Origin of the sequence: Glutamicibacter sp. JC586, from assembly GCF_009805585.1 — a bacterium.
GTDB lineage: Bacteria > Actinomycetota > Actinomycetes > Actinomycetales > Micrococcaceae > Glutamicibacter.
Window position 1 is genome coordinate 461,373 of record NZ_VHIN01000002.1, and the last position, 56,981, is coordinate 518,353.

At 55.1% G+C, this 56,981-nt stretch carries 57 protein-coding genes and 1 riboswitch (1 of these 58 only partly in view); of the genes, 23 read left to right on the forward strand and 34 right to left on the reverse strand.

Annotation, left to right across the window (positions count from 1 at the left end):
- The 3 genes in view from FJV47_RS02290 to FJV47_RS02300 are tightly spaced (at most 2 nt apart) and all read right to left on the reverse strand, a layout consistent with a single transcriptional unit that may run on beyond the window.
- Positions 1–2,438, reverse strand: the 5' portion of a protein-coding gene (locus FJV47_RS02290; protein WP_159609628.1) for an ATP-dependent DNA helicase. The gene continues 880 nt to the left of window position 1, outside the view; the window shows 2,438 of its 3,318 coding nt (coding positions 1–2,438); its start codon is at positions 2,436–2,438; its stop codon lies beyond the left edge, outside the window.
- Entirely contained in the window at positions 2,435–5,641 is a 3,207-nt protein-coding gene (locus FJV47_RS02295) for an ATP-dependent DNA helicase (protein ID WP_235026305.1), read from the reverse strand. The genes FJV47_RS02290 and FJV47_RS02295 overlap by 4 nt, the downstream gene beginning before the upstream one ends.
- 2 nt (positions 5,642–5,643) lie before the next feature.
- Positions 5,644–6,033, reverse strand: a complete 390-nt coding sequence (locus tag FJV47_RS02300) for an MGMT family protein (protein ID WP_159609630.1) — start codon at positions 6,031–6,033, stop codon at positions 5,644–5,646.
- An 88-nt stretch (positions 6,034–6,121) separates the two neighbouring features.
- On the opposite strand from FJV47_RS02300, the gene FJV47_RS02305 reads away from it, so the two are divergent.
- From FJV47_RS02305 to FJV47_RS02320, 4 genes are all read left to right on the forward strand, one after another.
- On the forward strand, positions 6,122–6,805 hold the full coding sequence (locus FJV47_RS02305; RefSeq protein WP_159609632.1) for a 3'-5' exonuclease: 684 nt from the start codon (positions 6,122–6,124) through the stop codon (positions 6,803–6,805).
- Between the two features lie 246 nt (positions 6,806–7,051).
- Complete coding sequence (locus FJV47_RS02310) at positions 7,052–8,044, forward strand: methionine ABC transporter ATP-binding protein (protein ID WP_159609634.1); 993 nt, start codon at positions 7,052–7,054, stop codon at positions 8,042–8,044.
- A gap of 3 nt (positions 8,045–8,047) precedes the next feature.
- Positions 8,048–8,713, forward strand: a complete 666-nt coding sequence (locus FJV47_RS02315; protein ID WP_159609636.1) for a methionine ABC transporter permease — start codon at positions 8,048–8,050, stop codon at positions 8,711–8,713.
- A gap of 112 nt (positions 8,714–8,825) precedes the next feature.
- Complete coding sequence (locus tag FJV47_RS02320; RefSeq protein ID WP_159609638.1) at positions 8,826–9,674, forward strand: MetQ/NlpA family ABC transporter substrate-binding protein; 849 nt, start codon at positions 8,826–8,828, stop codon at positions 9,672–9,674.
- A gap of 127 nt (positions 9,675–9,801) precedes the next feature.
- On the opposite strand, the gene hemL is transcribed toward FJV47_RS02320, so the two are convergent.
- From hemL to hemE, 8 genes are all read right to left on the reverse strand, one after another.
- Complete coding sequence (gene hemL / locus FJV47_RS02325) at positions 9,802–11,109, reverse strand: glutamate-1-semialdehyde 2,1-aminomutase (RefSeq protein WP_159609640.1); 1,308 nt, start codon at positions 11,107–11,109, stop codon at positions 9,802–9,804.
- 5 nt (positions 11,110–11,114) lie between these two features.
- Positions 11,115–12,098, reverse strand: a complete 984-nt coding sequence (gene hemB, locus FJV47_RS02330; protein ID WP_159609642.1) for a porphobilinogen synthase — start codon at positions 12,096–12,098, stop codon at positions 11,115–11,117.
- Positions 12,099–12,118: 20 nt separating this feature from the next.
- The gene (locus FJV47_RS02335) at positions 12,119–12,937 is read right to left on the reverse strand and encodes a uroporphyrinogen-III synthase (RefSeq protein ID WP_159609644.1); all 819 of its coding nucleotides are present in this window, start codon (positions 12,935–12,937) and stop codon (positions 12,119–12,121) included.
- A 10-nt stretch (positions 12,938–12,947) separates the two neighbouring features.
- Entirely contained in the window at positions 12,948–13,922 is a 975-nt protein-coding gene (gene hemC / locus FJV47_RS02340; RefSeq protein ID WP_159609646.1) for a hydroxymethylbilane synthase, read from the reverse strand.
- Complete coding sequence (locus FJV47_RS02345) at positions 13,919–15,124, reverse strand: ferrochelatase (RefSeq protein WP_159609648.1); 1,206 nt, start codon at positions 15,122–15,124, stop codon at positions 13,919–13,921. The genes hemC and FJV47_RS02345 overlap by 4 nt, the downstream gene beginning before the upstream one ends.
- On the reverse strand, positions 15,121–15,807 hold the full coding sequence (hemQ, locus tag FJV47_RS02350) for a hydrogen peroxide-dependent heme synthase (protein ID WP_159610069.1): 687 nt from the start codon (positions 15,805–15,807) through the stop codon (positions 15,121–15,123). Before hemQ ends, FJV47_RS02345 begins: the two co-directional genes overlap by 4 nt.
- 97 nt (positions 15,808–15,904) lie before the next feature.
- Positions 15,905–17,461, reverse strand: coding sequence for a protoporphyrinogen oxidase (gene hemG / locus FJV47_RS02355; protein ID WP_159609650.1), 1,557 nt, complete (start codon positions 17,459–17,461; stop codon positions 15,905–15,907).
- A gap of 99 nt (positions 17,462–17,560) precedes the next feature.
- Positions 17,561–18,616: a uroporphyrinogen decarboxylase gene (hemE, locus tag FJV47_RS02360; RefSeq protein WP_159609652.1), complete on the reverse strand. Its 1,056-nt coding sequence runs from the start codon at positions 18,614–18,616 to the stop codon at positions 17,561–17,563.
- A 147-nt stretch (positions 18,617–18,763) separates the two neighbouring features.
- On the opposite strand from hemE, the gene FJV47_RS02365 reads away from it, so the two are divergent.
- The 6 genes from FJV47_RS02365 to FJV47_RS02390 all read left to right on the forward strand — a co-directional run bounded on the left by FJV47_RS02365 (position 18,764) and on the right by FJV47_RS02390 (position 25,568).
- Positions 18,764–20,104, forward strand: coding sequence for a glutamyl-tRNA reductase (locus FJV47_RS02365; protein WP_159609654.1), 1,341 nt, complete (start codon positions 18,764–18,766; stop codon positions 20,102–20,104).
- 137 nt (positions 20,105–20,241) lie between these two features.
- The gene (locus tag FJV47_RS02370; protein WP_159609656.1) at positions 20,242–20,865 is read left to right on the forward strand and encodes a TetR/AcrR family transcriptional regulator; all 624 of its coding nucleotides are present in this window, start codon (positions 20,242–20,244) and stop codon (positions 20,863–20,865) included.
- Between the two features lie 64 nt (positions 20,866–20,929).
- On the forward strand, positions 20,930–21,151 hold the full coding sequence (locus FJV47_RS02375; RefSeq protein WP_159609658.1) for a DUF3107 domain-containing protein: 222 nt from the start codon (positions 20,930–20,932) through the stop codon (positions 21,149–21,151).
- 124 nt (positions 21,152–21,275) lie between these two features.
- Entirely contained in the window at positions 21,276–22,730 is a 1,455-nt protein-coding gene (locus tag FJV47_RS02380) for an RNB domain-containing ribonuclease (RefSeq protein ID WP_159609660.1), read from the forward strand.
- Between the two features lie 252 nt (positions 22,731–22,982).
- Positions 22,983–24,608, forward strand: a complete 1,626-nt coding sequence (locus FJV47_RS02385) for a DEAD/DEAH box helicase (RefSeq protein WP_159609662.1) — start codon at positions 22,983–22,985, stop codon at positions 24,606–24,608.
- 51 nt (positions 24,609–24,659) lie between these two features.
- Positions 24,660–25,568 (forward strand): site-specific DNA-methyltransferase, encoded by a 909-nt coding sequence (locus FJV47_RS02390; protein ID WP_159609664.1) that lies wholly within the window; start codon positions 24,660–24,662, stop codon positions 25,566–25,568.
- Here FJV47_RS02390 and FJV47_RS02395 read toward each other — a convergent pair.
- Positions 25,553–26,398 carry a PHP domain-containing protein gene (locus FJV47_RS02395; protein ID WP_159609666.1) on the reverse strand — a complete coding sequence of 282 codons (846 nt, stop codon included), beginning with the start codon at positions 26,396–26,398 and terminating at the stop codon, positions 25,553–25,555. The genes FJV47_RS02390 and FJV47_RS02395 overlap by 16 nt on opposite strands.
- Positions 26,399–26,463: 65 nt before the next feature.
- Between FJV47_RS02395 and FJV47_RS02400 the strand changes: the two genes are divergently transcribed.
- Positions 26,464–28,011 (forward strand): aminopeptidase P family protein, encoded by a 1,548-nt coding sequence (locus FJV47_RS02400; RefSeq protein WP_159609668.1) that lies wholly within the window; start codon positions 26,464–26,466, stop codon positions 28,009–28,011.
- Between the two features lie 88 nt (positions 28,012–28,099).
- Here the strand turns inward: FJV47_RS02400 and FJV47_RS02405 are convergent, their stop codons facing one another.
- On the reverse strand, positions 28,100–28,984 hold the full coding sequence (locus FJV47_RS02405; RefSeq protein WP_159609670.1) for a general stress protein: 885 nt from the start codon (positions 28,982–28,984) through the stop codon (positions 28,100–28,102).
- Positions 28,985–29,116: 132 nt separating this feature from the next.
- Here FJV47_RS02405 and FJV47_RS02410 point away from each other — a divergent pair, with 132 nt between their 5' ends.
- The 3 genes from FJV47_RS02410 to FJV47_RS02420 are packed head-to-tail and all read left to right on the forward strand — an operon-like array spanning position 29,117 to position 32,124.
- Positions 29,117–30,367 carry a magnesium transporter MgtE N-terminal domain-containing protein gene (locus FJV47_RS02410; protein WP_159609672.1) on the forward strand — a complete coding sequence of 417 codons (1,251 nt, stop codon included), beginning with the start codon at positions 29,117–29,119 and terminating at the stop codon, positions 30,365–30,367.
- A 42-nt stretch (positions 30,368–30,409) separates the two neighbouring features.
- Complete coding sequence (locus tag FJV47_RS02415; RefSeq protein ID WP_159609674.1) at positions 30,410–31,024, forward strand: DUF1003 domain-containing protein; 615 nt, start codon at positions 30,410–30,412, stop codon at positions 31,022–31,024.
- The gene (locus FJV47_RS02420) at positions 31,021–32,124 is read left to right on the forward strand and encodes an Mrp/NBP35 family ATP-binding protein (RefSeq protein ID WP_159609676.1); all 1,104 of its coding nucleotides are present in this window, start codon (positions 31,021–31,023) and stop codon (positions 32,122–32,124) included. Before FJV47_RS02415 ends, FJV47_RS02420 begins: the two co-directional genes overlap by 4 nt.
- A 9-nt stretch (positions 32,125–32,133) precedes the next feature.
- Here FJV47_RS02420 and FJV47_RS02425 read toward each other — a convergent pair whose 3' ends face one another.
- Positions 32,134–32,538 (reverse strand): sec-independent translocase, encoded by a 405-nt coding sequence (locus FJV47_RS02425; RefSeq protein WP_159609678.1) that lies wholly within the window; start codon positions 32,536–32,538, stop codon positions 32,134–32,136.
- An 80-nt stretch (positions 32,539–32,618) separates the two neighbouring features.
- Positions 32,619–33,236 (reverse strand): RNA polymerase sigma factor SigE, encoded by a 618-nt coding sequence (sigE, locus tag FJV47_RS02430; RefSeq protein WP_159609680.1) that lies wholly within the window; start codon positions 33,234–33,236, stop codon positions 32,619–32,621.
- A 140-nt stretch (positions 33,237–33,376) separates the two neighbouring features.
- Here sigE and FJV47_RS02435 point away from each other — a divergent pair, with 140 nt between their 5' ends.
- Positions 33,377–34,042, forward strand: a complete 666-nt coding sequence (locus tag FJV47_RS02435; protein ID WP_159609682.1) for an O-methyltransferase — start codon at positions 33,377–33,379, stop codon at positions 34,040–34,042.
- 66 nt (positions 34,043–34,108) lie between these two features.
- On the opposite strand, the gene FJV47_RS02440 is transcribed toward FJV47_RS02435, so the two are convergent.
- From FJV47_RS02440 to FJV47_RS02450, 3 genes are all read right to left on the reverse strand, one after another.
- Positions 34,109–34,276, reverse strand: a complete 168-nt coding sequence (locus tag FJV47_RS02440) for a DUF3117 domain-containing protein (RefSeq protein ID WP_159609683.1) — start codon at positions 34,274–34,276, stop codon at positions 34,109–34,111.
- Between the two features lie 123 nt (positions 34,277–34,399).
- Positions 34,400–34,744 (reverse strand): DivIVA domain-containing protein, encoded by a 345-nt coding sequence (locus tag FJV47_RS02445; protein WP_159609685.1) that lies wholly within the window; start codon positions 34,742–34,744, stop codon positions 34,400–34,402.
- Positions 34,745–34,752: 8 nt separating this feature from the next.
- Entirely contained in the window at positions 34,753–35,529 is a 777-nt protein-coding gene (locus FJV47_RS02450) for a TIGR00730 family Rossman fold protein (protein WP_159609687.1), read from the reverse strand.
- A 177-nt stretch (positions 35,530–35,706) separates the two neighbouring features.
- Between FJV47_RS02450 and FJV47_RS02455 the strand changes: the two genes are divergently transcribed.
- The 4 genes from FJV47_RS02455 (at position 35,707) to FJV47_RS02470 (ending at position 39,021) form a co-directional block, all read left to right on the forward strand.
- Positions 35,707–36,438 (forward strand): amino acid ABC transporter ATP-binding protein, encoded by a 732-nt coding sequence (locus FJV47_RS02455; RefSeq protein ID WP_200831935.1) that lies wholly within the window; start codon positions 35,707–35,709, stop codon positions 36,436–36,438.
- 30 nt (positions 36,439–36,468) lie between these two features.
- Positions 36,469–37,296: a glutamate ABC transporter substrate-binding protein gene (locus FJV47_RS02460; RefSeq protein WP_159609691.1), complete on the forward strand. Its 828-nt coding sequence runs from the start codon at positions 36,469–36,471 to the stop codon at positions 37,294–37,296.
- A 136-nt stretch (positions 37,297–37,432) separates the two neighbouring features.
- Positions 37,433–38,110: an amino acid ABC transporter permease gene (locus FJV47_RS02465; RefSeq protein ID WP_159609693.1), complete on the forward strand. Its 678-nt coding sequence runs from the start codon at positions 37,433–37,435 to the stop codon at positions 38,108–38,110.
- Complete coding sequence (locus FJV47_RS02470) at positions 38,107–39,021, forward strand: amino acid ABC transporter permease (protein ID WP_159609696.1); 915 nt, start codon at positions 38,107–38,109, stop codon at positions 39,019–39,021. The genes FJV47_RS02465 and FJV47_RS02470 overlap by 4 nt, the downstream gene beginning before the upstream one ends.
- A gap of 78 nt (positions 39,022–39,099) precedes the next feature.
- On the opposite strand, the gene dapE is transcribed toward FJV47_RS02470, so the two are convergent.
- Positions 39,100–40,176: a succinyl-diaminopimelate desuccinylase gene (gene dapE / locus FJV47_RS02475; RefSeq protein ID WP_159610071.1), complete on the reverse strand. Its 1,077-nt coding sequence runs from the start codon at positions 40,174–40,176 to the stop codon at positions 39,100–39,102.
- 82 nt (positions 40,177–40,258) lie between these two features.
- Between dapE and dapD the strand changes: the two genes are divergently transcribed.
- The gene (gene dapD, locus FJV47_RS02480) at positions 40,259–41,215 is read left to right on the forward strand and encodes a 2,3,4,5-tetrahydropyridine-2,6-dicarboxylate N-succinyltransferase (protein WP_159609698.1); all 957 of its coding nucleotides are present in this window, start codon (positions 40,259–40,261) and stop codon (positions 41,213–41,215) included.
- A gap of 84 nt (positions 41,216–41,299) precedes the next feature.
- Here the strand turns inward: dapD and FJV47_RS02485 are convergent, their stop codons facing one another.
- The 4 genes from FJV47_RS02485 to fdxA form a co-directional block, all read right to left on the reverse strand.
- Complete coding sequence (locus FJV47_RS02485) at positions 41,300–41,908, reverse strand: hypothetical protein (protein ID WP_159609700.1); 609 nt, start codon at positions 41,906–41,908, stop codon at positions 41,300–41,302.
- A gap of 151 nt (positions 41,909–42,059) precedes the next feature.
- Positions 42,060–43,349 carry a citrate synthase gene (locus tag FJV47_RS02490; RefSeq protein WP_159609702.1) on the reverse strand — a complete coding sequence of 430 codons (1,290 nt, stop codon included), beginning with the start codon at positions 43,347–43,349 and terminating at the stop codon, positions 42,060–42,062.
- 98 nt (positions 43,350–43,447) lie between these two features.
- Complete coding sequence (dapC, locus tag FJV47_RS02495; protein WP_159609704.1) at positions 43,448–44,563, reverse strand: succinyldiaminopimelate transaminase; 1,116 nt, start codon at positions 44,561–44,563, stop codon at positions 43,448–43,450.
- Positions 44,564–44,574: 11 nt separating this feature from the next.
- Positions 44,575–44,898, reverse strand: a complete 324-nt coding sequence (fdxA, locus tag FJV47_RS02500; RefSeq protein WP_131088652.1) for a ferredoxin — start codon at positions 44,896–44,898, stop codon at positions 44,575–44,577.
- Between the two features lie 214 nt (positions 44,899–45,112).
- On the opposite strand from fdxA, the gene FJV47_RS02505 reads away from it, so the two are divergent.
- Positions 45,113–45,343: a hypothetical protein gene (locus tag FJV47_RS02505; RefSeq protein WP_159609706.1), complete on the forward strand. Its 231-nt coding sequence runs from the start codon at positions 45,113–45,115 to the stop codon at positions 45,341–45,343.
- Between the two features lie 104 nt (positions 45,344–45,447).
- Entirely contained in the window at positions 45,448–45,957 is a 510-nt protein-coding gene (locus FJV47_RS02510; protein WP_159609708.1) for a helix-turn-helix domain-containing protein, read from the forward strand.
- A 79-nt stretch (positions 45,958–46,036) separates the two neighbouring features.
- Here the strand turns inward: FJV47_RS02510 and FJV47_RS02515 are convergent, their stop codons facing one another.
- The 7 genes from FJV47_RS02515 to thiO form a co-directional block, all read right to left on the reverse strand.
- A complete protein-coding gene (locus FJV47_RS02515; RefSeq protein ID WP_159609710.1) occupies positions 46,037–46,474 on the reverse strand; it encodes a hypothetical protein in 438 nt (145 codons plus the stop codon).
- The gene (gene typA / locus FJV47_RS02520) at positions 46,455–48,362 is read right to left on the reverse strand and encodes a translational GTPase TypA (protein WP_159609712.1); all 1,908 of its coding nucleotides are present in this window, start codon (positions 48,360–48,362) and stop codon (positions 46,455–46,457) included. The genes FJV47_RS02515 and typA overlap by 20 nt, the downstream gene beginning before the upstream one ends.
- A 147-nt stretch (positions 48,363–48,509) precedes the next feature.
- Positions 48,510–49,055 carry a GNAT family N-acetyltransferase gene (locus tag FJV47_RS02525; protein ID WP_159609714.1) on the reverse strand — a complete coding sequence of 182 codons (546 nt, stop codon included), beginning with the start codon at positions 49,053–49,055 and terminating at the stop codon, positions 48,510–48,512.
- A 44-nt stretch (positions 49,056–49,099) separates the two neighbouring features.
- Positions 49,100–50,242, reverse strand: coding sequence for a ThiF family adenylyltransferase (locus FJV47_RS02530; protein WP_159609716.1), 1,143 nt, complete (start codon positions 50,240–50,242; stop codon positions 49,100–49,102).
- Positions 50,242–51,060 (reverse strand): thiazole synthase, encoded by an 819-nt coding sequence (locus FJV47_RS02535; RefSeq protein ID WP_159609718.1) that lies wholly within the window; start codon positions 51,058–51,060, stop codon positions 50,242–50,244. The genes FJV47_RS02530 and FJV47_RS02535 overlap by 1 nt, the downstream gene beginning before the upstream one ends.
- A 2-nt stretch (positions 51,061–51,062) precedes the next feature.
- Positions 51,063–51,308 carry a sulfur carrier protein ThiS gene (gene thiS, locus FJV47_RS02540; RefSeq protein WP_159609720.1) on the reverse strand — a complete coding sequence of 82 codons (246 nt, stop codon included), beginning with the start codon at positions 51,306–51,308 and terminating at the stop codon, positions 51,063–51,065.
- The gene (gene thiO / locus FJV47_RS02545; protein WP_159609722.1) at positions 51,305–52,429 is read right to left on the reverse strand and encodes a glycine oxidase ThiO; all 1,125 of its coding nucleotides are present in this window, start codon (positions 52,427–52,429) and stop codon (positions 51,305–51,307) included. The genes thiS and thiO overlap by 4 nt, the downstream gene beginning before the upstream one ends.
- Positions 52,427–52,531, reverse strand: a riboswitch (TPP riboswitch). Its footprint overlaps the gene before it by 3 nt.
- Positions 52,532–52,611: 80 nt before the next feature.
- On the opposite strand from thiO, the gene FJV47_RS02550 reads away from it, so the two are divergent.
- Complete coding sequence (locus FJV47_RS02550) at positions 52,612–53,550, forward strand: GNAT family N-acetyltransferase (protein ID WP_159609724.1); 939 nt, start codon at positions 52,612–52,614, stop codon at positions 53,548–53,550.
- A gap of 75 nt (positions 53,551–53,625) precedes the next feature.
- Here FJV47_RS02550 and FJV47_RS02555 read toward each other — a convergent pair whose 3' ends face one another.
- The 4 genes from FJV47_RS02555 to FJV47_RS02570 form a co-directional block, all read right to left on the reverse strand.
- Entirely contained in the window at positions 53,626–54,888 is a 1,263-nt protein-coding gene (locus tag FJV47_RS02555) for a mechanosensitive ion channel (RefSeq protein WP_159609726.1), read from the reverse strand.
- Positions 54,889–55,172: 284 nt separating this feature from the next.
- The gene (locus FJV47_RS02560) at positions 55,173–55,604 is read right to left on the reverse strand and encodes an OsmC family protein (RefSeq protein ID WP_159609728.1); all 432 of its coding nucleotides are present in this window, start codon (positions 55,602–55,604) and stop codon (positions 55,173–55,175) included.
- 4 nt (positions 55,605–55,608) lie between these two features.
- The gene (locus FJV47_RS02565; protein WP_159609730.1) at positions 55,609–56,070 is read right to left on the reverse strand and encodes a GNAT family N-acetyltransferase; all 462 of its coding nucleotides are present in this window, start codon (positions 56,068–56,070) and stop codon (positions 55,609–55,611) included.
- Positions 56,071–56,195: 125 nt separating this feature from the next.
- Positions 56,196–56,954 carry an alpha/beta fold hydrolase gene (locus FJV47_RS02570; protein WP_159609732.1) on the reverse strand — a complete coding sequence of 253 codons (759 nt, stop codon included), beginning with the start codon at positions 56,952–56,954 and terminating at the stop codon, positions 56,196–56,198.
- Positions 56,955–56,981 lie beyond the last annotated feature (27 nt).

Here is a 56,981-nt window from a genome sequence, read left to right on the forward strand (position 1 = left end):
TCCTTAACCCACACACCAATTTCTGCCTTCGGATCGTTGCCTTCAGCCAACGGTACCAATGCCGTGAAGAACTCTGATGCGTCGGTTGGCTTGGTTCTTGTAGCAGTCCAGATGCTGCTACTGCAGATCAGCAGCGACTTGGCGCGCGTCACGGCAACATAGGCCAAGCGTCGTTCCTCAGCCACATGGTGGTCTTCAACGTGGTCTTTGAAAACTGATTCGGCTTCCAGTAACTCTTTCAAGGCTGGCTGGTCCGTATCCCATTGAGGCAAGTCCCGCGCATCCCCGCGCAGCTCCCAAGGAAGAGCCTTGTCACCGCTGGTCCATCGATCTGACTTGGATCCAGGGAATACCCCATCGTTCAAAGACATGACCGCAACGATGTCCCATTCCAAGCCTTTGGACGCATGCACGGTGAGCAGCTGTACAGCTCTCGGATCCGCATCTTCGCTCGGAAGCGGCAGTCCACTTTCCTTCTCGGCGGCTTGTTCCAGCCACATAAGGAATCCGGCAAGCTCCACACGTGGGGCGTTGCGCGAATAATCGCGCACAACATCGGCAAAGGCGTCGAGATTTGCCCGCGACGCACTCGGCTCGACCCATGGCCGGACGGCTACCTCGATATCCAGATTCATGGCCCGTTCCACCTCGCGGATGAGGGTATCTAGGTCATCGTTGGCCATCAGTCTCAGGCCAGCCAGTTCTTCCTTGAGCGCGCAGAGCCGTGCACGTCCTTCTTCGCTCAAGCAACGCCCGTCAGCGCTGTGCCACCCTTCTGGTGGAAGGTAGTCCAGTGCCTCAATCAGGCTGGCTGCATCATTGAGTTCTGCCCTTGCAGATTCAGCAACACCCGCCTGCGAATCAGATCTTCCCTCCGCAGATTCTGCTGGATTCAGCCCCTTAGCCCGGCGTCGCTCTAGTTGTCGTGACCAGTCGGCGAAGGCCGCTAGATCTGCTGTGCCAATGCGCCATCGTGCGCCCGAGAGCATTCGCATGAGCTTGTCAGAACGCAGCGGGTCTACAAGCACATGCAGGCACGCCACCAAGTCCGTCACCTCAGGTGTGCTCAATAGGCCAGATAATCCCACCAGCTGATACGGAATTCCCCGTTCGGAGAGGACCTCGCCCATAATGCTCAACTGGCTGCGATTACGCGAAAGTACAGCACTAGTTTTGGGTTCGTCGAAGGCCAGAGCGGATTCAGCAATGATCTGATCAGCGATGACCTCAGCTTCTTCACGAACGGTAGCGCAACGGTTGAGGATGACTCGTCCCGCGTGGGCAAAAGCCGAAGGTTCCAATGGCTTCACGGTGACCGGTCCGGTGTGCTTTGTGCCTCCGGCGGTAATTTCGTTAGCTACCGAGAGCACGTTGACGGTATTACGCCAGGCTATCGTCAGGTGCTTCACGTGAGCGTTGCGATGATCCTCGCCACGAATGATGGGGAACGTCTCGGGGAACCTAAAGAGCTGTCCGGCGCTGGCCCCGCGGAAGCCATAAATTGATTGATTCGGGTCACCCACTGCAGTGACCGGATGCCCCTGTCCGTAGAGTTGTGAGAACAGCACCATTTGCGCATGCGAGGTGTCTTGGAATTCGTCCAGGAGTACGACCTTATGACTGGCTCTTTCGGCGAGCGCAGCGGCAGGAACTTCTTGGGCAATCTTCGCGGCGTGAGCAACCAAATCACCATAGTCCATGACCCCTAGCTTCTTCTTTTCACGCGTGTATTCCTGAGCAAGTTCAGCAATCGTGGCGCGGGAGGCTAACTTGTCGATGAGCTTCACGGCGATTTGCGTTGGCGCCTTATCTTTTTCCGCATCCATGGGCAGGGCGCGTAGTTTGAGCACCAGATTATCAATCCATGCATGAGCTTCGGGGGCCGTGACCAAGTGTTCGGAAGCTTCGGAACTGAACGAGACGATGGCATCAACGAGAGTGCTGGTGGCGCTATTAAGGTGGTGGTAGTCGCCCGTGTACTTTTCAAGAACGCTGTGTCCTAACTGCCACGACTGGGCTGCGCCGAGCAGTGCGCTGTCCTCTTCGAGCCCCAAGCGCAATCCGTGGTCTTGAACCAGAGTGTTGGCGTAAGAGTGATAGGTGGACACTGCTGGATCAAGGAAATCGCGAGTTTCTTCTTCACTGAGTAATCCGGTGGCCACCAGCTGTGCAATCTTGGCGCGAATTCGAATAGACAGTTCCCCAGCAGCCTTGCGCGTAAAAGTCACGCCAAGGATTTCCTCGGGACGTACCAGTTGGTTGGCCACCAACCATACGACTTTGTCTGCCATAGTTTTTGTTTTCCCAGAGCCGGCGCCGGCGATGACCAGCATCGGTTCCAGTGGAGCTGCAATAATTTCTGATTGTTGCTCAGTCGGTGGGAATTTTTCACCCAAAGCCTCTGAGAGTTCTTCAGGAGTGTATTTTATATTGCTCATGGTTCGGTGACCTGTCGTCCTTCGGCGCACAGTGGGCAGATTTCTGGCAGGGTGCAATTTCCAAGAATTCCTGCGGCACCCGCGGTGTGACGAGTAATGAATTCGCTGTGGCCCATCAGTTCGGCTGCTTCCAAAATTAGTGTTTTTGCCCAGTCTTCTCCGGCCAGCGAAGGTTGCTCTCGGATGGTGGGACTTTTAGTCTTGGTGCCCACGTAGACCAATGAAGCACCCGCTGGTTCATTAGAGAGTTCTTTGGTTGCTTCGTTATCTTGCAGTGCTCCAAGCTGAATGGCGGTTTGGTAGACACCCAACTGTGGATGCTCCACAGTGTCATTCTTGCTGGGCGCCGTTGAGCCGGTTTTCAAGTCTACGACAGTGACTTTGCCAGCAGAATCAGCCTCGACGCGGTCGATGATGCCCCGCAATTGAACTTCGCTTCCGTTGCTTGTTGGGACTTCGATCAGGAAAGGCATCTCTCTAGCCACCAGCTCTCGACCTTCCTGACGCATCGAAATGCAGTATTGGGCAAACTTCTTGAGCATCTCGCTCGCGCGGTCGAAGTCGCGTTGACCTTCCCAGTTGTCGAGTTTTTCGAGTTCTGGCCAGCGCTGTTCGAGAACCTGTTGATACTCGTACCCGCTGGCGTCTGGGTATTCCTCTGCGATGGAGTGGATCAGGGTACCTAGTGATGCGGCGAAGTCGTGTGCTGCGGTTCCACCGGCGCTTTGGACAAACCAGTTCAGAGGTGACTTCACCAGTGTTTCTACCTTGGACGGTGAGACACGGCGCGGTTGGTCCTCGGGTACTACCGGTGTATCGGAGGATAGTGGGCGCAGTCCCCACCACTGCTCTGGGTGCGCACCACGAATTGGCTGTTGCGCTTGGGCCAGCTGGGCGAGTACACGAACCGCATCTTGATAGTGGGCTTGCGCATCTTGATCATCTGGGGAGCTTACTGCCCCGAGCATCGCGGCCTTGCGTTGCTCGGCGGTCCTTCGAAGTTCGGCAACTAGGGTGGGCAATGAACGGATCCGAGGCGCCGTGGTAGTCTCGCGCCCATCTTGGCCTGGCGGTTCGACAAGGTCTAAGAACGAAGATGGCTGGCTATCTTCGTTTTCGACAGCCGTGCAAATTAATTGCTCTGAGGCTCTGGACACCGCGTTACTGAAACTGCGCAACTCGTCATTGCGGATCTGGCGAACCAAATGTGTTGGGGTTCGTGTTTTCAGGAAGCCGACACCGTGCTCTGCCACATCGGCCAAGGCATTGGAGCCGAGCAATTCACCGCGTAACCGCAAGTTGGGCCAAGACCCCTCTTGCAGACCGGGAATGAAGACTATGGGCCACTCTTTGCCAGCAGCTGCGGCAGTGGTGAGTACTGTGACCGTGTTACCTCCGGCAGCGCGTGTTGCCAAGGAGTCCATGGGCAAGTCTTGGTTCAGGATGTGTTCGATAAACTGCGGCACACTGGCGCCCGGCAACTGATCAACAAATCGTTCGGCGGCCTGGAAGAGCGAGAGCACTGCGTCGAGGTCGTGGTCGGCTCGACGGGACGACAGCCCTGCCCCCAGCGCCTCTTCACGCCACGCTTGCGCACGACCTGAGGCTTCCCACATCGACCATAGTGCCGTTTCAGGGGTCGCTGTACCCGAGCCCAATTCGCTTTTGAGAGCGCCGTACATCTTGAGCAGACGTTCTAGTCCAAAAGCGGGTTTACCCAGTTGAGCTGCAAGCTCAGGTTCACGCAGGCACGCCTCCAGCAATTCTTGACTTGACCGCCGCCCGCCCGCCGCAGCTTCGCGCTGACGAAGTAGTTGACGCAGACGCCTAATCTCCAATGCTGTACTCATCCCATAGCGAGAGAGCAGAAGGTTTTGCATCAGCAATGGATCATCAGCTGTTGAGTCGTTATGGGCCAATTCCATGAGATCCAGCAATGGGCGGACTGCTCCCTCGTCCTTGAGCGGAATCTCTGCCGGTGGAACTTGGACAGCGATTCCTTGACCTTCAAGGAACCTACTATAGGAACGTACCTGCGACCCATTGCGAACAATGATGGCTATCTCAGAAAGACTGCGCTTTTCAAAGAGGTTCAGCGCAACGATGCGCTGGGCAATGAAGCGTTCTTCTAAGGTGGAATTTTCAAAGGTCAAAGCAACACAAACTTCGTCTGAAGGTATCGATGTTGCTTCGACATTTCGTCCTCGTGTGCCAGCGGCCACAGGAACACGGCTAACAATTCTGTGCCATGCCTGAGTGATCTTCGGTGACATGCGGTGACCTTGAGTGAGGTCTAGTTGCGTCACGATTCCGGTGCTGCTGTAATTCTGTTCAAAACGATGCAACTCGTCGGTGCGTGCACCACGGAATCCCTGCACGACGTTGTCAGGCGCAGCGAACGCGACCAGGGATCGGTCCTTGCCTAATAGTGCTAGCAACCGATGCTGGGACAGCGTTGCTTCCTGCAAGTCATCCACAAAGATCAGCTGTAGTCGGTCTTGTTCAGCGTGCAGGAAGGACTCATTGTCTTCAAGAATTTCTGCGGCGCGAGTGATCAAGCCTGCCGGATCAAAAGCTTCGGCATTTCCCAAGTCAAGCAGATCTCGGTATTCCTGGTAGAAGCTTGCTGCCGCTAGCCACTCTGGTCGTTGGGCCAGTTCGCCATAGTGTTCAATGTCTGCCGGTTCCAACCCGAGTTCTGAAACTCTGTCAAAGAATTCACGTACTTCTTTGCGGAACCCTCGCGTCGCAACCGCCAGCTCCAGTTCTTCAGGCCAGTCTGGTCCCGTGGTCAGGCCTTGTGCATGCCCCTCAAGCAGGTTACCGATCAGGGTGTCTTGCTCAGGGCCAGAGAGTAAACGTGGGGCACGCTCCAAAAAGGGCAAGAGCCCTTCAACTCGTGCTCTCCTGATCAGGTCAAAAGCATAGGATGACCAGGAGCGAACTACTGGTTCGGTGAAGGTCTGTTCGGCACGGCGACTGAGCTCATCTCGAATGGATGCCGCCGTCATACGCGTGGGCGCTATGATCAGCAAGGACTGCGGGTCTAGTCCAGCATTCAAGTGGGCAACTGCAGCGTTGACGAGGGTGCGGGTCTTACCGGTGCCCGGCGCGCCGGTAACCAACACCGGGGTGCTCACTGTTTGAAGCTGATCCATGATCTTTTCTGGATCTACGTTTAGTTCGCTTCGAGTTTCGTCCATGACTATAGTTCATCATCCAATTCAGACATTTTAGGATTCCCCAACAACGATCTGAGGATATCTATTTGGGCCCACGCTTTAGGCGTAGGATTCCACCGGAACTGGTTCATCTTCACTTTTTTCTCTGGCAGCGCCAAGCCTTCTACGATCCAGTGCTCACGGGCCCTTGCCATCAACGGATCGGCGATCCCTCCATCTGCTTTCAGCACGCGCCACCATGGAGTACCAGCTGGTGCCATTGCCATCGCTTTGCCTACCTGACGTGCTCCACCGCTACCGAGCAATTCTGCAACGTCGCCATAGCTCAGCACTTCCCCTTGGGGAATCAGAAGTGCCAACTGATGAACCGCCTCGGCGTAGGTCAGCGGTCCTCGATCTCCTGCTTCGTTCATGACTCCATTCTGCCAACTGGCTAGCGTTGATCCACAACCTGCGCGTTGGGCCACCATTGTGTCTTGATCTACCTGTAGCGTTGAGCCTATGAATGAATGGCACAAAGGCCTTGCAGTTGGCTTTGACTTGGAAACTACTGGCGTCGATACAACCACAGCGCGAATCGTAACGGCCTCAGTGGTTCTACTGGATGCACAGGGTGCTGTAGTGAACCGTCGCGAGTGGCTGGTCAATCCCGGAATTGAGATTCCAGAAGCGGCAACGGCTGTCCACGGTGTTTCCACTCAGAAGGCACGTGCTGAGGGCGCTGAGCCAAAACAGTCCGTCCAGGAGATCATGCAGCTGTTGGCTTTCGCTTCTGAGCAGTCCCCCATTGTTGCGTTTAATGCCTCCTATGATTTTTCCGTTCTCTACAATGAAGCCCTTCGCTACGACTTGCCGGCGTTCTTCCCAGGAAACGTCATCGATCCGTTCATCATCGACAAGCAAGTCGACAAGTTTCGCAAGGGCAAGCGCACTCTGAGTGCGGCGTGTGAGTTTTACGGTGTCGTCTTAGAAAACGCGCATACCTCGTTGGCTGACGCCATTGCCTGCGTTGAGGTAGCCCGGCAGATTGGTGAACGCTACCCGCAGCTTCAGGTCGATCCACAGGTACTGCACGGTTGGCAAATTGGCTGGGCGCGCGAGCAGGCCGAAAGCTTCCAAACTTACCTGCGTAAGACCAAACCCGAAGCCGTAGTTGACGGCGCTTGGCCCATAATGGAGGGCTAGCTCACAGAGAAAACAAGCTTCTGTGCCCGATGTCACAGGTGCCTCAGTAATCAATGCGCCAATTCGCGGAAGTCGATAGTTCATCTTCTGTCACAATTGGGAGAATAATCTTCGAACTGTCAAGCTATATGACTCTCGACTAAGAATCTTAAAGCGATTTTTGACCCTATTCGGGCGATTTAGTTCGATAATGGTTGAATGGAGGGTACTCTCTCTACCCATTTGAGAACTGAAGGAACCCGCCTAGTGATCACAGTTAGTGACCTTCGTAAGGTCTACCAGCAGGGAAGCAAGGATGTTGTTGCCCTCGATGGTGTCAGCCTAGAAGTCCCCACCGGGAAGATTCACGGCATCGTCGGACACTCCGGGGCTGGCAAGTCCACCCTTGTTCGTTGCTTGACCCTGCTCGACCAGCCGACGTCCGGCACTGTAGCCGTTAACGGTAAGGAGCTGACCAACGTCAGTACCTCCGAGCTACGCAACGCTCGTCGCCGCATCGGCATGGTCTTCCAGCACGCCAATCTCTTTGACTCACGCACTACAGAGCAAAACGTTGCTTACCCGTTGGAATTGGTTGGTACTCCTAAGGAGCAGATAGCAACCAAGGTCGCTGAGCTGTTGGAACTTGTTGGGCTCTCGACATTCGCAAAGGCTTACCCATCCCAGCTTTCCGGCGGTCAGCGACAGCGTGTAGGTATAGCCCGCGCTTTGACCACTGATCCTGACGTGCTGCTATGCGATGAGCCAACCAGCGCGCTAGATCCAAAGACCACCGACGAGATCCTTGAACTGGTCAAAGAGTTGCGCGATCGATTGAACATCACCGTCCTGATCATTACGCACGAGATGCACGTGGTGAAGCAGGCTTGCGACTCGGTTTCACTGCTTGAAGGCGGAAAGATTGTTGAGTCCGGTTCCATTGAACAGGTCATCACCAACGCATCCGGCAACCTTGCTTCAACGTTGCTACCACTTCCTGGAGACGCACCGCGCGCCGAGGGATCTGGTCCAGTCCTCGACCTGCTTTACACCGGGCAGCAGGCCACCGAGCCAGTTATTTCCTCCGTTGCCCGCCAGTTCAATACCGACGTCAATGTTTTGGCCGGCTCGGTGGAGCAACTTGGTGATCAGCAGTATGCCCATCTGCGTTTGCAGTTAAATGCGGATGCAGATTTGGATGCCATCGTGAATCATTTGACCTCGAACGGCATCGCCGTGACCGTGAAGGGAGCCAAGTAGATTATGGATTTCTTTACTCCAACCGTTCTCAAGGCTATGGGAACTGCCACCGTTGAGACACTTCAGATGGTTGTCATCTCGGGGATACTCACCGTTATTATCGGCTTGATTCTGGGCATTCTGTTGCACGTGACGGGGAAGGGCGGACTACACCCAATTCGCTGGTTGAACGTGCTGCTCTCGGGCATCATCATCAACATCACCAGATCAATTCCATTCGCTATTCTGATGGTCGCGCTGATTCCATTCTCGGCGCTGATTGTAGGTGCCTCTTTGGGCCCGATCGCCGCATCAGTATCCCTGACCATCGGTACCATTCCATTCTTCGCTCGACTGGTCGAGACCGCGTTGCGCGACATCAACCACGGCAAGGTAGACGCGGCTTTGGTCATGGGCTCAACCAAGATGCAGACCATTCGAAAAGTCCTGATTCCAGAAGCCATGCCTGGCATCGTTGCGGCAACCACCACCACCATTGTCACCTTGATCGGCTATTCGGCCATGGCTGGGCTTGTCGGCGGTGGCGGTTTGGGTCGTATGGCCTACACCTATGGCTACACCCGTTACAACATGCCAATCATGCTCGCCACGATCGTCATCATCGTGATACTCGTGCAGCTGGTTCAGATTATTGGCGACGCCATCGCTCGCAAGATCGATCACCGCTAAAAACACACAAAGACTTCCATTGGTAGATCCAGTGGAGCCGTGGACTACGTCAAGACACGGCAAATCTCACTCGCAATTGAGCCCCACGGCTCCAAGAAAAGGAAGACAAGTTATGCGTAAAAAGCTCACACTTGCAGTCGCCGGCATCGCCGCGGCCCTGACCCTGTCCGCATGCGGTAGCAGCTCGCCATCAGCAGACGCCAATGCAACCTTGGACCCAGCAAACCCGGTCACCATCAAGGTTGGCGCCAGCCCCGTTCCACAGGCTGATATCTTGAACTACATCGACGAGAACTTGGCCAAGGATGCTGGCATCGACCTCGACGTAGTTGAAATCGACGACTACGTCACCCCAAACACCTCGCTCAATGAGGGAACCCTGGATGCTAACTACTTCCAGACCGAGGCTTACCTTAAGACCGAAACCGAAGAAAAGGGCTACAAGTTCGCTCACGGTGCTGGAATCCACGTAGAGCCAATGACCGTCTTCTCGAAGACTTTCAAGGATCCTAAGGAAGTTACCGAGGGAACCACTGTTCTGCTAAACAACGATCCAGTGAACCAGATCCGTGGCATGCGCGTTCTTGAACAGGCTGGCTTGCTGAAGAACATTGCTGACGATGACTCCATCCTCAGCGTTCAGGATGACAAGGAAAAGAATCCACTGGGCCTAGAACTCAAGGACGCCAACGCTGAGCAGGTAGTTCAGTACTACAAGAGCGATAAGTCGATCGGTGTTGCTGTGATCAACGGTAACTTCATCGTTCAGGCAAAACTGAACAAGGACGAGATCCTGGCTCAGGAATCAGGCGAAAACAACCCTAACGCTAACTTCTTGACCTGGCGTGAAGGTGAAGAGACCCCAGCGATCAAGAAGCTTGAAGAGCTGCTGCACTCCGATGAGGTTCGCGCCTACATCAAGAAGACCTGGACCGACGGAAGCGTCATCCCAGCGTTCTAATCTGAAGCACTTCACTGCCCGAGTTCTACGGAACTCGGGCAGTTTTGTTTTCCAACGCAAAAAAGCCCGGCACAGGGTCAAACCAACCTGATTGGTTCGGCCCCGTCCCGGGCTTGCTTAGTCGTGTTTAGGCTTTGGCAGCTGCCGCAGCCTTAGCCGCTGCAGGAAGAGCCGCGAAGATCTTCTCCATCGCCGCATCATCATGTGCTGCCGAGACGAACCATGCTTCGAAGACACTCGGTGGCAGGTACACGCCGGACTCAAGCATGGAGTGGAAGAACGGCGCGTAGCGGAAGACTTCCTGTGCTTGTGCATCCGCGTAGTTGTGAACGCCCTTTTCAGCGGTGCCAAAAGCGACTGAGAATAAGGTTCCTGCGCGCTGAATCGAGTGGTTCAAACCCGCGGCGTTGAATGCCTCGGTAATGGCGCCCTGCAATGCTTCAGACTGCTTGGTCAAGTGTGCGTAGACCTCATCGGTAGCATTGCTCAGCTGTGCAATACCGGCAGCCATGGCTACCGGGTTACCGGAGAGGGTACCCGCCTGGTAGACCGGCCCTAACGGAGCCAGGTAGTCCATAACCTCTGCACGTCCACCGAGAGCAGCGGTAGGCAGTCCGCCACCGATCACCTTACCGAAGGTGTACAAGTCAGCGGTCCAGTCCTCGACCTTGCCGGTCAAACCCCAGTAACCCGAGGAGGACGCACGGAAGCCGGTCAATACTTCATCAACGATCAGCAAGGCGCCGTGCTTGCTGGTGGTTTCCTTCAGGAACTTGTTGAAGCCTTCTTCAGGTGTAACCACACCCATATTGCATGGAGCTGATTCGGTGATGATCGCAGCAATGTTGGCTCCATGCTCGGCGAAGGCAGCCTCAATAGCAGCACGATCGTTGTAAGGCAGAACCAAAGTCTCGGCAGCGGTTGCAGCAGTCACACCGGCGGAACCTGGCAATGCCAAGGTAGCCAAACCAGAGCCAGCATCGGTAAGCAGCCCGTCGAGGTGACCATGGTAGCAACCGGAGAACTTGATGACCAGTTCGCGGCCGGTAAAGCCACGAGCCAAACGTACCGCGGTCATGGTTGCCTCGGTTCCGGTGGAAACCATGCGCACACGCTCCACACCGCCAACGCGTGACTTGATCAACTGGCCGAGCTTCGCCTCATCCGGGGTGGAAGCGCCGAAGGACAGACCACGGTCAACCGCTGCGTGTACTGCCGCTTGGATCTCTGGGTGTGCGTGCCCCAGCAATGCTGGACCCCACGAGCAGACCAGATCAACATATTCTTTGCCGTCGGCATCGGTCAGGTAGGCGCCCTTGGCGCCCACCATAAATGGCGGAATACCGCCAACGGATCCAAAAGCGCGGACCGGTGAATTCACGCCACCTGGCATAACTTCGCGGGCCTCGGCAAAGAGCTGTTCTGAGTTAGACATCAGTCTTATTTACCTTCCTTGAGCCAGCCGGCAACTTCGGCTGCATAGTATGTGAGAATCTGTTGGGCACCGGCGCGCTTGATGGAGAGCAAGGATTCAAGCACTGCACCCTTGCGGTCGATCCAACCGTTGGCCGCGGCGGCCTCGATCATCGCGTACTCGCCCGAAATTTGGTATGCAGAAACCGGTACCGGGGAGAAATCGGCAATATCGCGCACGATATCTAAGTAGCTCATCGCCGGCTTGACCATGATCATGTCGGCGCCCTCGGCGATATCCAGCTCGGCTTCGATCACCGCTTCGCTACGATTGGCAGCGTCCATCTGATAGGTGCGACGGTCACCCACTAGCTGGGAATCTACTGCTTCACGGAATGGACCGTAAAAAGCGCTGGCATACTTGGCGCTGTAGGCCAGTAGCGAGACATCCTGACGTCCAGCCTGGTCCAAGGCCTGACGAATCACGGCAATCTGGCCGTCCATCATGCCCGATGGGCCAAGCACGTGGGCACCGGCCTCGGCCTGTGCCACCGCCATCTGCGCGTAAATTTCCAAGGTGGCGTCGTTATCAACTTGACCGGAGGCATCCAACACACCGCAGTGGCCATGTGAGGTGAACTCGTCAAGGCAGACATCGGACATGACCACCAGTTCATCGCCCACTTCAGCGCGAACTGCGGCAATGCCCTGATTCAAGATGCCTTGAGGGTCGAGTCCTGCGGATCCTGTTTCATCACGTTCTTCAGGGATGCCGAAGAGCATGATGCCGCCCAAACCACGTTCTGCAGCGTCGTTGGCAGCAGCCTTGAGCGAATCCATCGAGTGCTGCACCACGCCCGGCATGGAGGTGATTTCATTTGCCTGGCCCAATCCTTCGCGGACAAAAGCTGGCAGGATCAGCTGCCTGGTCGATAGCTCATTTTCGGCTACCAAACGACGGATAGCTGGATTCTGCCGCAATCGGCGAGGACGATGCTCAGGGAAACCCATAACACTACTTTCTGTCTTGACTACTGTTCTTCTTCAGCCCCGGGTCTACCGGGCAGCTGAAGTAAATCTTTGGCCGCTTGGGCTAGGCCCTGCGGGGTTGGTGCGCCAGCCACTGCGTTGACCGGGATCAGTGCCCGTTCCAGGGCCGACGCGGTGGGTTGGCCAATGGCAATGGTGCGCAAAGTCGGCGGAATTGATCCACTCACCAGTTCTGCAAAGCGCCGTACCACCGATGGCGCCGAAAAGATCACCAGATCAATTGAATCCAGTTTCTCACTGATTTCGTGAACCTGCAGAACGTTGATCTCTTGTGTGGGCAGGCGCGCATCAAGGGCAACTCCCCCACTATCAGCGTTAACTGTTTGGTAGGCAATAAACTCGTCAACATTCAGCCGAAGATTAGTTAGCCAATCGCCCAACGTAGAACTGGATAAATCACCATGTGGGTAACAGATTCGCGCGTCGCGCTCTGGTCGCCAGCTCTCTACCATGCCAGCGGCTGATTGTAGCTCTGGCTGAAAATCGGCCGTTCGACCCAGGTACCTACTAATCGCTTCGCTGCTCTTGTGACCGACCGAGGCGATGCGCAAATCCTGTGGCAGTTCCTTGCCCTGAAGCAATTGTTCAATCACCCGCACGGTATTGACACTGGTGATCACCAGCCACTGATACGCTCCATCCACCAACTGGTGCGTCATCACTTCAATCTCGCGACGATCCGCAGGCCAGATGGTCTCGATCAGCTGAGCACACCACGAGGTGATACCCAGCTGATCAAATTCCTGCACTGTCGCCTCGGCTCGCGCCGGGTTGCGTAAGATCAGAGCGTGATAGGTCATGTGCAGTTGTTTAGGCTAGACCGGCCACGACAGCTGCACCGTCAGCGATCATCGACTGAGCCAAGTCTCGGCCCAGCTGCTCGGCTGCCTGAATCGAATCAGCAGAAGTGCGGGCACTGCGACGCATCACTTCGGAGCCATCAGGATTGCATGCCACCGCCTCGAGTACCAGTTCATTGCCCTCTACATGAGCCAGTGCACCGATAGGAGCAGCACATCCGGCTTCCAAGGTGGAAAGCAAGGATCGTTCGGCGACAACCTGCCTGCGGGTAGGTAGATCATCAAAGGAAGCCAGCGCCCGATCCAAGTCCTCGTGGCCACTGCCAGCACTGCGAACTTCCAGCGCCAATGCCCCTTGACCCGGGGCAGGCAGCATGATGGATGGATCAAGATACTCGGTAATGTAATTCTCCAGGCCCAGTCGGCGCATTCCCGCCGCGGCCAGGATCACTGCGTCTAGATCGCCCTGGGTGGCGCGACCAACGCTGCCATCGTCCAAGGTTTCGCCGATACCCTTAACTCTGCCCAAACGGGTGGGCACGTTGCCACGGATATCAACGATCTCAAGGTCACCACGGTGAGCCAAAAGTTGCGCTGCACGGCGAGGTGATCCGGTGCCAACCTTTGCGCCCTGAGGCAGGTCGTCTAAGCCCAGGCCATCGTGAGAGCACAACGCGTCACGAACGTCTTCGCGCTCTGGGATGCAGGCAAGAACCAGTCCCTCGGGCTGTGCGGTGGGCAGGTCCTTAAGTGAATGAACGGCAAGATCACACCCAGCATCCAAAAGTCGTTGACGCAGGGCGGCAGCAAACACCCCGGTTCCGCCCAAAGTGGCCAGTGACCCGGTGACTACGTCACCTTCGGTTTTCACCAGTACAGTTTCAACCTCTAGGCCAGAGATCTCAGCCAACTTCTGCGCCGCCCACCCGGTTTGCGTGGTGGCCAGCGCACTGCCTCGGGTTCCTACCCGGAAGGATTCACTCATGCCGAAGGCACCCCCACTTCCGAATCTACGGCGGCAATGGTTGGACGTAGCTTGCCATCAAGTGCACGCTTTTCGCAGCAGCCAGGTCGACAGACATCAAACCAAGGACCACCTTGTACCACCGAGGCGCGACCTTCACGAAGGGCTTTGCCATCGGGGCCGAGCAGTCGCTCTTCAATCAGATCAACCAGACCAGAGACGAAGGCCTGCTCAGTTCCTGGGGTCGCTACACGGTCAAAGGCTAAACCAAGTTCTGCGCAGGTATCCTTCGCTTCGGTATCCAGGTCCCAGAGAACTTCCATATGATCCGAGATAAATCCGATAGGAACAACTACAACGCCGGCGACACCGGCAGCAGCGTCCGCTTCCAAAGCATCGTTGATATCTGGTTCCAACCACGGCATGTGCGGTGCACCAGAGCGCGACTGGTACACCAGTGAATACTCCAGACCCTGCGCTTCTTCAACCTGAGACAGAATGTATTCAGCTACCGCGCGGTGCTGAGCGGTGTAAAGATTCTCGCTGTTGGCCTCGCGGATTTCCTTGGGACCAGCAGCCTGAGCGTCCCCCATCGGAATGGAGTGGGTAACGAACACGATTTTCAGTGGCTGATCCGATTTCCCTGCTTCTTCCAGCTGGACTCGGACCTTTCCCAGAGACACCCGAAGACTCTGTACAAAAGGCTGGACAAAGGCCGGGGTATCAAAGAACTGTCGAATCTTGTCTACTTCCAGAACACCATCAAGTCCGGTGGCCAACAGACCCATCCCCAGATCTTCACGGTACTGGCGACAAGCGGAATAGCCTGAGTACGCACCGGTGCCTAGCATCAGCACCTTGCGGTGACCATCGTCGGCCAACTGTGACAGGGTGTCGTTGATAAACGGGTGCCAGTTTCGGTTGCCCCAGTAAATCGGCAGGTTGATGCCACGGGTGGCCAACTCCGCTTCCAACGCCGCCTTCAGCGCCCTGTTCTGTTCGTTGATCGGTGAAATGCCACCGTTCTTGCGATAATGTACGGCTACCTCTTCAAGGCGCTCATCGGGGATCCCGCGGCCACCGGTGACATTGCGCAGAAATGGCAAGACATCGTCTTGGCCTTCTGGACCACCAAAGGAGGCAAGCAAGAGTGCGTCATACGCCTTGGGAATCATTTGACCGTTCTGGTCATATCCTTGGCGTGGGTCAAAGCTCTGGCTCACTTGAGTACCTCAAGCACCTCAGCGGCAGAGATTTTCCGACCGGTGTAGAACGGTGTCTCTTCGCGCACGTGGTGGCGCGCCTCGGTGTAACGCAAGTGACGCATCATATCGACTAGATCGATCATGTCATCTGCTTCGAGGCAGATCTGCCATTCGTAGTCACCAAAGGAGAAGGCCGCGACGGTGTTGGCAAGAACGTTAGGGAATTCGCGGCCTAGGATGCCGTGGTCACGCAGCATCTTGCCACGCTCGGCTGGATCCATGGTGTACCAGTCAGTGGAGCGCACGAACGGGTAAACAGTCATCCATTCCTTAGCGCGGATGCCACGGGCGAAGGCTGGTGAGTGGTTCTTAGCGAACTCCGCTTCACGGTGCACGGCCATGGTCGAATACACAATTTCAGTGCCTTCGAGCAATGCAGAGCGGCGAATCTTGCGCAATGAAGCCTGCAACAGCTGAGCCGATGGTCCGTGGACCCACACCATGATGTCAGCGTCTTCGCGCATGGCCGATACGTCGTAGATGCCACGTACTGTGGCGCCCTCGGTGCCCAGCTCAGCGATCAGTGCATCAAATTCGCTGGCAGCTGCTTCGCTACGTTCCACAATTTGTGAACGCTTAAAGATGGTCCAGAGCGTGTAGAAGAAAGTTGGATTCTCTCCCGCATTCGCGCGTTCGTTCATAACGGGCGAATTGTGCTCGGGTGCGTTGCTCACGTGATGTTCTCCTTGTTCTGCGGATCTTTTCATGGACTGTGAGTCCAAAATTGTTGCTGAAGTCTTAGCGGGCGCTGATTGCTACGGCTCGACGTGCCTGAGCGATAACTCGGGCCAAGCCGGTACCTGAAACCCAGGCTCCAACCACGTCGAGCCCGTCCATTGTGTCCAGCGCCCGTTCAAGTTCTTTGCGACGTTGCATTGCGGCTTCACCTTGTAGCGGCACCATGTCGCTAAAGCGCGAAACGGCACTTCCCAAAACATCATCCCGGTGCAATTGAACACCTAGAATCTTTGAAGCGTCTTTGATGGCCAACTCGATCAGGGCCTGGTCGTCTCCAGATTCCACGACTGGTTCCGACTCTCCAATACGGCCAACGGACAGACGCACCACGTGGGTACCTGGCCCGGCCTCGTTGGCGAGCCAAGGCCACTTCGCGGTGGAGTGTGTTAATGCTTTGGCGGTCAGCGGTGCATTCTTATTGACCAGTACGCCCGAACCGCGCGGTGCGTCATCAAGCTCGGGTTTATCGACGACCAAAATTGCCAGCGCAATGGAATTGGAGGTGTCTTCGGCGCTGATTTGCGCTTCGGGGTCAAAGAGTGGGTTCAGCAGCTTCAACGCAGCAGCCGCCTCAGTGGCCACAACAACTCGGTCTGCGTGAAGTTCTTGGCCAAGGCTGCACACGGTGTATGGCCGGTCGGCCTGTGGGAGATGCTTGATGGCTTCCACCGGAGAATTTCGAACCAGCGCAACGCCGTCTTGGGTCAACTGATCCACGAGCGTGTCAACCAGCGTGTACATGCCGCCTTCTAGTCCACCGACGCGTGAACCTGCTGGGGCCGAAGCTTGGAGTTTAGCCACAGCACGAGCCAGCGAACCAGTTTCTTGCATTGCCTGGCGTAGTCCCGGTACGGCAGCATCAATAGAAATCTTGGCCGGATCGGTGGAGTACACCCCATTGATAACCGGCGACACCAGCAGGTCAAGCACTGCTTGCCCCATCCGGGTACGAACCACCTCGGCGATAGTCAGCTTTTCGGTGGCCCATTTCTTGCTCATGGGCGTAATCAGATCAGCAGCGGCACGCACGGTAGCTGCCCGGCCAATGACGTTTCGTACCTCATCGGTACGCACATCACTCGGGATTCCAAGTAATGCGGTGGTAGGCATCGGATGTGCCACAATGTCTTGGTTCTCACCTTGAATCATCCAGGCTGACTGTCCCGAAGTCTTTGCGATCTTCTGACCCAACTCCAGTTCGTCGAGGTAAGCGGCAACGCTTCCACCACGCTGGGCGAAGGATTCAGCGCCGGCATCAATCTGTAGTCCGGCGACGTGCGCGGTTCGAACGCTACCACCGAAACTGTCATTGGCCTCCAAGACAGTAACTTCGTGCCCGGTCTGGCGTAGTTCACGGGCAGCCACTAGTCCGGCGATACCACCGCCAATGATCACGGCGTGGGGCACTACCGGCTGAGGTTCATCGGCAGGTGTCCTCTTGTTGTGTCGGGATTCGTTGGCCTTGCGTACCTTTTCAAGTAAGCGCACAGCGTGGGCGGCAGGCTGCGTAGCATTCTCAGAACGCCCTACAGAAGTTGGCGATGATTCCTTACTCACGTACTTAGCACCTTCTACCTTCACACATTGCAGCGATTACCTTGGGTTGGGGCCTGATCCCTTAACCCAAGGCATTACTCCCAGCTTAGACCCGTTGAATTACAGTGAGTGAATGAGCTCTACCACTTTGCTCAACACCGTCGGGTCCGTAGTTGGTGGGACGCCGTGACCCAGATTTAGCACATGGCCACGAGCCTGCTTACCCGCTTCAACTACTTCGCGCACGTGTGCCTCTAATACTTCCCACGGGGCAGTCAGTAGCGCCGGGTCAATATTGCCCTGAACCGAAACATCCTGACCCAAGCGGCCGATGGCGGTTTCTAGTGGAATTCGGTAATCCACGCCAACGGTGTCCACGCCAATATCGCGCATAGCGGTCAGCAGTTCCCCGGTGCCGGTACCGAAGTGGATCAGTGGAACGCCTAGGTCCCGCACGAAGTCCAAAGCCTGCGAAGAGTAAGGGGCAACAAACTTTTCGTAGTCTGGCAGTGACAGGGATCCTGCCCACGAGTCAAAGAGCTGCGCGGCCGACGCGCCTGCTTCAACCTGTGCCCGCAAGAACTTACCCGAGGCATCCGCTGCCCAGCGCATCAGCCCGTCCCACACCTCTGGGTCTGAATGCATCATGGTGCGTGGGCCAAGGTGATCGCGGCTTGGCTTACCCTCGACCATGTAGGCAGCGACGGTAAATGGGGCGCCGGCAAAACCGATCAGTGGGGTGGAGCCAAGTTCCGCAACAGTCAGACGCACCGCTTCACGAATTGGTTCTAAGGACTCATCGGTGAGTTCTGGAAGTGCAGCAACCTGCTGGGCGGTGCGGATGGGGGTGTCAAGTACTGGGCCAACGCCCGGGACGATGTCCACACCAATTCCTGCCAGACGCAGCGGGATGACAATGTCTGAGAAGAAGATGCCTGCATCCACCTTGTGACGGCGTACCGGCTGCAAGGTGATCTCGCTGGCCATCGCTGGATCCAGGCATGAATCAAGCATGCTGACGCCTTCGCGCAGCTTAAGATACTCCGGCAGCGAGCGGCCAGCTTGGCGCATGAACCATACTGGGTGATGCGAGGGCGTTTTGCCCGTCAAAGCTTGGATCAAAGCGGAATCTTGGGTACGTCCATCAAGCATCGGATGGTTCTGCGACAGGGTCATACTCTAATTCTGCCAAGTCTTGAGATTAAAGCCCATTCAGAACGTTCGCCCGCAGGTGAAGGTGAGCAACCTAACCCCCTAAAACGGCCCCGATTTAGGCTCACCTGCATTGTTTGCCTGAGCGTTCCGTCTTATTCTGGGGACACTGTGGTTTTCTTATCTCTTGTCGCTTCGCATTCGCAGCTCGATCTTGAGACCGTCGCGCAAATTAGCGCTTCGGCCGACGGGCTGGCAGCTGCCTCCGTTAACGGTTCGGCAGCCATCAATGGTGCCGTCGTTCTAGCAACCTGCAACCGTTTCGAGGTGTATGCGGATGTTGAACAAGTTGATGATGCTACCGATCACCTAGTCAATAAGCTTGCCGAGACCACCGATCTCTCCCCCGATTTTTTGGCTCGCCATTTGACCAGTCTTGAAGGCGAACCAGTTATTGAGCATCTCTTCTCGGTGGGTGCTGGTCTGGATTCAGCTGTTGTTGGTGAACGCGAAATCGCCGGACAGGTCCGACGCGCACTGACTCAGGCACAGACCGAAAAAACCACCACAAGCAACCTCACCCGTTTGTTCCAAAACGCCACCCGGGCTGCCAAAGATGTCGGCTCACACACGGATCTAGGAACGCAAGGCAAGTCGGTCGTATCCGTAGCCTTGGACCTCGCCGAAGAGCTCATGTCTGGCGATCGTGATTGGTCGGAGCAAGACGTGGTCCTGTTCGGCACCGGTTCCTATGCCGGAGCCACCATGGCACTGTTGAAGGAGCGGGGCGTCAAACGCGTTTCCGTGTACTCCCATTCGGGCCGCGCCGCTGATTTCACCACGAAGCGTTCGGGTTTCCCCCTAACGGACGAACTTTTGCCTCAGGCATTACGTGAGGCTGACATCATTGTTGGCTGTTCCGGTGGTGGACACCAAATCTCGCGCGCCGAGCTTGAAACCCCACGAGTCAAGAATCACCCGTTGATCGCCATCGACATGGCCCTAACTCACGACTTTGATCCAACCTTGGTTGAACTGCCAGATACCGAGTTGATCACTCTTGAATCTGTGCGAATGGCAGCTCCTACCGAACAAGCCATGGCCGTGCATGCAGCCAGCCGCATCGTGAAGAAAGCGACGGCCGAATTTGCGGCGGCTCAACGTGAGCGTGAAGCAGACTTCGCGATTGTTGCCTTGCGCCAACACACCAAAGCGGTCCTCGATCAGGAAATCGCCAAGGTACGTGCACAGCACGGTTGTACGGCCGCGGCCGAAGAAGTGGAGCTGGCAATGCGACGCATGGTTCGCCAGCTTCTGCATGTTCCAACCATCCGTGCCCGCGAACTCGCTGGTGAAGGTCGCACCGACGAATATGTCTCGGCGCTAGAGACTTTGTACGGTATTGAACTGGACGAGCCGCAGGTCAACCCGTTGACCCAGGTCCCGGAAGTGCAAGAGACCAGCGCCCAGTCAGCCACCTGCCCGGTCACCGACGAAGCAAAATCGGCATAATTAATCCTCGCTTCCTGATTTACAGTTCTGCATTCCTAGTCAAAGCATGGAATACTACTTCCAGATAGATCTCTGCGCTCAATTGAGAAATTGAACGGGTAAAAGATCGCGCAGTAGCTGGAAAGGCCGGATTTGATATGACGGAACTTGAAAATAGCAAAGGTGCCCGCCCACAGCGGATGCCTCGTGAGGCACGGCGTCAACAGCTATTGCAGGCAGCACACCGAGTTTTCGTAGCTCATGGATACCATGGCGCCTCCATGGATGAAATCGCTGAGGTGGCGTTGGTTTCAAAACCCGTGCTATACCAGCACTTCCCCGGCAAGCGCGAACTCTATCTCGCCCTACTGGACTCCCACTTGGCTGATTTCAGCAAGAAGCTCGAAGATGCCATCAGCTCGACAACCGATAACCGCCAGCGCGTGTTCGCAACCATCAACACGTATTACAGCTATATCAAGAGTGAATCTCAGGCTTACCGTCTCATTTTTGAATCAGATGTCTTGGCCGATCAGCTGATCGCTGGCCGCATTGAGCGCTTCAATAACAAACTGGCTTCTTCCATCGCGCGCGTTGTCGTCAAAGACACCGACATGAGTGAAGCCGAGGGCCTTCTGGCTGGTCGTGCACTGGCCGGATTGTCCCAGGTTTCCGCTCGATATTGGGCTTCCACCGATGATCCGGTAGACCAGGAAACCGCCGTTGATTTGATCTCGCGTTTAGCTTGGCGCGGAATTTCGCAGTTCCCCAAGGAAAACTAGCTAAATTAGTCTTCAGAGGACCCATACGGGACACCTAAATCGTTCGAGAGGATCAGCGACAATCATGGAAATCCGCATTGGCATTCAGAATGTAGCCCGCGAAGTTGTACTTGAATCCGAGCTCAGCAACGCAGAAGTCAACGACCTGGTCGCGAAGGCTATTGCCGACGGTAGCGTTTTGGCACTAAAGGATCCTAAGGGCCGCGAGGTCTTGGTGCCTTCCGCTGGCATCGCTTACGTTGAAGTTGGCCCAGAAGAAGTTCGTCGCGTCGGCTTCGCCCAGTAAAGCACAAACTTCGTTTGGCGCTCGGCGCCTGAGGTGAAATGGCTGGTATTCCGTTCTCGGGACACCAGCCATTTTTTGCGCCGTAATGGTGATTTACTTCACTAATTTGTGGTACTGCTAAAGGGTGACCCAACCACGAATTCGCAGCCCACGTCCAGCACCTACTCCAGACTTGGCCGAGCTGTTGCTCGGACTGGAAACCGAGTTTGACGTCCCTGCGCCCTTTGACCAGCAGACTCTTGCAGCTGCCGAGGCCGCCGTAGCCAACCTCGATTTGCCAGAGCATGACGCCACCAACATTCCATTCTTCACCATTGATCCCGAAGGTGCCACAGACCTAGATCAGGCGATGTATCTGGAAAAAGACGAGTCTGGCTATGTCGTCAATTACGCGATCGCTGATGTTCCCGCTTTTGTGGAACTAGGTAGCAAACTCGATGACGTTGCACGCCAGCGCGGTCAGACTTTCTACCTGCCACACCGCAAGATTTCTTTGCATCCCCCGTTAATCTCCGAAGATCAAGGCTCCCTCCTCCCGAATGAGGTCCGCCCGGCATTCCACTGGAGAATGACCCTTGATACCCAGGCAGCGCTAGTCAATGTTGAGCTGAGCAGAGCTCGTATAAAGTCACGGGCGCAGCTGGATTACGCGTCGGCTCAGAAGAGCTTGGATGGCTCCAGTAAAGATCAGCAACTAGAATTGCTCGCCGAGATTGGTGCACTACGAACACAGCAAGAACAGTCTCGTGGGGGCGCCTCGCTGACACTGCCCGATCAAGAGATAGAAGAGACATCTAACGGATACAAACTCGTAAGCCGAGTCCCTTTGCCCCTGGAAAATCACAACGCTCAGATCTCTTTGCTAACTGGCATCGCCGCGGCGCAGCTTATGCTCAAGGCAGGGGTCGGAATTCTTCGAACGATGCCCAAGCCCGAAGACAAGGCATTAACAGACTTCCGTACACAGACCCAGCTGCTTGGACACCCATGGGATGAGAAGACCAGCTACGGCCAGTACCTGCACACCTTGGATGTCAGCGATCCGAAACAACTGGTGATCATGCACCGAGCGGCATCGCTATTCCGTGGGGCAGACTATCAGGTCATCAATTCTCAGCCGGAGGAAGAACTCATCCAGGCGGCTTTGGCTTCACCCTACGCACATACGACCGCTCCACTGCGCCGCTTGGTGGATCGCTTTGTCCTTTTGACCTGCAGCATATTGACCGAAAATCAGAACATCCCTGACCAGCTGAGAACAGCATTGGAAGAGCTTCCCGAACTTATGCGCTCAAGCTCTGCAGCAGCCAATCGGGTCAACAAAGCTGCCCTAGATCTCATGGAGGCGGTTCTCTTACAGCACCGTGTCGGCGAAGAGTTCCAGGCCATCGTGGTGCAAGGTCAACGAGCCGACCCAGAATCTAAGGGGGCCAACGGGCAGCTTCAGCTGGTGGACTTGCCGGTCACCGGCAGCTTCTCCGGACCCGGCGAACCTGGCACCTTGGTCACCGCCAAGCTAGTGCTCGCAGATCCGACGAAGCGTCAGATTAGCTTTGAAATCGTGGTCCAAAACTCCTAACCCAAGGTTTTTGACTAAAACCCGCTATGCTTGGGCTATTAGAAAATAGGATGCCCGATCGCAATGGGCTGAGAAATAAAACAGTATCTTGGTGGCTTCCCAGCGGTCACCATCCCATAGGTGAATGAAATTCTCCTAAGTGAAACGACGCGATCGGCTCCGCTGGAATAGCACAGCACGTTGAGCTCACAACAACAAATGTTGCAGGTTCACCACACTGCTGGGCCCACATGAAACGAGAACATTAATATCGTGACTGACACGACTGTGGCAGCCGTAGCTGCCGAAACCCTAGATACCGAGAACGTCGAAGCTGCACCGCAGCAGAGCTTTGCTGACCTCAAGGTCCGTTCAGACATTGTCGCTTCCCTTTCAGAAGCCGGGATCGAATATCCCTTCCCCATCCAGGCACTCACCCTTCCGGTTGCTTTGGGTGGAAATGACATCATTGGTCAGGCCAAGACCGGTACCGGTAAGACCCTTGGCTTTGGTATCCCTGCATTGCAGCGTGTGATCCGAGAAGGCGACAAGGGCTACGAAGGTCTTGAATTCCCGGGTGCACCGCAGGCACTGATCGTCGCTCCAACGCGTGAGCTAGCCATTCAGGTTGGTTCCGACTTGGCGCAGGCGTCCAAGCACTCGAACATCCGCATCACCACCATCTACGGTGGCCGCCCTTACGAAGAGCAGATCAATGCCCTCAAGGCCGGCACTGACGTGATCGTTGGAACCCCAGGCCGTCTGATCGACCTGAATCGTCAGCGCGTGCTGAACCTTAAGCAGGTACGCACCGTTGTGCTCGATGAAGCTGACGAAATGCTGGATTTGGGTTTCCTTCCCGACGTAGAGCGTATCCTCGCTGCCCTGCCTCCTGTACGCCAGGCCATGCTGTTCTCGGCCACCATGCCCGGCGCTGTGATCACCATGGCTCGTCGTTACATGACCCGCCCGACCCACATTCGTGCGCAGGATCCGGGAGACGACGACTCGCTGACCAAGCGCAATATCCGTCAGCTGGTTTACCGCGCCCACAACATGGACAAAGACGAGATGGTTGCCCGCCTACTGCAGGCTGAAGGCCGTGGCAAGACCATCATCTTCACCCAGACCAAGCGTTCAGCGGCCAAGCTCTCTGACGAGCTCGTAGATCGAGGCTTCAACGCTGGTTCCTTGCACGGTGATTTGGGCCAGGGCGCTCGTGAACAGGCATTGAAAGCTTTCCGCTCCGGCAAGGTCGAAATCCTGGTTGCTACCGATGTCGCCGCCCGTGGTATCGATGTTGATGACGTTACCCATGTGGTCAATCTGCAGTGCCCAGATGACGAGAACACCTATCTACACCGCGTTGGACGTACCGGTCGTGCTGGCAATACCGGCACCGCGGTGACTTTTGTTGATTGGGATTCGGTTCCCCGCTGGTCACTGATCAACAAAGCTCTAGGGTTAAACGTTCCAGAGCCAGTGGAGACCTACTCCTCGTCGCCTCATTTCTTCACGGACCTGAACATTCCTAAGGGAACCAAGGGCCGCTTGCCACGAGCAAAGAAGGCTGCCGCTGCGGAAGGTGAAGGTTCAGAGCGTCGCGAAGATTCGCAGCGCACTCCTCGTCGTCGCAACAATTCACGAACCCGCACCCGTACCGTGAATGGCCAGCAACGCGAACAGCGCACAGAAAACAACGCCGGTAACGAGCAAGAGGGTTCACGTCACGGTCACTCCAAGGGCAAGCAGGACCGCCCGGCACGTGAGAACGAACGTCATCGCGAATCGCACCAGGCCAACGATTCCGCTCAAACGGGCTCAGATGCGCCGGCACAGGAACGTCGTCGCCGTCCGCGTCGTCGTACCCGTAGCACCGATGCAGGTGGACAGGACTAGTTTCTAGTCCCACCAGTTAGTTCGTTCTTCCGAAAGGAATCTAAGCCAGCGGTGCTTGCTCAACCCGAAGAATCAGCAATCCCTGAAACCGGAGCTGATGATGATTCATCATCAGCTCCGGCGACTGCCAATACCGTGTACCACGGTGACAATTTGAGTGTCCTCTCGGCTCTGCCCGAGCAGAGCTTCACATTGATCTATGTGGATCCTCCATTTAACACCGGACGCAAACAGACCCGTGCTCAGCGAACGATGGTCCGTGCTGCTGACGGTGAAGGTGACCGTACCGGTTTTCAAGGTCGGGCGTACAACACCGAGCTTGGTGCGGCCCGTTCCTATCACGACACCTTTGACGATTACCTAAGTTTCATTGAGCCAAGGCTGCGCGAGGCACACCGTCTCTTGGCGCAGGATGGAACCCTGTATGTGCACCTCGACTACCGCGAGGTTCACTACGTCAAAGTGCTCCTTGATGAGATTTTTGGCCGTGACAGCTTCTTGAATGAACTGATTTGGGCCTACGATTACGGGGCGCGAGCGAAAAATCGTTGGCCGGCGAAGCATGACACCATTTTGGTGTACGTGAAAAACCCGAAGTCGTATCACTTTGATTCTTCCGAAGTAGACCGTGAACCGTATATGGCTCCGGGTCTGGTGACTCCAGAGAAACGAGCCTTGGGGAAGCTACCAACCGACGTGTGGTGGCATACCATCGTTTCCCCGACTGGCAAAGAGAAGACTGGATACCCGACACAAAAGCCTGAAGGTATTTTGCGTCGTATTGTCTCGGCGTCTTCCCGTCCTGGCGATTGGGTACTGGACTTCTTTGCCGGTTCCGGTACTACCGGAGCGGTCGCCGGAAAGCTTGGACGCAAGTTTGTCTTGATTGATCAGAATACTGAAGCTATCGAAGTCATGCGTTCACGCTTGCCGGATACGACGTCCTACATCAAGGCCTGAGTACCGGTACTTTCCTGAATAATACGTTGTAGCATTTCCGGCTCGGTGACATTCTCACCGAGCCGGTTTACTTTTCCGGTTCCGTGGTAATCCGAAGATCCGGTGATGATCAGATTATTCTTGGCGGCAAGATCCAGAAGCCATTTTTTGCCTTCTTCGCTGTTGTCACGGTGGTGGATTTCCACTCCACCTAAACCTGCATCGATCATCTCGTAAAAGGTCTCGTTAGGTACAACTCGTCCGCGAAGCGACGCTTTGGGATGAGCAAATACTGGCACTCCTCCGGCCTCACGTACTAGCTGGACGGCCTTTGCTGGTCGAACGGCGGGGTGAGCCACGTAGTACTTGGAACGCGAGGACAAGATGTTCGCGAACGCTTCGTTGCGATTTTCGGAGACACCGGCAGCAACCAAAGCATCGGCAATATGTGGGCGCCCGATGGTTGCGCCGGGTTGGCAGTGCTCATTGACCAAGTCCCAACTGACCGGATAGTCCTCCGCCAATAGCTCCACGATGTGCTGGGCACGAATGATTCGAGCATTTCGCGATAGCTCAAGTTCATCCAGCAACGGCTGGTACGTCGGATCATGTAGATAGCTGAGCAGGTGAACACTTATCCCATTCGGATCCTGGCAGGTGATTTCCATTCCGGGGATCAATCCGACTCCCAGTTGCTTAGCTGCTTGCGCCGCCTCACTCCAGCCGGTGGTTTGGTCGTGGTCGGTCAGCGCCACCACATCCAAGCCAGCATCGGCAGCCGAACGGATCAATTCGGAAGGAGATTGAGTACCATCCGACACGTTTGAGTGGGTGTGCAGGTCAATTCGCATATTCCTAGATTATCCCTTGCGCTGATTCTTTGCTGGGACCGCGCAGTTGGTGACACACTGGGACTATGACCAATCAAGAATCACCTGCAGCAGGGACCAATCAGCCGTTGGAAGACCGAGTGAACAACCGTTCCCAGCGTCCAACGTCCAAGGCATTCCAAGAATTCATGGCTTCCTCATGGGCTACCGACAACTCGCAGTTGCCGGCACTAGATGCGGCCGCGTCGTACGCTGCGGCCCGCCGAGCTAAGCTCTCGGAAAACTTTGCCGGTGAGCGCATTGTTATTCCGGCTGGCCCGTTGAAGGTCCGCTCCAACGACACCGATTACCGCTTCCGTCCGCACTCGGCTTTCGCTCATCTCACAGGTTTGGGTGTCGATCATGAGCCGGATGCGGTTTTGGTCATGGAACCCACCGACGATGGCGCTGGCGAACACGGCAGCAGCCACGTATCTACCCTTTATTTCGCTCCAATGGCTGGACGCGACACCACCGATTTTTACCTAAATTCCCGTTCCGGTGAGTTCTGGGTTGGTCCGCGTCCGACGCTGTCGTCTCTCTCGGCGCGTACCGGTTTACCGACCGAGCCGTTGGAACAGTTGGAATTGGCTGTAACCAAGAATGCCGGACCGCAGGCACTGGGTGGCATCCGAATCCGCTTGTTGCGTGAAGTCGACATGAACATGGATGCTCTGGTTGATACTTCTCGGATCAATACAGCGCAGGATCTTGAAGCCAGCGATGCTTTGGATACCGAGCTATCTGAAGTCGTTTCAGAAATTCGTCTGATCAAGGATGAGTACGAAATTGCCGAGTTGCGTGGATCCGTCGCCGCGACCATCAACGGTTTTGAAGATGTTGTCCGTAACTTGGATAAGGCCACCGAACACCAGCGAGGTGAGCGCGTGGTTGAGGGCGCGTTCTTCGCCCGTGCCCGCCTTGAAGGAAATGAGTTGGGCTACGACACCATCGCGGCTTCGGGCAACAATGCCACGATCTTGCACTGGATCCGTAACAACGGCACTGTCTCCCCAGGTGAAGTGCTCCTGCTTGATGCCGGTGTAGAGGCAGAATCCCTGTACACCGCAGATATCACCCGATCGCTGCCCGTTTCTGGCAAGTACACCGAGGTTCAGCGCAAGGTGTATCAGGCAGTTCTCGACGCTGCTGACGCGGCTTTCGCAGCCGTGAAGCCAGGTCTGAAATTCCGTGACCTTCACCTGATCGCTACGCGCGTTTTGGCAGAGCGTCTTTCCGAGTGGGGCATCCTTCCTGTTTCGGTTGAAGAAGCCATGAGCCAAGAAGGTCAGCATCACCGTCGTTGGATGCCGCATGGCACCAGCCACCACTTGGGTTTGGACGTTCACGACTGCGCACAGGCTCGCGCAGAGCTGTACTTAGATGCCGAGTTGAAGGAAGGCATGGTCTTCACCATCGAACCTGGCCTGTACTTCAAGGATGAAGATCTGGCGATCCCTGAAGAGTACCGTGGTTTAGGTGTTCGCATCGAAGATGACATTCTGGTCACCGCCGATGGCGCCGAGAATTTGAGTGCCGCTCTGCCGCGTAACCCGGACGAGGTCGAATCATGGATGGCGAGTCTTCGCAGCTAAGTTTGTGAGCTAACGCTTAAACGCTGAGGGTCTCGGTGATATTGCATCTGTAATATCACCGAGACCCTCAAGTTCTTACTCTGAAGTTTTAGGCTTCCGAGTCATCATCTTTGGCTCGGTGTTGGCCTGACTGAGAAGAATTCACCGTTGGTTCAACGGTTGAAAGATCCTCATTAGTTTCGTTGCTTTCCGACTCAACTGGTGCCGATGATTCTTCGGTTGGCTTAGCAGTAGGCTCTGTTGCTGCTGCCGCTGGCTTCGGTTCGTTCACGCGCACACCATAGCGCGGACGTCCATCGGGCAAGTCAGGGAACTGCCCCTTACGCGACGTGGCAGTTTCTACGCCGGCTGGATCCTGAGTTGGTTGTGGCTGCATGTTATCTGCCACCGGCGTCTGCTGCTGTGATTGGGTCGGTGCCTGCTGAGCTGGCGCCTGGTGCACAGGAGGATGCTGCACTGGCTGTTGCTGTGCCGAACCCTGCTGCGGGCGCATAGGAAGCTTTGAAGCGAGCGCGCGGGCAGCCTGCGCCTGCTCAAAGTCCACAACAACATCAAAACTTGTCGCCACAAACTGGCTGGAGGAAGCGAAATCGCGCTTACCACGGCGCGTGGAATAGCTCACCACACCAGCGACCATCCAGATCGCCATGCCCAGGCCAATAGAGGACAGGATCTGGTACAAACCGTTTCCACCGCCGCCAAACAGCGAGAGGAGAAGACCGACAAATAGGCCCATCATGCCACCTTGAGCAGCACCGGCCAGTGCTACCTTCGGGTAGGAAAGCTTCGCGGTAACTCGCTCGACAGTGCGTACGTCATTACCAACAATGCTCACCGATGCAACCGGGAAGTCATTGTCCGCCAAATAATCAACGAGCTTCTGCGCGTCGAGGTAGCTGGTGTAACGTCCAAGCAGTTCTCCGCGAGGCAAACCGTTGGTGCTGATCGAATTTACTCTATGAGGCGAGGTCATATCTACATTGTGCACAGGTTTACTGTGAGCCTGCCTAGTTGTGAAGTAACTATCGCTGAGGGTGAAAGAAACAGTAGCTTCGCTGTGGCTTTGCACACCGCGATGAACAGTGGGACACGATAGTCTAGATAGGTGAGCGCACCAGTGTCTAAAATCTTCGTTGCCCGGCTCCTGGGGCTAGATGTCTTCGACCCCTTGGGCGACCGTTTGGGCCGACTACGCGATGTCGTCGTGGTTTCCCGCGGACCACAAAAGGCCGCGGCTTGTGTTGGTCTTGTGGTCGAGGTACCCGGCAAACGTCGAGTCTTCGTACCGATGACCCGCATTCAGTCTATGGAAGCCAACCAGGTGATCTGTTCTGGTCTGGTCAATATGCGTCGTTTCCAACAGCGCGGACAAGAGATCCTTGTTGTTGCCGAGATGTTTGACCGCACCATCACCTTTAACGACGGCTCAGGACGTGGTGTCATTGAGGATATTGGATTAACTCAAACCCGTCGCGGTGACTGGGAGATCAACGAGTACTACGTTCAGCGCGGCGTACCGACGTCCTCGCTGCTAGGTCTACGTTCACGCAAACGCGATAAGGTCTTGGTGTCTTGGCAAGATCTGCGCCATGGATCCCAGGAAGAACCACAGTCCGCTGACACCTTCGTGGCTACACACGATGAAATGAAACCCGCAGATTTCGCCGACGCACTGCATGAAATGAATGAGAAGCGTCGCCTGGAAATCGCTGCTCACCTGCAAGATGAACGACTTGCGGACGTGCTTCAGGAATTGCCGGACCGCGAGCAGGTTGAGATCCTCTCGGCCCTAGGCCTAGAGCGTGCGGCCGACGTGCTTGAGGAAATGGATCCGGACGATGCCGCGGACCTCTTGGCCGGTGTCGCCGAAGAAACCAAGCACCAGCTGTTGGACTTGATGAATGAGGACGAAGCCAAGGATGTTCGCCGTCTGCTGGCCTACCCAGAGGGTACCGCTGGTTCGGTGATGACTCCCGTGCCGGTCATTTTGACCCCAGAGTCCACCGTGGCTGAAGCCCTAGCGTCGGTTCGTTTAGAAGAGCTGAGTCCTGCGTTGGCTTCCACCGTGTACGTCGTGCGTCCTCCACTGGAGACGCCCACCGGACGGTACCTAGGACAGGTTCATATTCAGGCGCTGTTACGTGCAGCCCCTCCCGAACCCTTAGGTGACATTCTTGACACCGAACTTGAGTCGATGTCAGACCTGGCAGATATCTCCGAAGTCGTCAGGCATCTAGCAACTTATAACCTCACCAGCGTGGGTGTGACCAATAAAGAGGGTCGGCTCGTTGGAGCGATCACCGTCGATGACATTTTGGACCATATCCTTCCCGATGACTGGCGCTCTCAGGACTAAACGAGCCCCATCAATAGACAGATCAGCAGAGGAGTTCCAGCTATGGCTGAGCAGCGTAAGACAAATGGCCTGGACACCCCACTAGCAGCACGACAACGGTTCTGGCCCAAGTTCTCCCCCAATCCCGACCTTTTTGGTTCGGTGACGGAGAAGTTTGCCCGCTTCATGGGTACTCCTCAGTTCCTGCTGTACATGACGGTGTTCTGCGCCTTCTGGCTGATTTGGAACTCTGTGGCGCCTTTGAGCTGGCGTTTTGACGATGCTGCTATCGGCTTCACCGCGTTGACGTTGATGCTCTCCTTGCAGGCTTCCTATGCTGCTCCGCTGCTGTTGTTGGCGCAGAATCGTCAGGATGACCGTGACCGCGTCTCGCTGTCCGAAGACCGCGCCCGTGCAGAGCGTAACCTTTACGACACCGAATACCTCACCCGAGAGCTGGCGTCCCTACGCTTGGCACTTCGTGACGTTGCAACACGCGACTACGTTCGTTCCGAGCTTCGCAATGTTCTCGAGGAACTGTTGGAAACCACTGAAGGCGAAGAATTGCATCTTCGCGCCAAGAAAAAGAACAGCGCTAAGAACTCATCGCCACAGACCGGGCTGATGGAAACGGTTAGTGCCCAGCAGTCAAAGAAGCGGAAGTCCAACAACAAGTGAGCAATTCACCTGAACTGATTGAGGCTCTAGCCAAGGTCAATGACCCAGAGCTACGCCGCCCCATCACCGAACTAGATATGGTGGATTCCGCCCAGCTGGTCGGTAGTACCGCGCACGTCACGATCTTATTGACTGTTGCTGGATGCCCCATGCGTTCAACTATCGAAAAAGACGTGAGTACAGCAGCACTTAGCGTGCCAGGAGTCCATGACGTCCAGGTAACTCTAGGTGTCATGGATCCAGAACAACGTGCAGCCTTACGCGAACGCTTAGCAAGCCGACGAACACCGTTTTCTGACCCGCAGTCGCTGACTCGCGTCATTGCTGTAGCCAGCGGAAAAGGTGGTGTCGGAAAGTCCTCAATCACCGCCAATCTTGCCACGTTACTGGCTGCCCAAGGCTTGAAGGTTGGACTGATCGACGCAGATGTTCACGGGTTCTCTATCCCTTCTTTGATGGGCATTACGCAAAACCCGACGCGCATGGATGAGATGATCCTTCCGCCGGTGGCACATGGTGTGAAGGTCATTTCCATCGGCATGTTCTTGGATTCAAATCAGCCCGTGATTTGGCGCGGTCCCATGCTTCACCGCGCTCTGGAACAGTTCCTCTCCGATGTCTACTTTGGCGATTTGGACTACCTATTCTTAGACTTGCCCCCTGGCACCGGTGACATGGCGATCTCCGTATCGCAGCTGTTGCCCAACAGTGAACTGCTGGTTATCACTACGCCTCAATCCACCGCTACCGAAGTCGCAGAACGAGCCGGAACGATTGCCTTACAGACTAATCAAAAGGTCATCGGCGTAGTAGAAAATATGAGCTTCCTGCAATTGCCTGATGGCACACGCATGGAGGTGTTTGGCTCTGGAGGAGGGGCTAAACTCAGCGCTTCCTTGACCAGCCAGCTTGGTTATGGCGTCGAACTGCTGACGCAGGTTCCGTTGGAAGAATCGGTGCGAATCGGTTCTGATCAGGGAAAGCCTGTAGTGCTCAGTGACCCTACTTCACCCGCGGCCGCCGCTTTGGTGGATTTGGTCAGCAAACTAGTTCAGCGACCGCGCGGACTAGCCGGGCGATCGCTGCCAATGTCGTTCTAGGCGAAGGCTTTAGGTAGCTTCAGAATCAAAGGGAGCCGCTTCATTATCTGCTAGCGGAGCCTGCTTTTGCGTCTGGGTTTCGATGGCGGTTCGTACCGGAGCGGGCGCTACCTGCGTACTGGGCTTTTCCTTTGCTACGTTGACGGCGTCATCAAACTCAGCAATGAGAGCTTCTTTGATGATGCGGCGTGGATCGTATTGTCGGGGATCCAGCTTTTTCCAGTCAATGTCTGCAACTTCGTCGCCGACCTCTTCGCGCAGCTGCTCTTTGGCACCGTTGGCCATGCGCCGCACCTCTTTGACAAGGTTGGCAAGTTTTTTGGCATATTCAGGCAACTTTTCGGGGCCAAGAATGACTACCGCGAGCACTGCGAGAACAATGAACTCGCTACCATTGATTCCAAAAAGATCCACGTAAAAAGATTACCTTGTCTCGGACAAACTCACGAAGTCACCGCGCCACATGTCCTGTGACGCTCAGCCAACAGCAACGCTTAGTTTGCTGCGCGCAAACCTCGTGGAATCCTCGGTAGCGACATGGTCTTTGGCGGACGGTTGGCCGGGTTGCGGTGAGCCAGCGCATCACGGAGCATGGCCCTGCCTCGGTGAATTCGCGAACGAACCGTTCCAAGCTTTACGTCAAGAATGCGCGAAACCTCTTCATAGGAGAAACCTTCCATGTCGCACAGCACAATGGCCGCGCGGAATTCTGGAGACAATGAGCGCAAGGCTTCTTGAACGTCAACGTCAAGGTTGTTGAATTCGAAGTAGCGTTCGGGAGTGATCACACTGCCTGGCAGCCGCTCTTCGGCACCCTCTGCAAAAGCATCAAAACGGATTTTGCTTTTGCGGCGGGCCTGATCCAAGAAAATATTGGTGGTAATGCGGTGCAACCACCCACCCATGGTGCCTGGGGTGTACTTGTCCAAGGCTTTGAACGCGCGAACGAATGCTTCCTGGGATAGGTCTTCAGCATCTTGGCGGTTACCGGTCAGACGGTAGGCCAGTCGGAAAACTTGTTCGCCATGTTCTTGGACCATCTGGTCCCACGTAGGCGTCGTGGTTTCCTGTGCCGCAGAGGCAGAGACTGAATCACTAAGTACATTGTTCACTCTTCAAGTATGTGGCGACAAGCTGAGCTGAAGCTAAGAATCCCCTGCGGGAGAACTATCAAGCTGAACAACTTCGCTGTCCACGCTGGGTACGATTAGTAGTGGACGAAATCAGACAACCTTATTGAGGACCACTACCCATGCCTTCGATGAATCCAGAACTCTTTGCGAGCTGGACCTATGCTCAGAACCACGTCACCGAGCCTGAGCACGTGGCGCAGGTTCGTGAACGCGCAGAGGATTTAGGAGTGCGGTGCATCGATCCGGCAGGGCGGTCCATGTTGCAGTTGCTGTGCACCTTGCGTCGGCCACGTAGCGCGGTGGAGATCGGATCCGGAGTAGGAGTCGCGTCCTTGGCAATGCTTGAAGCCGTCGGCCCTTCCTTGACCCTGACTGCCATCGAGTCCGATTTAGAACATGCAAATGCCATGCGTCAAGGATTGCGAGAATCCGGTATCCCATTGGCGCGGGCGAGGATCATCAACGAACGTGCAGAAAATGTTCTCTCACGGCTAGCTGATCACGCCTACGATCTGGTGCTAATCGATGCTGGCGCAGAGCTACTACTTGAATATGTTGCCGAAGCTAAACGCATTGTTGGTGTCGGTGGTGTGATCATCCTGAACAATGCTTTTGACGATCACCGACTGGCCAAACCCGCCGTACGTCGTACCTCTACGGTAATGACCCGAGATGCTTTGCGAATGCTTCGCGAAGACCCACGGCTGCAGACGCACCTGTTCCCCAGCGAGCAGGGTTTGTTCGTGGCTACAGTGTTGCCACAGCCTACCGCTAAAACTCGCTAGAAATGCCAAAAGGACCGACGCTTTTGTCGGTCCTTTAGTACGATCGCTGCGGGCAATCAGGAAAGATTAGTCAGTGACTTTGAGCAGGCAATCACGTAGCTCAGTCGCTTCAGCGCTATTCAGCTCAACAACAAGCCGTCCCCCGCCATCAATTGGTAGGCGTAGGATGAGGCTCCGGCCCTCTTTGACAACTTCCATTGCTCCGTCGCCGGTGCGTGGCTTCATTGCAGCCATTAAGCTGTTCCCTTCGTCTGGGCTAACGAGCGTGACGAGCTTTTGCGTCACGCACTACCGCTTGCGTTGTCCATGCTCCACCGATATTCCCGGCTGAGTTGGGACTCTTATCTTCTATTATTACTAATTTTCGCTCGTGTCGCTAATCACACGCCGTGACTGCAGGTCACGAATCGTATTTTCAAGGCTAGTAATTTCTGCCGCAAGCACATCGAGAACTTCATCCACTTGATCGCATCGATAGCCACGCAACCCCAGCGAAAAGCGAACTTTGTCGATATGATCGGCGCGAGGATGCTCGGGCAGCAACACCGGTGGCAGTGACGCTTGATGCTCAACCAGGCCCACTACCGGTTCATTAGAAGATTCAAAGTGTCGACCGGTGCCGAGTTTTTTCCGCTGGTTTGAAAATAATAAGGCCACGGCACCAACCAACAGAAGTGCAATCAGGATCAATAAGAACGGCATGTACTCCCCTAGAGCGCGTCTTTCGAATCGGTCTTCTTCTTCCCTGCATTCAACACAAAGTCGACAGCCTCGTCGGGATCATCGGTCACCATGAACAGGTCCAAATCCTTGGGCGAGATCGCTCGTTCAGCAGCCAAGGTATTGGTCAGCCAATCGACGAGGCCACCCCAGTATTTGGTTCCCACCAAGACAATCGGGAAGCTGGTGATCTTCTGCGTCTGCACCAAGGTCAGGGCTTCGAAGAGTTCATCCAAGGTACCAAATCCGCCAGGCAGGACGATGAAACCCTGCGAGTATTTGACGAACATCGTCTTGCGAACGAAGAAGTAGCGGAAATTCAGCCCTTTGTTCACCGAGGAGTTCAGGCCGGTCTCGAAAGGAAGCTCGATGCCCAGACCAATGGAGATTCCGTCATTCTCCGCCGCACCTTTGTTAGCCGCTTCCATGGCGCCTGGCCCCCCACCAGTGATGGTGGTAATTCCAGCCTCGGCTAGTCGGGCGCCAATACGATACGCCATCTTGTAGTAGGGGCTCTGGGGATCTGTGCGTGCGGAGCCAAAAACTGCAATCGCTTCCCCGGTACCGGCTAGGGTTCCAAATCCGTTGACAAATTCAGATTGAATACGAAGAACGCGCCACAGATCGCTGTGCGTCACGTCTTCTTGCGGGCTCTCCAGAAGGTAGTGATCAAGCTGCTCGTCGGGACGCTTGCCGGGCCAGCTCGCTTCAATGTGGCGCGCTTGCCCTTCGCGAGCGTTCTTTTCACTCTTTCGCTGATGAACCATGACTTCACTCTATCCGTTATTGGCTAGCAATTCGGACTGTGTCGATGTACCAGCTAAGTGACAGTTTTGTAACAACTAGATGTGACTTGTTCGATGTGGCGTGTTGTGCCTCTCACATCCAGTAATGTCTTAGGTATGAACAGCGATCATCAGGCTCAGCCAGCAACATCGGACCCTATCGTCCAGTTGGCTGGAGTCAACAAGCACTACGGTTCGTTGCACGTGCTCAACAACATCAACCTCAACGTTTCAAAGGGCGAGGTTGTCGTGATTCTGGGCCCGTCAGGCTCAGGTAAATCAACGTTGTGCCGTGCCATCAACCGGTTGGAAACAATCGACGAAGGCACCATCAAGATTGACGGTCAGACTCTTCCTTCCGAAGGCAAAGCGTTGGCTAAACTCCGCGCGGACGTCGGAATGGTTTTCCAGTCATTCAACCTGTTTGCTCATAAGTCAATTCTTGAGAATGTGACTCTCGGTCCCATTCGGGTCAAGGGCATGAAGAAGGTTGCTGCCAAGGAATTGGCCATGCAACTACTTGACCGCGTTGGCGTCGCCAACCAGGCTTCCAAGCTCCCAGCACAGCTATCAGGCGGACAGCAGCAACGCGTGGCCATTGCCCGCGCACTAGCAATGAAGCCCAAGGTCATGCTCTTTGATGAACCGACCAGCGCTTTGGATCCAGAAATGATTAATGAAGTTCTGGACACCATGGTGGGCCTCGCTAAGGAAGGGATGACCATGCTTGTGGTCACCCACGAGATGGGCTTCGCCCGCAAGGCCGCTGACCGAGTGATCTTCATGGCCGATGGTCAGATCGTGGAACAAGCAACTCCTGATGAGTTCTTTACCAATCCACAGTCGGATCGCGCCAAGGACTTCCTCGGCAAGCTCATCACCAACCACTAATTTCATCACCCGCATCCAATAGGAGAAATCATGCGTAAGTCTCGTTTCGGTAAGGTCGCGGCAATGGCAGCAATCGCTGCTCTGGCTCTGACCTCGTGTGGCGGCTCGGACAGCGAAGCTGACGGCGACAAGATTCGTATCGGCATCAAGTTCGACCAGCCAGGTCTCGGTTTCAAAGATGGCGACAACTACACCGGGTTCGACGTTGATGTTGCAAAGTATGTAGCCAACGAACTGGGCTACTCAGAAGACAAGATTGAATTTGTTTCCGCTCCTTCGGCAAACCGCGAAACCATGTTGCAGAACAACCAGGTCGACATGATCTTCGCTACCTACTCGATCACCGATGAGCGCAACAAGGTTATCGATTTCGCTGGCCCATACTTTGTTGCTGGTCAGGATCTGCTGGTCGCTTCTGACTCCGACATCGACGGCCCGGAGGCCCTGAACGGCAAGAACCTGTGCTCGGTCACCGGTTCCACCTCGGCGAAGAAGGTCAAGGACAACTACGCTGAAGGAACTAACCTTCAGGAACTGCCAGGCTACGCAGAATGTGTCACCCAAATGAGTGGTGGCACCATTGACGCGGTGACCACTGATGACATCATCCTTGCTGGCTTGGCTGCTCAGCCTGCCTACAAGGGTAAGTTCAAGGTTGTTGGCAAGCCTTTCACCGAAGAAAAGTACGGTGTAGGTCTGCCAGACGGCACCGACAAGTGCAAGGCCATCAACGAAGCCATCACTAAGATGATTGATTCCGGTGACTGGAAGAAGGCTCTGGATAAGAACACTGAGGGTACCGGCTACACGCCAAACTCAAAGACCAATCCTCCAAAGCTCGCAGACACCTGCGCATAACAACACCAGATGCGGCGGAGGCCAAGGCGCTGTCTTGGCCTCCGCGGCATTATTGTTTTCCCGATGATCGACTTTTCAGTCCATCATTCCCATAGCCGCTTGGCCGCCTCACTGGCCATCGAGACAGAGGCTGACAGTGGAGAATTATTTATCCATATTCACTGAGTACAACATTCCCGGAGCTTTCTGGGTCAACATCCAATTAACGTTCTGGGCAGCGATCGGCGCGCTGGTGCTGGGTACCATTCTGGCGTTGCTTCGCATCTCTCCTGTGGCCAGCTTTCAAGCCATCGGTTCGGGCTACGTCAACTTGGTTCGCAATACCCCGCTGACCATTATTATCTTGTTCGCTGTTCTGGCACTGTACGGTCAGCTGGGCTTCACCCTTGGTGGAGACTTCCAAGCGAACTTCTTTAGGCTTTCGGTTCTGGGCCTTGCGGTGTATCACGCAGCATTTGTCTGCGAAGCAATTCGTTCCGGTGTTAATACTGTGCCGCTGGGGCAGGCCGAAGCGGCCCGCGCCATAGGTTTGGGATTCATGCCGGCAGCGCGACTGATCATTTTGCCTCAGGCCTTCCGCGGCGCCATTGTTCCGCTGGGCAATACCCTGATTGCTTTGATCAAAAACTCCACCGTGGCCGCCGTTGGTTCGGTAGCCACCGAGTCCTCTTCGGTGATGAAGTCGATGATCGAGTTCCGTGCCGACATCGTCATCCCGATCTTCCTAACCTTCGCAATTGGCTTTGTGATCATCGTGATCCCAGTTGGCCTATTGACGACTTGGCTGTCCAAGAAGCTGGCGGTGGCACGATGAGCGCATCAATTCTCTTTGATACACCCGGTCCGAGGGCCCGACGACGGATCCTGATCATCAACATCATCGGGGCGCTTATTGCCTTGGGGGTCGTGGCTTGGATCTTCTTCGGTCTGGCAGGCAAGGGCCAGATGAAGCCAGAGCAATGGGATGACTTCGTTCAGGCAAGCACGTGGAAGAACTACCTCTGGCCCGGTTTGGTCAACACCTTGAAGGCTGCCATCTTGGGCATCGTTGGTTCGGTGATTTTTGGTTTAGTCTTCGGCGTGGGTCGCTTATCGCAAAACAAGCTCATCAACGGTCTGTGCACTGTTGTGGTGGAGTTCTTCCGCGCTGTTCCAGTGCTGCTGATGATCGTGTTCTTCAACGTCTTCTTCGCCCGTTCTTTGGAGCTCCCCGGTGACACTGCGTTGTGGGCTGTGGTCGCCGCGTTGATCTTCTACAACGGTTCCGTTGTGGCAGAGTTGGTTCGCTCCGGTGTACACAACTTGCCTAAGGGCCAGCGTGAGGCTGGCATTGCCATTGGTCTAACCCGTGGAATGTCACTGCGTCATATTGAGATTCCGCAGGCTCTGGTGGCTATGTTGCCAGCACTGATTGGCCAGTTTGTCGTGATCTTGAAGGACTCGGCGCTTGGCTACATCATTAGCTTTAATGAGCTCTTGTTCTTCGCGCGCACCTACTCCTCGCCTAACGGTAACGTCCTGCAGGCATTGATTGTCACCGCCGTGATCTTTATCTTGATCAACTTCACCTTGAGCAAGATTGCCGAGCTGGTTTCAAAGCGTTTGAGCAGTCGCGTGAAGAAATCCAAGAACGCGGCGGCTGAGCTAGTTGGTGCACCAGCCGGGGCTCTGGCTGCCGGTGGCGCTGACAACGCGGATGAGGGTCCGAACGATCCTCGCGCCTAAGTAAGTATCAGAACCTAAAATGCTCTCCTCGCCCATTGGCGAGGAGAGCATTTTTGTGTGCTGAATTATCTACGACGACTAGCTCAGCCAGGCCCGGAGCGATTCAAGGCAGACACGAATGTCTTCCTGAGCTACGTGCTCATCATCGCTGTGTGCCAGAAGGGCGTCGCCTGGACCAAAGTTCACCGCTGAAATCCCTAGGGCGGAGAAACGTGAGACGTCGGTCCAACCATATTTTGGTTTTGGATCCTGACCAAGAATCTTGATCAGATCCGCAGCAATCTCTTGATCTAGTCCAGGCTTGGCGCCTTCAGCACCGTCGGTCCGTTCAATCTCGAAGCCTTCGAAGAGTTCAAAGACCAGAGCCTCAGCCTGAGCCAATGATTTATCCGGTGCGAAACGATAGTTGATCTCAACTTCGCAGTAGTCAGGAATGACGTTTCCTGCAATGCCTCCGTTGATCCTCACCGCGTTCATGCCTTCGCGGTAGTCCAGTCCTTCAACGGTGATAGTTTGTGGCTGGTAATCGGCCAAACGCTGCAAGATTGGGGCAGCGTCGTGAATGGCATTATGTCCCATCCATGCCCGGCCGGAGTGAGCCGCTTTGCCATGAGTCCTAACGACGAAACGGCTGGTTCCGTTACAGCCGCCTTCGACCGTCCCGTTGGTTGGCTCTAACAAGATGGCGAAGTCTGCTTCGAGAAGTTCAGGACTATTTCGTACCAGTCGTCCGAGTCCGGACTTGGCAGCTTCCACTTCTTCATGATCATAAAAGACGTAGGTGACGTCATACTTCGCGTTGGTGAGCTGTGCGGCAAGGGACAGCTGCACTGCTACCCCGCCCTTCATATCCGTGGCGCCTCGGCCATAAAGAATACCGTCAATCACCTGTGCTGGAACCGTGCCCTTAGCACCTTCGGTGCGCGGCAATGGAACGGTGTCCAGGTGGCCCGCCAGCACCACTCGACGCTCGCGGCCAAAATTAGTGCGCGCGACGATAGCGTCTTGATCACGGTGAACTTGCAAATGCTCCAGCTTCAACAAGGCCTCATGTACCTTATCGGCGATCATTTGTTCGTTGCCGGAGACAGATTCAATGTTCATAATCTGTTCGGTGAGCACTGCGACGTCCTGTCGCAGGTCCAATTCATTCACGGTATTCACAGTCCTACGTTTCTAGCTTCACTAGCCTGTCATCTATCAACGTTACCCGGGGTAACAACGATACGATCAGTGTATGACTTCAGAAACTGTGACTACTTCCAGTGACTCCTCCGTACGTTTGGCATCCGGCCATGGCCTTGCCACCATCGCAGCAGACGGCACCGTGCTTGACGTCTGGTACCCGGCTCCCCTGCTGGGTGAACTAGAAGAGGCCGACTCATTGCCTCGCGAGCTCGCCGCTGCCGCACAAGATGATGCTGCTCGTGGCACCACTCAGAAGGTGGTCTCACTGACTATCGACCTAGACGTGGCTCCAGCAGACACCGCCGATGTGTGGCTGCGACTGCATGTCCTCTCCCACCGTTTGGCTCAGCCGAACTCGATCAACCTCGACGGCATCTTTGGACATCTGGCCAACGTTGTATGGACCAACTTCGGCCCATGCCAGGTGGAAGGCTTTGAAACCACCCGCTTGAAGTTACGTTCACGCGGCTCGGTCACCGTATACGGCGTGGACAAGTTCCCACGTATGGTCGACTACGTCATGCCAACCGGTGTGCGCATCGCAGATGCTGACCGTGTCCGTCTGGGAGCTCATCTGGCTGACGGTACCACCGTCATGCACGAGGGCTTCGTTAACTTTAATGCCGGCACCCTAGGCACTTCCATGGTTGAGGGTCGAATTTCCGCATCGGTCGTCGTAGGCAACGGCTCGGATGTTGGTGGTGGCGCCTCGATCATGGGCACCCTTTCCGGTGGCGGCAAGGAACGCATCGTCATTGGCGAGCGCGTACTACTGGGCGCCAATGCGGGTGTCGGCATTTCCATCGGAGACGACTCCGTGGTTGAAGCCGGCCTCTACGTCACGGCAGGTACTCGCGTTTTGTTGGGCGACAAGCAGGTGAAGGCTCTGGAGCTTTCCGGGGTTCCGAACTTACTCTTCCGCCGTAACTCGATCACCGGTGCTGTCGAAGCATTGGCCCGCGCAGGTCAGACCGTAGAGTTGAACAGCGCCTTGCACGCTAACTAACTTTCCCGCTCCGGCGAGCAATGAACGGTGAAGGTGACGGAACTAAATTCCGTCACCTTCACCGTTTTTGATTTTCCTCGATTCTTACGATTCAGGAAAAATGACGGTAACCATCGGCTGAATAAAGCCATGGAATGCGCCAGAGTCTTTCATCAAGGACGTGCTGGCCACGATAGTGCCAGGTCCAGCAAGCCATGCTCTGGGCTCATCAAGGGGTACATCGATGAGCTTGATCGCACCAGTTGTGGACCTCGTATGATGCTCGGTGGAGTGATCGTTGATGATCCGTTCCAGTTCGTCGAGTCGATGCGGAACATAGGCTGGTGAATGTTGCTCAAAAAGTTGAGCGTACTGTTGAGCAAATACCGTTGCTTGTCCGTAATGGGCATGCGCGAGTTTAGCCAACGCTGGAAACCCTGCAGCGTCTAATCTTTCGTGCAGTGGCTGATGCACAACTGATTGGTCTGTGTCGTCATCTGCAGTGAGCGTACCCCACCACGCGCTCCACTCTTGTTTAAACTGTCCGTGCGACGAATCTGCACCATTGCGATTCTTGATCGTTGAGGACAACCGGGAGTTCGGTCCAGCCTCCGCTGGGTCAACTCCTCCTAACTCTCTCAAGTACAAAGCCATCAACATCGTTTGATCAGTTTTGACGGCCAACGACCAGTTATTTCCACGACGAAAGTACATGCGTACCACCTGACTTTTGGGCATACCCTCGCGGTCTTAGAGTCAAAGGATACTCCCGTGGTAACGCATAAAACAGCCTAAGACAGACAAGGGGTCCATCCTCCGTGAAAACGGAGGATGGACCCCTTGTAAATGAACCTAAGCGGTTACCCTATGACTTGGTGTAGCCAGGGTAATTACGTTCGGTCTCACCCATGTACAGCTGACGTGGGCGGCCGATCTTCAGTTCTGGATCCTTGATCATTTCGCGCCACTGTGCAATCCAGCCTGGAAGGCGTCCGATTGCGAACAGTACGGTGAACATCTTTTCAGGGAAGCCCATCGCGGTGTAGATCAGGCCGGTGTAGAAGTCTACGTTCGGGTAGAGCTTACGTGAGATGAAGTACTCATCGTTCAGCGCGGTCTCTTCTAGCTTCATGGCGATATCGAGCAACTCGTTCTTGCCCTGCTTTGCCAGCAGGTCGTGAGCGGTCTTCTTGATGATCTTCGCCCGAGGATCGTAGTTCTTGTACACGCGGTGGCCGAAGCCCATCAGGCGTACGCCATCTTCCTTGTTCTTCACCTTCTGCATGAAGTCTTCTGGGGAGATGCCTGAGGACTGGATCTCGCGCAGCATCTTCAGCACAGCTTCATTGGCACCGCCGTGAGCGGGACCGGACAGTGCATGGATACCGGCCGAAACCGAGGCGAACATGTTGGCTTCCGAGGAACCAACCAGGCGCACAGTGGAAGTGGAGCAGTTCTGCTCGTGATCCGCGTGCAAGATCAGCAGCAGGTCAAGGGCCTTGACCACATCTGGATCCTGAATGTATGGCTCTGCAGCGGTGCCGAAGCACAGGCGCAGGAAGTTCTCGACCATGTTCATCGAGTTATCTGGGTACAGCAGTGCCTGTCCGATGGACTTCTTGTGGGCGTAAGCAGCCAGCACTGGCAACTTCGCCAATAGACGCAGGGTCGAGCTTTCGACCTGCTTCTCGTCCTTCGGATCCAGCGAATCCTGGTACCAGGTCGACAGCGCCGAAACGGCGGAGGAGAGCACTGGCATTGGGTGTGCGTCACGTGGGAAGCCACCGAAGAAGCCCTTAAGCTCTTCATGCAACAGGGTGTGGCGACGTAGCGAGTTGTCGAACTCGGCTAGCTGATCGGCGGTAGGTAGTTCGCCGTAGATCAACAGGTAGGTTACCTCGATGAAGCTTGACTTCTCAGCCAGCTGCTCGATTGGGTAACCGCGGTAACGCAGGATACCTGCATCGCCGTCGATGTAGGTGATCGCGGACTTGGTGGCCGCGGTGTTCATGAAGCCAGGATCGTAGGTCACGTTCCCGGTAGTCTTCAATAGTGGTGCTACAGCAAAACCATCATTGCCCTCGGCTGCCGGAATTACCGGAAGCTCAAGGTTGGTTTCACCAAATTGTAGCTGCGCAGATGTAGTATCTGTCATTGCTTCTCCTAACCGGAAAGCGTGTAGTTCCGAAAGGTCAGTCGTCACCTTAGAACATACCGCGCTTTGACCCTATCTCGCTAATTAGGCTGTCATCATCACCGGTTGGCGGAAGAATTCAGCCGTTCAACGGCGGCCGCAATCCGTTCATCGGAAGCGGTCAGTGCCACGCGCACGTGGCGTTCACCTGCGGTACCGTAAAAAGCACCGGGTCCTGCAACAATTCCTAGCTCGGCCAGCGCCCCGATGGTTTCAAAACTTGGCCGATCGGCAGTGCACCACAGGTACAGTCCGGCCACCGAGTCTTCGATGCGTAGCCCGAAGTTTTCCAAGGCCGGGCGCAACGCTGCTCGGCGCGCACGATAGATTTCGCGCTGGATGGCAACGTGTTCGTCGTCGCTGAGCGCGACCACCATGGCTTGTTGGATCGGACCGGGAACGATCATGCCAGCATGCTTGCGGCTGTTGACCAGCGTTGGCATGAGGTTTGGCGCTCCGGCCACAAACGCGGCACGGTAGCCAGCTAGGTTGGACTGCTTGGACAGCGAGTACAGCGCCAGCAGGTTATCTAGCTCTCCCCCGTTGACTGCAGGGTCCAGAATGCTTGGCACCTGGCCTTCGTATTCGTCCCATCCAAGTTCTGCGTAGCACTCATCAGAGGCAACGACAGCGCCGATTTCGCGAGCCTGCTGCACGATGTGCGCCAAGGAAGCTGTATCGCGGACCTTGCCGGTGGGGTTACCTGGCGAATTCACCCAAATGAGCTTGACGCGCGATAACTCGTCGGCCGAGAGTTCACCAAGATCATCGGTAGCAATCGGGGTGGCCCCGACCAGCTGTGCACCAATGTCATAGGTTGGGTAGGCGATTTTTGGGCGCACAACAATGTCCCCTGCGCCAATTCCTAGGAGCAGTGGCAACCAAGCCACCATCTCCTTGGAACCAACGGTCGGCATGACATCATCGACGCCTAGACCAGTTACGTTTCGCCGGCGAGCAAACCAGTCAACGATGGCTTGGCGAACTTCTACGGTTCCATGTGTGGTGGGGTATCCGTGGGAGTTAGCACCTTGCGCCAGCGCGTCTTGAATGATCTGCGGGGTGTCATCGACCGGCGTACCGATCGAAAGGTCCACGACCCCTCCTGGATGCTTTGCAGCCTGCTCGCGATATGGTGCGAGCTGGTTCCAGGGGTAATCGGGGAGCTTAAGCATAAAAGTAAAACCTAGCCTTGGTTCTGAAGTGGCAGTGCACTGATAATCGGGTGATCAGTACCGGTGTTACCAATTTTAGCGGCGCCGCCTGGGGAACCAAGTTCATCGAAAAAGTCGACGTTAGCCTTGTAATAGTCGGCCCATTCGTCAGGCACGTCATCTTCGTAATAGATGGCTTCAACGGGGCAGACTGGTTCGCAAGCGCCACAGTCAACACATTCATCCGGGTGAATGTACAGCGAGCGCTCGCCTTCATAAATACAATCTACCGGGCACTCTTCGACGCACGCCTTGTCTTTCACGTCGACGCACGGCTGAGCGATGATGTAAGTCACGAGGGCCGAGACCTTTCCTTGCACTGGGTGGTTTCAACATGAGCCAGCAAGATTCCTAGTTGCTCTTTGAATCTCAAACCAGCTCGAACTACAGTCTAGTCCTGATATCAATACTTCTTTGCGCCCGAGTCACAGCTGTGACGTAACCGACCATTCACATTTCGGACTCTGGCACTTTAGATGAATTCTTCTTACGAAAAGATGACGCGCAAAAATGCTTAGTTTTGGTGATTTGGTAGCTGGTGACCGTATTGTCGTGCGATACCGGTTGGAACAAAGCCAAGAGGGTGAAAAATTTAGCGATGCCTTGGGTGAAGTACAAGAGATCACCGACGATTCTATTAGCGTGAAGACCCGCTCTGAAGTAGTCATCATTGCGCGGTCCTCAATTACGCATGCCAAACGCGTTCCACCGCCACCGCCTCGCCGCCGCCCACGTACTTAGAAAACCGCTTCTGCGATCATTCGAGAAACGTTAGGGTTCAACTTCTTGGCGACATGTGATTTGACTCTGCCAATCACTTAGCAATTTTCGCGTATGCTGTTTGCATGCCATCAGACAAACATGTCCAATCGCGAGCTCGTGCACTCAGTTCTCCGCTGAGGCTTCGAATCCTTCGTTTGTGCCTGCACGAGTCACGCACGAACAAGGAAATCGCGGACATTCTTGAGCTAAACCCGGCCACTTCATTGCACCATGTGCGCACCTTGGTGACCAACGGTTACCTTGCCCCCGAGGAAGCCCGTCGCGGTAATCGTGGCGCGAAAGAAGTTCCCTACCGCAGCACCAAACAGTCGTGGGGAACGCGAATCCCTGACGCCGCTCCAATGCTCGTGGACACATTTCTGCAAGAAATTGAGGGACTGGCACCCGAAGAAATTCAAGTCATCCGTGTCGGTTTGAAGCTTAGCGAAGCGTCACGGCAGGAAATGATGTCTCGACTGCGTACGGTCATTGAGGATTATGCGATGCGAGAGCCCGAGGAAGATGGTGTAGCAACATCCCTCTTCTTGGCTCACCACTTGGACATAACCGGTAGTTCGGTCGCGGAAGACTAAACGGCCGACCCCGTTCTAAATCTTTGTTTGTTAAACACATAAGGTGTTCTTCCCGGATGGGGAAGAACACCTTATGTGTTTAGTTGGGGCGATGCTGCTTACGAAGATTTCGCAGTGCCAGCACCAATCCAACGATGGCAGGAATGATCATTCCGTACATCCACAAGGCCGAAGCAATGGTTGGGCCTGGCAGATATTTGTAATACTGCATGCTCAGAATGAGTTGGTCATTTCCTACATAGGAAATCAGTCCAACACACACATAACAACCGATAAAGGCCAAGGCACCGGCCCACAGTTTCTCTGAAGAGACCGCAGCCCAGTAAACCAAGAGGCCAAGCAAGAGCCATGCAACACCCACGCCCCACACCACCGGAATATCGTTACCGACATAGGTGATGGACGCGTGAATGGCTGTACCGAGCAGTCCTGCGACCACGGCGGCAACCGCTCCGCGCCAAAGCGCGGAGAGGTTACTTCCCTGGTTGTTTTGCTTATTAGGAGCGAGCGCGTGCACGGGTAGCCTTGGCACGGTCGTTGGCGTTCAGCAGAACCTTACGGATACGGATCGCTTCTGGGGTAACCTCAACGCACTCGTCTTCGCGAGCGAATTCCAGCGACTCTTCCAGGGTCAGGGTGCGTGGTGGAGTCAAGTTCTCGAAGCTGTCCGAGGAAGCTGCACGCATGTTGGTGAGCTTCTTTTCCTTGGTGATGTTCACGTCCATGTCATCGGCGCGCGAGTTCTCGCCCACGATCATGCCCTCGTAAACCTCTTCGGTTGGCTTCACGAAGAAGTTCATGCGTTCCTGCAGGTTGATCATTGCGAATGGAGTCACAACGCCGGCACGGTCAGCAACGATCGAACCGTTGATGCGGTACTCGATAGCACCTGCCCATGGCTCGTAACCTTCAGCCAGCGAAGCTGCGATACCAGCGCCACGGGTTTCGGTCAGGAAGCGAGTACGGAAGCCGATCAGGCCACGTGCTGGGACCATGAATTCCATGCGAACCCAACCGGTACCGTGGTTAGCCATGTCGGTCATGCGACCCTTACGCGATGCCATCAGCTGGGTGATAGCGCCCAGGTACTCTTCTGGTACGTCAATGGTCATGCGTTCCATTGGCTCGTGAACCTTGCCGTCAACAACCTTGGTCACAACCTGTGGCTTGCCGACGGTCAGCTCGAAGCCTTCGCGACGCATCTGCTCGACGAGGATGGCCAGTGCCAATTCGCCACGACCCTGTACTTCCCAAGCATCTGGACGCTCGGTTGGCAGGATGTTCAGCGAAACGTTACCGATCAGTTCCTTGTCAAGGCGATCCTTGACCTGGCGGGCGGTAACCTTGGCGCCCTTAACCTTGCCAGCAAGTGGCGAGGTGTTAATACCGATGGTCATCGAGATCGCAGGTGGATCAACGGTGATCAGTGGAAGCGGCTTAGGGTTCTCAAGGTCGGTGAGGGTTTCACCAATCATGATGTCTTCGATGCCGGCAACTGCAACGATCTCGCCTGGACCAGCTTCTTCGGCTGGAACACGGGTCAGACCCTTGGTGGCGAGAAGCTCGGTGATCTTCACCTGCTTCATGGTGCCGTCTTGGCGAGCCCAGTTCACCTGCTGACCCTTACGCAGGGTGCCGTTGATCATGCGCAGCAGTGCCAGACGGCCAAGGAATGGCGATGCGTCAAGGTTGGTGACGTGAGCCTGAAGAACTTCGCCCTCGTTGTAGGTCGGGGCAGGAACGTGCTTGATGATGGTCTCGAACAGTGGCTCAAGATCTTCATTGTCTGGCAGGGTGCCATCGGCTGGCTGGTTCATCGAAGCGTAACCGGCCTTGCCCGAAGCAAAGACCACAGGAACGTTCAAGATGGCGTCAAGATCCAGATCTGGAGCTTCATCAGCCAGGTCCGATGCCAAGCCCAACAGCAGGTCCATGGAGTCAGAGATGACGCCATCGATGCGGGAGTCAGGGCGGTCGGTCTTGTTGACCACGATGATGACTGGAAGGTTTGCGCTCAGGGCCTTACGCAGCACGAAGCGGGTCTGAGGCAGCGGGCCTTCAGAAGCGTCAACCAGCAGAACAACGCCATCAACCATGGAAAGGCCACGCTCGACCTCGCCACCGAAGTCAGCGTGACCCGGGGTATCGATAACGTTGATGGTCATGTTCTTGCCTTCAGCAGCTGGGCCGCTGTAGAACACGGTGGTGTTCTTGGCAAGGATGGTGATGCCCTTCTCGCGTTCCAACTCGCCGGAGTCCATCACGCGATCTTCGGTTTCACCATGGCTGTCGAATGCGCCAGTCTGCTGGAGCATGGCGTTAACCAGGGTGGTCTTTCCGTGGTCAACGTGTGCAACGATGGCAACATTGCGAAGTTCGTCGCGACTAATGGTGGTAGCTGACATGCGTGAAGGCTCACTTCCGCTCGAGGATTTTGAATCAAAGGGGTCGGGGCCATAGTCGACCCAACAAACCAGTTTACGCTCTCGAGGCAAGTACTCCGGTGCTCTGTGTCAGAACATACAAGAATTTTCGGAAAAATCGCCAAAAATTCAGTCTTTTGCCACGGTGGGAATCCAAAACCGTAGCGAGCTGGTTCCATCCGAGCTCTCTAAAACAGGAAACTCGGCGTCTAACACTCCCCCACACTTTTTGATGGTGGTTTGCGAACCCACATTGGTGCTGTCACAGGTGAGCAGTGCTTGCTTCACCCCGGCATCACGTACTTGCCGCAGAGCAAATTGACACAGCTGAACCGCGACACCGCGGCGACGAAATTCTGGAAGAACCCCGTAACCAATGTGCCCACCGTATTGAAGCAGTGAATCATTGAGCTCATAACGCACCGAAACACGCCCGACTAGTTCGCCACCTTGGTCAAAGGCAGCAAAGAGGGCTGAACGTACCCAGCCAGGTGGAATATGTTCGCCCCGGCGTCCCGCGTTCATGCGGTAAATGTAATCTTCCCAAGCCTCGTGTTGCGTCCACGTTGGAAGAAACTCAAAATCATCAGCCAACATTGTCTGATGCGCGTCAATGGCCTGTTGCTCATCAGCGCTTGTCAGTTCACGGATTTCCAAAGTTTCACGGTAGCTCATGTGGCCATTATGCCAGCGGGCACCCTCCGAGCTTCCATCAAGGCCTAGTAACTAATCTTTTCGCCTTCAACCTGGTGATGCCAGGCGAGAGTACCGCCGACAAGGCTGTAAACTTTTCGGTCCTGCGGCAAGAATTTTGTTGCGCTCTTCGCTGCCTGTGCTGAACGGACACCTGTTTTGCACACCATTACCACCGGTGCTTCACCCGGGATAGAGGTAGCTATTTCATCGTCCAAAGTGGCCAACGGCAAGTGAAGACTTCCAGGAATAGCAATGATCTCGCGCTCCCAGTCTTCACGAACATCAACAATCAGTACCTCGCTGCTGGACTGTAACTGGATGAGCTCCCCAACGCTCAGCTCGGCTACCGATTGGTCCATGGCACAGACTACCGGCTGATAGTTGCCTAATTCTGTGACTTTTTGACGTTCCGGGTCCGGGGCAAAACCCAAGGTATTTACGCTGTGCTCTAACGCGTCGTAGAGCCAGAGCTTGCCGGACAGGCTTCGCCCAACGCCAGTGATCAGTTTTAGAACCTCGATGCTCATGACGGAACCGACCACTCCACAGAGGGCACCAAAAACCCCACCTTCGGCACAACTTGGTACCGAATCAGCATCGGGCAATTCAGGGAAGAGATCGCGCAGCATCGGCCCGGTCCGTGGATCAAAGACTGAGACCTGGCCGGAGAACTGAAACAGTGTTCCCCAAACTAACGGGGTGCCACTGATTTCTGCGGCGTCGGAAGCCAGGTACCGGGTCGCGAAGTTGTCACTGCCATCGACCACCACGTCGTAGTCGGCGAACAGTGCCAGTGCGTTGGAGGTGTTTAAGCGTTCGTTGATCGCTTGCACCTGCACGCCACTATTGTGTTCGCGCGCGTACCGAATCACCGAGTCAACCTTGGGCCGGTCGGTGTCAGCTTCACGATGGATGATCTGACGTTGCAGGTTCGATAGCTCCACGGTGTCATCGTCCACTACTGCGATATGCCCTACGCCCGCGGCAATTAGGTAACTTGCTATGGGGCTACCTAGTCCCCCAGCGCCAATGATCAACACCTTGGCGTTCATAATTCTTCGCTGGCCGGTTTCTCCCACTCCCGGCAAGGTGAGGTGCCGAGAATATCGGGCCAGTGCCCCTGATTCAATGTTGGCTGCCGGTTCACACAGTGGTGCGGTGGTCATCAGAATTCACCCACCAACGTCTGCATCATTCCTTCGCTGGGCGAGGAGGCCAGCGCAGTATCACGGCGCGGAATACGGCCGGCTAGGTAGGCCGCACGTCCGGCTTTCACCCCGTCACGCATCGCTGCCGCCATCAAGGGAGCGTTATGTGCTCGGGTCACTGCGCTGGCCAGTAGCACTGCATCACAACCTAGTTCCATTGCTAGTGCTGCATCTGAGGCCGTGCCCACTCCAGCATCCAAAATGACCGGCACCGTGGCGCGCGAAACGATGGTGGAAATATTGTGTGGGTTCAGAATTCCCAAACCTGAACCAATAGGAGAACCTGCAGGCATGATCGCGGAAACCCCAGCGTCTTGTAGCCGCCCGGCCAGTGCCGGATCATCGTTGGTATAGGCGAAGACTTCAAAGCCGTCAGCAACAAGTTGTTCGGTCGCCGAGTACAGTTCCAGTGGATCAGGAAGCAACGTGTGTTCATCGGCGATCACTTCTAATTTGATCCACGATGTTTCCAATGCTTCGCGAGCCAGCTGCGCGGTGAGCACTGCATCGCGTGCGGTAAAGCAACCCGCTGTGTTAGGCAGTGCCAGGACATTGTTCCGGTTCAACAATTCGTAAACATTTCCCGACCCCGCGGCAGAAAAATGACGGATCGCTACCGTCGTCAATTCAGTGCCAGAGACCCTCAGAGCACTTTCCAATGTAGCCAGTGATGTGGCCCCACCGGTTCCTAGGATCAGTCGCGATGATAGAGTCCGTCCTGCCACAACGAAGGGATCCGTGCGGGCATCCAGATCCGGAGTATCAGTTGAGTTCATAGTTAGCCTCCTTGAGCTGCAGTGACAATTTCAATGGATTGCCCGTCTTTAAGAGTGCGTGTGTTCCACGAACTACGCGGCACCACCACTCCATCTAGAGCAGCAGCAAGTCCCAATTTGCTGCCGTCTACGGCTTTGGATTCGCTATCTAGGTCCTTACCGATGTGGGAACTAATAAATTCTCTTAAGGTCAAACCGGCATCAATCTGTACTGGCTGAGAATTGACGGTGATGCTAATAGAGGTCATGAGCTTTGCTCCTGAGGTAAGTGGAATGAAGAGTCAGAAAAGCGGTACGGATCAACGTTGGCAAGCATCGGGTTCTCAGTAAGATTTTCGGCAAGATCTGCAGTCAGTTGAGAGCCCAAGGGACTGAGCAACACACCATGGCGTGAATAGCCAGTGGAGAGTACCAACCCTGGATCTAACCGACCGATCAGGGGACGGTCATCGCCCGTTGCTGGACGAGCTCGCGCAATCACCTCGTTCAGTGAGCAGTCCGCGATCCCCGGAACCAGTCTTCGTGCGTTATCAAGTAGGTTGACCATTGATCCGACGCTCACCTCGGGGTTTCCGTCCTCTCGCACGCTAGCTCCGAGTACTAGGCTGCCGTCCTTGCGAGGCACCAGATAGACGTTTTCTCGGTGCACGATGCCCCGCACAATTCTCGAAAGTAACGGTGGACCAACCGGTGCTTGGATTCGAAGGATGTCTCCATACACAGGGCGTAGTGGCAACGGATCCAGACCCTTGATGGTGCCTAGTGCCGTACAAAGAATCGTTTGATCGGCGACCAGCACTGTCCCTGTGGATGTGCGCACCCCGATGGTTTGCAGACCGCTTGTGACCAGTTCTTCGCCGCGTTCTAAAACGAGGCTAGTGCTGAAATGTTCCAGGAGGATGCGCACCACCGACCGCGGGTCAATTTGGTGGTCATGGGCGCAAAACACAGCGCCAGCGATATTGCTGGCCAGTGAGGGTTCCATACGCCGCGCCTGGCTAGGTAGCAGTTTTTCTGCTGCTAAACCCAGAGATGTCTGTAATTCCAGCAGTTCATGCAAGGCTTCGCGGTCGGCCGGTTCGGCGGCCACGACCAGTGTTGCGCTTTCGAGGTAATCCGGGCGCACCCCGGCGATTGCTTCAAGTTGGTTCACGAACTGCGGGTAGCTGGCATTTGAAGCTGCCAACATTTGATGCAGTGGGCCTTGACCCCATACGGTTTCTGCCGCCGGCGCCAGCATTCCAGCGGCCGCGTGGCTCGCACCCTGACCGGGTGCAGGATCGATAATGCTTACGGTATGACCCCGCAAACTGAGCTCAAAGGCGGTGGCTAGGCCGATAATTCCGGCGCCAACAATATTGACATGCACCAGGGCACGCTTCCTTCCTACGGCGGCATGACCCGCATCAGGTGTAGCGGTCGGCCCAGTGCCCTCTCAGCCTGGTCTATTCAGGCTCCCGCGGAGTTAGTGAGATTATAAGCATGTTCCATCGCATCAAGGCGAACCAGCATGGTCTTAGTTCCGTCATCTTCTGTGATGTACTTACAACCATGTCCTCTCTGAAGTATCCCGCGAAGCTCACGGCTGGCTCTGAGTTGTTTGAAAGCATCCTCGGTTTCGAGCGCCAACTGCTTTGCCCTGCGGTACGGCAGGACGCCGAAAAACTCGGCTTTCTACTGCATGAAAGTTTCAGCGAAGTAGGTGCCAGCGGGCGCACCTACGATCGCGACCAAGTCATCGAATTATTATCCGCTGAGAATCCAACAAAGTCGGCAGGGCTTGTCGCAGATCCACAGTGTCTACAGCTGGCCGAAAATCTCGTGATGCTTCGTTGGGCAACTAGCGGCGAGAGACCCAGCCAACGGACCTCGCTTTGGGTGTTTGAGGAAAATCGTTGGCAGATGCTCTTTCATCAGGGAACGTTGAGTTCCACCGAGCTGCAGAATTCTTCGACAGCCACTTACGCACTGCGGGCACTAAAGTCTTACGATGCGGACGCTGTCTATGAAGCTTTTGATTCCAACCCAGACATGAGCCGACAAGGTGATGCCAGCACCCCTGCCACTGCCCGTAAGTATGTTGGAGCACTATTGGCCGACCGAAATCAATGTCCGGTAGCGATCACCGCTGATGACCGATTGATCGGAGTGGTCGGCGCAAGCATTGACTCGGGTAATAAGAACGCCTGGGTTTGGTATTGGATGCACGCAGGTTATCGCGGTCAATCGTTGACTACCCGAGCTCTGGCTTCGGTGGTGTCCTATCTTTTTGAGGATCTGGGACTGCACCGCTTGGAGCTGGGATTGCGTGCCAATAATCCCGCCTCGCGTCTTGTGGCCGAGAAGAACGGATTTATCCGTGAAGGTATTGAGCGGGAGAAGTTTTTGATCGACGGTCACCGGATTGATGTTTTCAATTACGCACGACTTCTCTCCGACCCCACTCCGCAAGTTCAGCACCTGTCTTGGTCCGCTTCCATTCAGTGTTAGATCACAACACAAAAGTCGCGGATTCCGGTGGATTCCGCGACTTTTGTTGTGTCCCTGAGGTTTTGTTTGAGGTGGTTAGATCCCTGGGTTCGTAGGTGGTGTGCTCGGATCAGTTGGTGAAGACACTGGACGAGCGTTCGGGGCCGACGGTGAATCGTTAGGAACCACTTTGTCGGTGTCGATCTTGTTCAGTGTCCGAGCTGCCGCATCACGGCCACCCAGTCCGAAGGCCAACGCCGCAGCTAGTGCCGCACCAATCACGATGGCGCCGAAGGCCATATTGATAATCGAGTCCGCGATGCCCATGTACTTCAAGCCCATAGCCACGAACAATGCGATAGCCGTGTAGCGGATGATCTTGGAAGCCAAAGTATCACCCAAGAACTTGCCGATTACGTTCGCGATCACAAAACCGGCTGCAATGATTGCGGCGCCGAAGAGGATCTTGCCACCCAAGCTCAAAATCTCATTGAGAATGTTGGTGATGGCCGGGAAGTTCAGCATCTGGGCCGCCATCACACCGAAGAACAGTATGATTGCGATCTTCACGATTCCGGCAATAATTCCTGACGCACTCTTGCCTTCTGGAACAACGCCCCATTCGGCAACAACACGGTCAGTGCCAACACCCTGCAACGTGGTTTCCAACAACTGCCCAACAAACTTGGCAATCAGGAAGCCCACAGCCAGCAGGGCCAGCGCCATGATGACCTGCGGGATGGCGGTAAAGACCAACTGCAGCATCTGCTGAGCTGGATCCGAAATAGCTGCGATGCCCAAGACCTGCAACGCAGAGATTGAGACTACGAGCAAGATCAATGCGAAAACAATATTGGAGAGAATGCTGACGATCTTGCCTTGCGTTTCGCGAGACTGAACCTCGTCAATTGGCTCATCACCAGGGGTGAGTTTGCGAACCAGACCACTAAAGTCCACAGTTCCAAGGCCGGTGTTCAATAGCTGTCGAACGATGTTGGCTATTACGTAGCCAACGAAGAAGATGAAGCCCGCACCAATGAGGTTAGGGATGAATGCCATCACTCCGCCGAGCAGGCCTTGTACCGGAGAAAGGACTTCAGAGAGCGAGAAGACCTGGAGGATGGCTACTAGGCCGAAGAGCCAGATGATCAGCCCGGCAACTTTACCGAGAGATTCTCCTATTTGAGCTCCGTCATTTCCCTGCTTTTGCAGGAATTTCACTCTGCCCACTAGTTTGCCGGCAGCCCAACGAACTATTCGCGCCACGAGCCAAGTAATGATCAGAATGACAAGCGCAATTGCTACCTTTTGTAGCATTGACGCCCAATCGATGTTGCCTAGGACGTTCTCAGACTGCATTTCTGCTCCTTCAACGTAGGGACATTTCGACCCTACGATGAAGGAACAACGCTGACTAGGGCAAAGAAGTAAACTCCCAGCCAACGTGCATAACAGGTCTACATATACTGGTACCGAAAACGAAGAGAATATTTCAGTAGACCGCGAAATCCGCAAGTTGATAGCACAATTACAACCGAATCGGGAAACTTTCTTGATTGTTCCTGCAGTTACGATTCAGTGAGTCCACTGAAATCGCTTGCAGATCGCGGGGTTTCGCGTTACTTCTTCAGCAACGCAAGCTCTTATTTGATCACTTCGCTGACGACTGATGCGCCCAACTCAACGGTGCGAGAGACCGTACAGTATTTCTCATGTGACAGCTTCACGATACGCTCAACCATTCCAGCGGCTTTGCGTCCCTCCTCGGTGTCAGGGAATTTCAAATCAAAGCCCAGATGAATGTCGTCCATACGGCTGGCACCGTCTTCACTGATTTTGTAACCACTGGCAAGTACGTCAAATTTCTCTGGTTCACTACGCCGAGTCGTTGCAACATCCACGTCGATGGATGAGCACCCCGCGATGGCAGCAAGCAACAGTTCCACCGGTGAGAGTAGCCCCTCCCCTTGGCCGAATTCGATACTGGCCCCAGAAGCAACGCTGGTGGCGATGTACTTTCCTGATTCTGTGCGCTGAACGTTAACTTCACGAAGTGCGCGGCTATTTTCACTCATGAAACTATCGTGCCACGTTCTCGGCTTGTGAAGTCTCGTGGCGTAATACCAGTCGAGACGTAGCCCCTTCGATAACCTGGTCGACATCACAAAAGCCCGAGTTCTTGAAGAAATCGATAGCCAAAAGTCGCTGAGTATCTAGGTGAACTTCCACGTCCGGACAATTCTCGATGATGTGATCTAGGAGCAATGTCCCAATACCTTTTTTACGGTCCGCATGACGCACCCAGAGCAATTCCACATCTGTGTCGTTCCACGCGGCAAAGCCCACGATCTGCTCACCTTGCTGAGCAATAATCACGGCTAGGGACTGTGAGTAGACCATTTCCAACGCTGTCGCTACGGCGTCGAGATCCGCTGCTGAGATGAAATCCTTGCGTCGTTCTACCGAGCTTTTCCAGACATCCAAAAGATCCGGAACTTCATCAATACTCGTCCATTTTCGTAGGACAACCTGCTCGTCCATGTGCAACGTCCTATCTGCAAGCAAAGCAGCGGTTCAAATGATCAAACTAAGTTTCGGAACTATCGCTAACAAATTAACTGTCCAACGACTTCCGTTCTGAACATCTTACGGCCAATTAATCCGATTCACTGACCCGAGTAAAAACGGTGGACATCGTTGGCCCAGTCCAGCAATTTGTTGCCCACCGCAACCGGTTGGTCAATGTGCACGTTGTGACCGGCCGATTCGATAACGCTCAGTTGCGCGTTGGGATATCGCTTGATCAATAATGTTTGGTCTTCGAAACCTGTCACGTTATCTTGATGCCCGCTAACGATTGAGACTGGAACCAACAATTCAGGATGCCTGTCAATTGGCAACGGATCCAGATAATAGCGTCGAGAAAGTTGTGCCATCGCTCGTAAGTTGGCTGCTTTCAGCCCTGGTAACACCCATTGGGAATAGTCATTCCAGGTAGCTTCACTTTGGATGACCGCGAATTCGGCAAATAGATTCGCATCTCGTTGGGGTAACGAGGCCAGCAATGTCGGATCTTCCACATGCACTTCATGTTGCGGCAGGGTCCTTGCTTCGGCTTGTGGGAATACGGCTGTGGCCAGCAAGAAAATCCCTTGAACGACATCGCTGAACCGGTCTGCCATTTCCTGGCAAAGCAGACCACCAAGGGAATTTCCCAGCAGGGCAAATGGACGCCCGTTATGGGTTGAGCGAATTCTGTTTTCCAGCCAGTGCGCCAGTTCCGGCAGTCCTGCCTTGCCCTCCAGCGCAGGGCAGTCTCCAAATCCCGGCAGATCAACATAGTGGCTTTGAAACCAGCCGATCGCTTCGAGCCTGTCTCCTAGCGGCTTGAGAATGCGATGATCAACGCCATTGCCATGAATCATGAAGACAGTCAGTGGCGTATCGGTCGA

Excerpts from the sequence above, each read along its gene's own strand:
- FJV47_RS02295 (WP_235026305.1), bottom strand. The coding sequence starts at position 5,641 with ATGGACGAAACTCGAAGCGAACTAAACGTAGATCCAGAAAAGATCATG.
- FJV47_RS02300 (WP_159609630.1), bottom strand. The coding sequence starts at position 6,033 with ATGAACGAAGCAGGAGATCGAGGACCGCTGACCTACGCCGAGGCGGTT.
- FJV47_RS02305 (WP_159609632.1), top strand. The coding sequence starts at position 6,122 with ATGAATGAATGGCACAAAGGCCTTGCAGTTGGCTTTGACTTGGAAACT.
- FJV47_RS02315 (WP_159609636.1), top strand. The coding sequence starts at position 8,048 with ATGGATTTCTTTACTCCAACCGTTCTCAAGGCTATGGGAACTGCCACC.
- FJV47_RS02320 (WP_159609638.1), top strand. The coding sequence starts at position 8,826 with ATGCGTAAAAAGCTCACACTTGCAGTCGCCGGCATCGCCGCGGCCCTG.
- hemL (WP_159609640.1), bottom strand. The coding sequence starts at position 11,109 with ATGTCTAACTCAGAACAGCTCTTTGCCGAGGCCCGCGAAGTTATGCCA.
- hemB (WP_159609642.1), bottom strand. The coding sequence starts at position 12,098 with ATGGGTTTCCCTGAGCATCGTCCTCGCCGATTGCGGCAGAATCCAGCT.
- FJV47_RS02335 (WP_159609644.1), bottom strand. The coding sequence starts at position 12,937 with ATGACCTATCACGCTCTGATCTTACGCAACCCGGCGCGAGCCGAGGCG.
- hemC (WP_159609646.1), bottom strand. The coding sequence starts at position 13,922 with ATGAGTGAATCCTTCCGGGTAGGAACCCGAGGCAGTGCGCTGGCCACC.
- hemQ (WP_159610069.1), bottom strand. The coding sequence starts at position 15,807 with ATGAACGAACGCGCGAATGCGGGAGAGAATCCAACTTTCTTCTACACG.
- hemE (WP_159609652.1), bottom strand. The coding sequence starts at position 18,616 with ATGACCCTGTCGCAGAACCATCCGATGCTTGATGGACGTACCCAAGAT.
- FJV47_RS02370 (WP_159609656.1), top strand. The coding sequence starts at position 20,242 with ATGACGGAACTTGAAAATAGCAAAGGTGCCCGCCCACAGCGGATGCCT.
- FJV47_RS02375 (WP_159609658.1), top strand. The coding sequence starts at position 20,930 with ATGGAAATCCGCATTGGCATTCAGAATGTAGCCCGCGAAGTTGTACTT.
- FJV47_RS02395 (WP_159609666.1), bottom strand. The coding sequence starts at position 26,398 with ATGCGAATTGACCTGCACACCCACTCAAACGTGTCGGATGGTACTCAA.
- FJV47_RS02400 (WP_159609668.1), top strand. The coding sequence starts at position 26,464 with ATGACCAATCAAGAATCACCTGCAGCAGGGACCAATCAGCCGTTGGAA.
- FJV47_RS02405 (WP_159609670.1), bottom strand. The coding sequence starts at position 28,984 with ATGACCTCGCCTCATAGAGTAAATTCGATCAGCACCAACGGTTTGCCT.
- FJV47_RS02415 (WP_159609674.1), top strand. The coding sequence starts at position 30,410 with ATGGCTGAGCAGCGTAAGACAAATGGCCTGGACACCCCACTAGCAGCA.
- FJV47_RS02435 (WP_159609682.1), top strand. The coding sequence starts at position 33,377 with ATGCCTTCGATGAATCCAGAACTCTTTGCGAGCTGGACCTATGCTCAG.
- FJV47_RS02440 (WP_159609683.1), bottom strand. The coding sequence starts at position 34,276 with ATGGCTGCAATGAAGCCACGCACCGGCGACGGAGCAATGGAAGTTGTC.
- FJV47_RS02445 (WP_159609685.1), bottom strand. The coding sequence starts at position 34,744 with ATGCCGTTCTTATTGATCCTGATTGCACTTCTGTTGGTTGGTGCCGTG.
- FJV47_RS02450 (WP_159609687.1), bottom strand. The coding sequence starts at position 35,529 with ATGGTTCATCAGCGAAAGAGTGAAAAGAACGCTCGCGAAGGGCAAGCG.
- FJV47_RS02460 (WP_159609691.1), top strand. The coding sequence starts at position 36,469 with ATGCGTAAGTCTCGTTTCGGTAAGGTCGCGGCAATGGCAGCAATCGCT.
- FJV47_RS02470 (WP_159609696.1), top strand. The coding sequence starts at position 38,107 with ATGAGCGCATCAATTCTCTTTGATACACCCGGTCCGAGGGCCCGACGA.
- dapD (WP_159609698.1), top strand. The coding sequence starts at position 40,259 with ATGACTTCAGAAACTGTGACTACTTCCAGTGACTCCTCCGTACGTTTG.
- FJV47_RS02485 (WP_159609700.1), bottom strand. The coding sequence starts at position 41,908 with ATGTACTTTCGTCGTGGAAATAACTGGTCGTTGGCCGTCAAAACTGAT.
- FJV47_RS02490 (WP_159609702.1), bottom strand. The coding sequence starts at position 43,349 with ATGACAGATACTACATCTGCGCAGCTACAATTTGGTGAAACCAACCTT.
- dapC (WP_159609704.1), bottom strand. The coding sequence starts at position 44,563 with ATGCTTAAGCTCCCCGATTACCCCTGGAACCAGCTCGCACCATATCGC.
- FJV47_RS02505 (WP_159609706.1), top strand. The coding sequence starts at position 45,113 with ATGCTTAGTTTTGGTGATTTGGTAGCTGGTGACCGTATTGTCGTGCGA.
- FJV47_RS02510 (WP_159609708.1), top strand. The coding sequence starts at position 45,448 with ATGCCATCAGACAAACATGTCCAATCGCGAGCTCGTGCACTCAGTTCT.
- typA (WP_159609712.1), bottom strand. The coding sequence starts at position 48,362 with ATGTCAGCTACCACCATTAGTCGCGACGAACTTCGCAATGTTGCCATC.
- FJV47_RS02525 (WP_159609714.1), bottom strand. The coding sequence starts at position 49,055 with ATGAGCTACCGTGAAACTTTGGAAATCCGTGAACTGACAAGCGCTGAT.
- FJV47_RS02530 (WP_159609716.1), bottom strand. The coding sequence starts at position 50,242 with ATGACCACCGCACCACTGTGTGAACCGGCAGCCAACATTGAATCAGGG.
- FJV47_RS02535 (WP_159609718.1), bottom strand. The coding sequence starts at position 51,060 with ATGAACTCAACTGATACTCCGGATCTGGATGCCCGCACGGATCCCTTC.
- thiS (WP_159609720.1), bottom strand. The coding sequence starts at position 51,308 with ATGACCTCTATTAGCATCACCGTCAATTCTCAGCCAGTACAGATTGAT.
- FJV47_RS02550 (WP_159609724.1), top strand. The coding sequence starts at position 52,612 with ATGTCCTCTCTGAAGTATCCCGCGAAGCTCACGGCTGGCTCTGAGTTG.
- FJV47_RS02555 (WP_159609726.1), bottom strand. The coding sequence starts at position 54,888 with ATGCAGTCTGAGAACGTCCTAGGCAACATCGATTGGGCGTCAATGCTA.
- FJV47_RS02560 (WP_159609728.1), bottom strand. The coding sequence starts at position 55,604 with ATGAGTGAAAATAGCCGCGCACTTCGTGAAGTTAACGTTCAGCGCACA.
- FJV47_RS02565 (WP_159609730.1), bottom strand. The coding sequence starts at position 56,070 with ATGGACGAGCAGGTTGTCCTACGAAAATGGACGAGTATTGATGAAGTT.
- FJV47_RS02570 (WP_159609732.1), bottom strand. The coding sequence starts at position 56,954 with ATGATTCATGGCAATGGCGTTGATCATCGCATTCTCAAGCCGCTAGGA.